The sequence below is a fragment of the Streptomyces sp. NPDC056479 genome, assembly GCF_042795335.1.
Lineage (GTDB): Bacteria > Actinomycetota > Actinomycetes > Streptomycetales > Streptomycetaceae > Streptomyces.
The window spans coordinates 1-56345 of sequence record NZ_JBHTRZ010000010.1; the positions used below are offsets into that span (position 1 = coordinate 1).

The 56345-nt window shown below is 71.3% G+C and carries 50 protein-coding genes (1 of these 50 running past the window's edge); 25 read left to right on the forward strand and 25 right to left on the reverse strand.

The genetic code is table 11. From position 1 onward, the window contains the following. Window positions 1-281: 281 nt before the first annotated feature. On the reverse strand, window positions 282-1346 hold the full coding sequence (locus ACFQ6S_RS33700; RefSeq protein WP_383418293.1) for a DUF3533 domain-containing protein: 1065 nt from the start codon (window positions 1344-1346) through the stop codon (window positions 282-284). 165 nt (window positions 1347-1511) lie between these two features. Here ACFQ6S_RS33700 and ACFQ6S_RS33705 point away from each other — a divergent pair, with 165 nt between their 5' ends. Next, window positions 1512-4967, forward strand: coding sequence for a DNA polymerase III subunit alpha (locus ACFQ6S_RS33705; protein WP_383418295.1), 3456 nt, complete (start codon window positions 1512-1514; stop codon window positions 4965-4967). Further along, complete coding sequence (locus ACFQ6S_RS33710; RefSeq protein ID WP_383418297.1) at window positions 4964-5938, forward strand: hypothetical protein; 975 nt, start codon at window positions 4964-4966, stop codon at window positions 5936-5938. Before ACFQ6S_RS33705 ends, ACFQ6S_RS33710 begins: the two co-directional genes overlap by 4 nt. 17 nt (window positions 5939-5955) lie before the next feature. Here the strand turns inward: ACFQ6S_RS33710 and ACFQ6S_RS33715 are convergent, their stop codons facing one another. Then, window positions 5956-6330 carry a cupin domain-containing protein gene (locus ACFQ6S_RS33715; protein ID WP_383418299.1) on the reverse strand — a complete coding sequence of 125 codons (375 nt, stop codon included), beginning with the start codon at window positions 6328-6330 and terminating at the stop codon, window positions 5956-5958. A gap of 95 nt (window positions 6331-6425) precedes the next feature. Here ACFQ6S_RS33715 and ACFQ6S_RS33720 point away from each other — a divergent pair, with 95 nt between their 5' ends. Both ACFQ6S_RS33720 and ACFQ6S_RS33725 read left to right on the forward strand, forming a co-directional pair. Next, window positions 6426-6872 carry a MarR family winged helix-turn-helix transcriptional regulator gene (locus ACFQ6S_RS33720; RefSeq protein WP_383418302.1) on the forward strand — a complete coding sequence of 149 codons (447 nt, stop codon included), beginning with the start codon at window positions 6426-6428 and terminating at the stop codon, window positions 6870-6872. A gap of 173 nt (window positions 6873-7045) precedes the next feature. Next, entirely contained in the window at window positions 7046-7954 is a 909-nt protein-coding gene (locus ACFQ6S_RS33725) for an esterase/lipase family protein (RefSeq protein ID WP_383418304.1), read from the forward strand. A gap of 103 nt (window positions 7955-8057) precedes the next feature. Here ACFQ6S_RS33725 and ACFQ6S_RS33730 read toward each other — a convergent pair whose 3' ends face one another. Continuing rightward, complete coding sequence (locus ACFQ6S_RS33730) at window positions 8058-9119, reverse strand: lytic polysaccharide monooxygenase (RefSeq protein WP_383418306.1); 1062 nt, start codon at window positions 9117-9119, stop codon at window positions 8058-8060. Window positions 9120-9259: 140 nt separating this feature from the next. Here ACFQ6S_RS33730 and ACFQ6S_RS33735 point away from each other — a divergent pair, with 140 nt between their 5' ends. Beyond that, window positions 9260-9721: a GNAT family N-acetyltransferase gene (locus ACFQ6S_RS33735; RefSeq protein ID WP_383418308.1), complete on the forward strand. Its 462-nt coding sequence runs from the start codon at window positions 9260-9262 to the stop codon at window positions 9719-9721. Window positions 9722-9751: 30 nt separating this feature from the next. On the opposite strand, the gene ACFQ6S_RS33740 is transcribed toward ACFQ6S_RS33735, so the two are convergent. Next, window positions 9752-9886: a hypothetical protein gene (locus tag ACFQ6S_RS33740; protein WP_383418310.1), complete on the reverse strand. Its 135-nt coding sequence runs from the start codon at window positions 9884-9886 to the stop codon at window positions 9752-9754. A 149-nt stretch (window positions 9887-10035) separates the two neighbouring features. On the opposite strand from ACFQ6S_RS33740, the gene ACFQ6S_RS33745 reads away from it, so the two are divergent. Continuing rightward, window positions 10036-10647 (forward strand): class I SAM-dependent methyltransferase, encoded by a 612-nt coding sequence (locus tag ACFQ6S_RS33745; RefSeq protein ID WP_383419009.1) that lies wholly within the window; start codon window positions 10036-10038, stop codon window positions 10645-10647. Between the two features lie 12 nt (window positions 10648-10659). On the opposite strand, the gene ACFQ6S_RS33750 is transcribed toward ACFQ6S_RS33745, so the two are convergent. After that, window positions 10660-11166 carry a DUF402 domain-containing protein gene (locus ACFQ6S_RS33750; RefSeq protein WP_383418312.1) on the reverse strand — a complete coding sequence of 169 codons (507 nt, stop codon included), beginning with the start codon at window positions 11164-11166 and terminating at the stop codon, window positions 10660-10662. Continuing rightward, the gene (locus ACFQ6S_RS33755) at window positions 11147-12076 is read right to left on the reverse strand and encodes a GNAT family N-acetyltransferase (protein ID WP_383418314.1); all 930 of its coding nucleotides are present in this window, start codon (window positions 12074-12076) and stop codon (window positions 11147-11149) included. The genes ACFQ6S_RS33750 and ACFQ6S_RS33755 overlap by 20 nt, the downstream gene beginning before the upstream one ends. A gap of 71 nt (window positions 12077-12147) precedes the next feature. On the opposite strand from ACFQ6S_RS33755, the gene ACFQ6S_RS33760 reads away from it, so the two are divergent. After that, entirely contained in the window at window positions 12148-12516 is a 369-nt protein-coding gene (locus ACFQ6S_RS33760) for a GntR family transcriptional regulator (RefSeq protein WP_383418316.1), read from the forward strand. A gap of 37 nt (window positions 12517-12553) precedes the next feature. On the opposite strand, the gene ACFQ6S_RS33765 is transcribed toward ACFQ6S_RS33760, so the two are convergent. Next, a complete protein-coding gene (locus ACFQ6S_RS33765; protein ID WP_383418318.1) occupies window positions 12554-13306 on the reverse strand; it encodes a DUF72 domain-containing protein in 753 nt (250 codons plus the stop codon). Between the two features lie 20 nt (window positions 13307-13326). Next, window positions 13327-14421, reverse strand: a complete 1095-nt coding sequence (locus tag ACFQ6S_RS33770; RefSeq protein WP_383418319.1) for a DUF5925 domain-containing protein — start codon at window positions 14419-14421, stop codon at window positions 13327-13329. A gap of 168 nt (window positions 14422-14589) precedes the next feature. Here ACFQ6S_RS33770 and ACFQ6S_RS33775 point away from each other — a divergent pair, with 168 nt between their 5' ends. Further along, window positions 14590-16002, forward strand: coding sequence for a xylan 1,4-beta-xylosidase (locus ACFQ6S_RS33775; protein WP_383418320.1), 1413 nt, complete (start codon window positions 14590-14592; stop codon window positions 16000-16002). 21 nt (window positions 16003-16023) lie between these two features. On the opposite strand, the gene ACFQ6S_RS33780 is transcribed toward ACFQ6S_RS33775, so the two are convergent. From ACFQ6S_RS33780 to ACFQ6S_RS33810, 7 genes are all read right to left on the reverse strand, one after another. Continuing rightward, entirely contained in the window at window positions 16024-19866 is a 3843-nt protein-coding gene (locus tag ACFQ6S_RS33780) for a lipopolysaccharide biosynthesis protein (RefSeq protein WP_383418322.1), read from the reverse strand. Beyond that, complete coding sequence (locus ACFQ6S_RS33785; RefSeq protein WP_383418323.1) at window positions 19859-20659, reverse strand: polysaccharide deacetylase family protein; 801 nt, start codon at window positions 20657-20659, stop codon at window positions 19859-19861. The genes ACFQ6S_RS33780 and ACFQ6S_RS33785 overlap by 8 nt, the downstream gene beginning before the upstream one ends. Continuing rightward, window positions 20656-21678: a glycosyltransferase family 2 protein gene (locus tag ACFQ6S_RS33790; RefSeq protein ID WP_383418325.1), complete on the reverse strand. Its 1023-nt coding sequence runs from the start codon at window positions 21676-21678 to the stop codon at window positions 20656-20658. Before ACFQ6S_RS33790 ends, ACFQ6S_RS33785 begins: the two co-directional genes overlap by 4 nt. Then, entirely contained in the window at window positions 21675-22520 is an 846-nt protein-coding gene (locus ACFQ6S_RS33795; protein WP_383418326.1) for a glycosyltransferase family 2 protein, read from the reverse strand. The genes ACFQ6S_RS33790 and ACFQ6S_RS33795 overlap by 4 nt, the downstream gene beginning before the upstream one ends. Before the next feature lie 371 nt (window positions 22521-22891). Continuing rightward, a complete protein-coding gene (locus ACFQ6S_RS33800) occupies window positions 22892-23989 on the reverse strand; it encodes a GNAT family N-acetyltransferase (protein ID WP_383418328.1) in 1098 nt (365 codons plus the stop codon). Window position 23990: 1 nt separating this feature from the next. Next, complete coding sequence (locus ACFQ6S_RS33805) at window positions 23991-24497, reverse strand: hypothetical protein (RefSeq protein WP_383418330.1); 507 nt, start codon at window positions 24495-24497, stop codon at window positions 23991-23993. A gap of 106 nt (window positions 24498-24603) precedes the next feature. Next, a complete protein-coding gene (locus ACFQ6S_RS33810) occupies window positions 24604-25812 on the reverse strand; it encodes a S8 family peptidase (RefSeq protein ID WP_383418332.1) in 1209 nt (402 codons plus the stop codon). A 319-nt stretch (window positions 25813-26131) separates the two neighbouring features. On the opposite strand from ACFQ6S_RS33810, the gene ACFQ6S_RS33815 reads away from it, so the two are divergent. Continuing rightward, window positions 26132-26941, forward strand: a complete 810-nt coding sequence (locus tag ACFQ6S_RS33815) for an SGNH/GDSL hydrolase family protein (RefSeq protein WP_383418334.1) — start codon at window positions 26132-26134, stop codon at window positions 26939-26941. 22 nt (window positions 26942-26963) lie between these two features. Here the strand turns inward: ACFQ6S_RS33815 and ACFQ6S_RS33820 are convergent, their stop codons facing one another. The 4 genes from ACFQ6S_RS33820 to ACFQ6S_RS33835 form a co-directional block, all read right to left on the reverse strand. Continuing rightward, complete coding sequence (locus tag ACFQ6S_RS33820; protein WP_383418335.1) at window positions 26964-28589, reverse strand: protein kinase; 1626 nt, start codon at window positions 28587-28589, stop codon at window positions 26964-26966. 63 nt (window positions 28590-28652) lie between these two features. Continuing rightward, the gene (locus ACFQ6S_RS33825) at window positions 28653-30398 is read right to left on the reverse strand and encodes a nickel transporter (protein ID WP_383418336.1); all 1746 of its coding nucleotides are present in this window, start codon (window positions 30396-30398) and stop codon (window positions 28653-28655) included. Continuing rightward, on the reverse strand, window positions 30395-32047 hold the full coding sequence (locus ACFQ6S_RS33830; protein ID WP_383418338.1) for a tetratricopeptide repeat protein: 1653 nt from the start codon (window positions 32045-32047) through the stop codon (window positions 30395-30397). The genes ACFQ6S_RS33825 and ACFQ6S_RS33830 overlap by 4 nt, the downstream gene beginning before the upstream one ends. Before the next feature lie 132 nt (window positions 32048-32179). Then, the gene (locus ACFQ6S_RS33835; protein WP_383418340.1) at window positions 32180-33715 is read right to left on the reverse strand and encodes a DUF4331 domain-containing protein; all 1536 of its coding nucleotides are present in this window, start codon (window positions 33713-33715) and stop codon (window positions 32180-32182) included. A 209-nt stretch (window positions 33716-33924) separates the two neighbouring features. On the opposite strand from ACFQ6S_RS33835, the gene ACFQ6S_RS33840 reads away from it, so the two are divergent. From ACFQ6S_RS33840 to ACFQ6S_RS33850, 3 genes are all read left to right on the forward strand, one after another. Next, a complete protein-coding gene (locus tag ACFQ6S_RS33840; RefSeq protein WP_383418342.1) occupies window positions 33925-34467 on the forward strand; it encodes a sigma-70 family RNA polymerase sigma factor in 543 nt (180 codons plus the stop codon). Next, the gene (locus ACFQ6S_RS33845; protein WP_383418344.1) at window positions 34464-35282 is read left to right on the forward strand and encodes an anti-sigma factor domain-containing protein; all 819 of its coding nucleotides are present in this window, start codon (window positions 34464-34466) and stop codon (window positions 35280-35282) included. Before ACFQ6S_RS33840 ends, ACFQ6S_RS33845 begins: the two co-directional genes overlap by 4 nt. A gap of 126 nt (window positions 35283-35408) precedes the next feature. After that, the gene (locus ACFQ6S_RS33850; protein WP_383418345.1) at window positions 35409-35678 is read left to right on the forward strand and encodes a hypothetical protein; all 270 of its coding nucleotides are present in this window, start codon (window positions 35409-35411) and stop codon (window positions 35676-35678) included. A gap of 163 nt (window positions 35679-35841) precedes the next feature. Here the strand turns inward: ACFQ6S_RS33850 and ACFQ6S_RS33855 are convergent, their stop codons facing one another. Further along, on the reverse strand, window positions 35842-36624 hold the full coding sequence (locus ACFQ6S_RS33855; RefSeq protein WP_383418347.1) for an ABC transporter permease: 783 nt from the start codon (window positions 36622-36624) through the stop codon (window positions 35842-35844). Continuing rightward, window positions 36621-37565 carry an ATP-binding cassette domain-containing protein gene (locus ACFQ6S_RS33860; RefSeq protein WP_383418349.1) on the reverse strand — a complete coding sequence of 315 codons (945 nt, stop codon included), beginning with the start codon at window positions 37563-37565 and terminating at the stop codon, window positions 36621-36623. Before ACFQ6S_RS33860 ends, ACFQ6S_RS33855 begins: the two co-directional genes overlap by 4 nt. 63 nt (window positions 37566-37628) lie before the next feature. Here ACFQ6S_RS33860 and ACFQ6S_RS33865 point away from each other — a divergent pair, with 63 nt between their 5' ends. Then, the gene (locus ACFQ6S_RS33865; RefSeq protein ID WP_383418350.1) at window positions 37629-38375 is read left to right on the forward strand and encodes a TetR/AcrR family transcriptional regulator C-terminal domain-containing protein; all 747 of its coding nucleotides are present in this window, start codon (window positions 37629-37631) and stop codon (window positions 38373-38375) included. Between the two features lie 6 nt (window positions 38376-38381). On the opposite strand, the gene ACFQ6S_RS33870 is transcribed toward ACFQ6S_RS33865, so the two are convergent. Genes ACFQ6S_RS33870 through hmgA form a run of 3 tightly spaced genes read right to left on the reverse strand, consistent with a single transcriptional unit; the run spans window position 38382 to window position 41644 of the window. Continuing rightward, a complete protein-coding gene (locus ACFQ6S_RS33870; RefSeq protein WP_383418351.1) occupies window positions 38382-39524 on the reverse strand; it encodes a type ISP restriction/modification enzyme in 1143 nt (380 codons plus the stop codon). A 26-nt stretch (window positions 39525-39550) separates the two neighbouring features. Further along, the gene (locus tag ACFQ6S_RS33875) at window positions 39551-40300 is read right to left on the reverse strand and encodes a GntR family transcriptional regulator (protein WP_383418353.1); all 750 of its coding nucleotides are present in this window, start codon (window positions 40298-40300) and stop codon (window positions 39551-39553) included. 27 nt (window positions 40301-40327) lie between these two features. Continuing rightward, window positions 40328-41644 (reverse strand): homogentisate 1,2-dioxygenase, encoded by a 1317-nt coding sequence (gene hmgA / locus ACFQ6S_RS33880; RefSeq protein WP_383418355.1) that lies wholly within the window; start codon window positions 41642-41644, stop codon window positions 40328-40330. A 159-nt stretch (window positions 41645-41803) separates the two neighbouring features. On the opposite strand from hmgA, the gene ACFQ6S_RS33885 reads away from it, so the two are divergent. The 12 genes from ACFQ6S_RS33885 (at window position 41804) to ACFQ6S_RS33940 (ending at window position 55928) form a co-directional block, all read left to right on the forward strand. Then, window positions 41804-42430, forward strand: coding sequence for a hypothetical protein (locus tag ACFQ6S_RS33885; protein ID WP_383418356.1), 627 nt, complete (start codon window positions 41804-41806; stop codon window positions 42428-42430). After that, complete coding sequence (locus ACFQ6S_RS33890) at window positions 42427-43041, forward strand: TetR family transcriptional regulator (RefSeq protein ID WP_383418358.1); 615 nt, start codon at window positions 42427-42429, stop codon at window positions 43039-43041. Before ACFQ6S_RS33885 ends, ACFQ6S_RS33890 begins: the two co-directional genes overlap by 4 nt. Window positions 43042-43206: 165 nt before the next feature. Then, window positions 43207-45459: a molybdopterin oxidoreductase family protein gene (locus tag ACFQ6S_RS33895; protein ID WP_383418360.1), complete on the forward strand. Its 2253-nt coding sequence runs from the start codon at window positions 43207-43209 to the stop codon at window positions 45457-45459. 132 nt (window positions 45460-45591) lie between these two features. Beyond that, window positions 45592-47001, forward strand: a complete 1410-nt coding sequence (locus ACFQ6S_RS33900) for a CitMHS family transporter (protein WP_383418362.1) — start codon at window positions 45592-45594, stop codon at window positions 46999-47001. A 49-nt stretch (window positions 47002-47050) separates the two neighbouring features. Next, a complete protein-coding gene (locus ACFQ6S_RS33905; protein WP_383418365.1) occupies window positions 47051-48289 on the forward strand; it encodes an MFS transporter in 1239 nt (412 codons plus the stop codon). A 100-nt stretch (window positions 48290-48389) separates the two neighbouring features. Continuing rightward, on the forward strand, window positions 48390-49007 hold the full coding sequence (locus tag ACFQ6S_RS33910; protein ID WP_383418367.1) for a hypothetical protein: 618 nt from the start codon (window positions 48390-48392) through the stop codon (window positions 49005-49007). Next, window positions 48997-49908: a class F sortase gene (locus tag ACFQ6S_RS33915; RefSeq protein WP_383418369.1), complete on the forward strand. Its 912-nt coding sequence runs from the start codon at window positions 48997-48999 to the stop codon at window positions 49906-49908. Before ACFQ6S_RS33910 ends, ACFQ6S_RS33915 begins: the two co-directional genes overlap by 11 nt. A 187-nt stretch (window positions 49909-50095) precedes the next feature. Further along, on the forward strand, window positions 50096-51433 hold the full coding sequence (locus ACFQ6S_RS33920; RefSeq protein ID WP_383418371.1) for an ABC transporter ATP-binding protein: 1338 nt from the start codon (window positions 50096-50098) through the stop codon (window positions 51431-51433). A gap of 29 nt (window positions 51434-51462) precedes the next feature. Beyond that, window positions 51463-51915 carry a DUF3574 domain-containing protein gene (locus ACFQ6S_RS33925; protein ID WP_383418373.1) on the forward strand — a complete coding sequence of 151 codons (453 nt, stop codon included), beginning with the start codon at window positions 51463-51465 and terminating at the stop codon, window positions 51913-51915. Window positions 51916-51999: 84 nt separating this feature from the next. After that, window positions 52000-53388, forward strand: coding sequence for an aldehyde dehydrogenase family protein (locus ACFQ6S_RS33930; protein ID WP_383418374.1), 1389 nt, complete (start codon window positions 52000-52002; stop codon window positions 53386-53388). 11 nt (window positions 53389-53399) lie between these two features. Continuing rightward, window positions 53400-54479 carry a Zn-dependent alcohol dehydrogenase gene (locus ACFQ6S_RS33935; RefSeq protein ID WP_383418375.1) on the forward strand — a complete coding sequence of 360 codons (1080 nt, stop codon included), beginning with the start codon at window positions 53400-53402 and terminating at the stop codon, window positions 54477-54479. A 126-nt stretch (window positions 54480-54605) separates the two neighbouring features. Next, window positions 54606-55928 (forward strand): MFS transporter, encoded by a 1323-nt coding sequence (locus tag ACFQ6S_RS33940; RefSeq protein ID WP_383418377.1) that lies wholly within the window; start codon window positions 54606-54608, stop codon window positions 55926-55928. On the opposite strand, the gene ACFQ6S_RS33945 is transcribed toward ACFQ6S_RS33940, so the two are convergent. After that, on the reverse strand, window positions 55920-56345 hold the end of the coding sequence (locus tag ACFQ6S_RS33945; RefSeq protein WP_383419011.1) for a DMT family transporter. 513 nt of this gene lie beyond the right edge of the window; only the last 426 of its 939 coding nucleotides appear in the window; the start codon falls outside the window, past its right edge — the gene reads right to left on this strand; its stop codon occupies window positions 55920-55922. The genes ACFQ6S_RS33940 and ACFQ6S_RS33945 overlap by 9 nt on opposite strands.

The following is a 56345-nucleotide window of genomic DNA, read 5'->3' on the forward strand; positions in this document are numbered from 1 at the left end:
GGGGGGTGTCCGTCCTCGGTCGGGCGGTTGCCGTCGGGCAGAGAGGTGCTCTTCGTTGACGCCCGCCGCTGCGGGCGGACACCCCCCGGCACGGCCCCTTGCCGCCGTACGCGGGTGCGGGTGCGTTCGGGTCCTGGCCCGGCATGGCCCCTTGCCGTCGGGTGCGGGTGCGGGTGCGGGTGTGGGTGCGTTCGGGGGCCGGGCCGGCAGCGCTCCTTGTCGGCGTGCGCGGGTGATGGGCGGCTACGGTCGGTGGCCGTCGGTGCCCGGGTGGGTGCTCCTCATGTCTCGGCCGGTGTGGTGACTTGCGGCTTTGTGGACTCCTTGCCGCGCATTGCCGCTGCCAGGAGTGTGATGGCGATTCCGGCGGCTGCCCAGGCCGAGAGGACCAGCAGGGAGTCGGTTGTGTCGTTGCCCTTGAAGTAGGCGATCGAGCGGGTTGCCCAGGTGCCCGCGCCGGGTGGCAGGGCCGGGCCGATGTCTCGCCAGAACGGGGGGAGCAGTGGGGGCGGGAGGGCGCCGCCCGCGCTCGGGTTGCCCAGGATCACCACGAGCAGGATGGCCAGGCCGATGCCGGCCAGGCCGAAGAGGGCCTGGCAGGCGAGGGTGGCCGCGCCCACCGCGAAGACGATCAGGGCGCCCACGCCCCAGAGGGCGGCGATGCTGCCGGGCAGCGCACCCAGGATCGGGCCGGCGATCAGGGCGCCGCCCAGGCCGGCGACGATGGCGACCAGGGCCATGACGATGAGGCGGATCACCGAGCGTCGCAGGGTGAGGCGGCGGGCGCCCGAGCTGATCGTCATGATCGATGCGCAGAGATAGCCGCCCACGCACCAGCCCACGACCACGTAGAAGGACGTGAGCCCGTTGGCGTCCTGTCGGTCGGCCGGGGCCACGTCGAGGGTGCGCAGGGTGCGTGCCTCGGATCTTTCCAGGGTGGCGACGAGGGCCTCGAGGGTGGCGGCCAGCGCTCTTCCGGCTCCGGTGGCGACCAGGAGGGTGTCGGTGGTGCCCGCCGGGTCGATCACCAGGGCGCCGTCGATCTCGCGGTTCAGGATCTGGTCGCGGGCCGTTGCCACGTCCGGCAGGGCGCGTGGGTTCAGCGGATCGTCGGGCAGGTTCTCCAGCCGGGTCACCGCCTGCTGGGCGGCGACCTCGGGTGCCACCACTCCCAGGGGCACGCTCTTGGGCTTCGGGTCGTGGAGCGCGCCCACATAGGAGGCGATGAAGAGCAGAGCGAGGGCGACTGTGCCGGTCACGAGCACCGTGGCCCGTGGGGTGACGGCGTCCTTCACTTCGGCGAGGAAGGAGGTGCGGGGAGTGTCGGCGCCGGTGGTCTGCGTCATGCCCCCACGGTCCGGGGCTCCGGGCGTTTGCGCAGGTGGGAGGCGGCCGAACGGATGTCGTACGAGTGTTCGAGAAACGGTCCGGAAATGGTCTATGGTGGGGGTGGGAGAGTTGGGAACTGATGTTCGAGCGATGGCTCGGACTCGCTGGCGCGGGAGGTGCGTGTGTCGGGCTTCGCGCATCTGCACACCGTCTCCGGGTTCTCCCTGCGGTACGGCGCCTCGCACCCGGAGCGGCTGGCCGAGCGCGCCTCCGAGCGGGGTATGGACGCCCTCGCGCTCACTGATCGCGACTCGCTCGGGGGCGCGGTTCGGTTCGCCAAGGCCTGCGCGACGGCCGGGGTGCGGCCGCTGTTCGGCGTGGAGCTGGCCGTGGAGGCGTTCGGGTCTTCGGAGGCGGGGGAGTCCGGGGGGCGGCGGCGGACTCCGGTGCGTGGCGGAGCCTTTGTCGATGAGTCGACGCCTCGGGTCACCTTCCTTGCCCGGGATGGGGCCCGAGGGTGGGCCGACCTGTGCCGAATCGTTTCGGCTGCGCATGCCGGGGAGGGGTCGCCGATGCTGTCCCGGGGGGACAACCGGGGGGACGGTCTGACCGTGCTGCTCGGGCCCGACTCCGACGTCGGGCGTGCGCTCGCCGCCGGCCGTCCCGATCGGGCGGCCCGGCTGCTCGTGCCCTGGCGGGAGGTCTACGGTGACGCCCTGCGGCTGGAGGCCTTCAGTCACGGGCGCAAGGGCACCGGCCCGGGGTCGCTGCGGCTGGCCGCCCGTACCGTCGGCTTCGCCGCCGAGCAGCGGGTGCGGCCCGTGCTGAGCAACGCCGTCCGGTACGCCGATCCCGGGCTGGGGCCGGTCGCCGATGTGCTGGACGCCGCGCGGCGGCTCGTGCCCATCGACGCCACCAAGGAACTGGACTCCGGTGAGGCCTGGCTCAAGGACGCGGGTGAGATGGCGCGGGTCGCCGAGCGGGTCGTCGAGGCGGCGGGGTTCCGGCGTGACACCGGGTATCGGCTGCTGGAGCAGACCGGGGCGACGGCTGCCGAGTGCCTCGTCGATCCCGAGGACGACCTCGGTATCGGCACCGTCCACTTTCCCGAGCCGCATCTCGTCGGTGCCGGACGGCGCACCGCCCAGCGGACGCTGGCCGCGCGGGCGGTGGCGGGCATGGTGCTGCGCGGCTATGACGGGCGGCGGGCCTACTGGGAGCGGGTGCACCAGGAGCTGGACATCATCGCCCACCACGGGTTCGCCTCCTACTTCCTGACGGTTGCCCGAGTCGTCGACGACGTCAGGGAGATGGGGATCCGGGTGGCCGCCCGTGGGTCCGGTGCGGGGTCGCTCGTCAACCATCTGCTCGGCATCGCGCACGCCGATCCCGTGGAGCACGGGCTGCTGATGGAGCGCTTCCTGTCCAAACGCCGGCCGGTGCTGCCCGACATCGACATCGATGTGGAGTCCGCTCGGCGGCTGGAGGTCTATCGGGCGATCATCGACCGGTTCGGGACCGAGCGGGTCGCGACCGTCTCGATGCCGGAGACCTATCGGGTGCGGCATGCCGTCCGGGACGTGGGTGCGGCTCTGTCCATGGACCCCGCCGACATCGACCGGATCGCCAAGTCCTTCCCGCACATCCGGGCGCGGGACGCCCGGGCGGCGCTGGAGGAGCTGCCCGAGCTGCGGCAGCTGGCCGGGGAGCGGGAGCGGTACGGCACATTGTGGGAGCTGGTCGAGGCGCTCGACGCGCTGCCGCGGGGCATCGCCATGCATCCGTGCGGGGTGCTGCTGTCGGATGCCTCCCTGCTCTCTCGTACGCCGGTCATGCCGACCAGCGGCGAGGGCTTCCCCATGTCGCAGTTCGACAAGGACGACGTCGAGGATCTCGGGCTGCTCAAACTCGACGTGCTGGGCGTGCGGATGCAGTCGGCGATGGCGCACGCGGTCGCGGAGGTGGAGCGGATCGAGGGGGAGCGGATCGATCTGGACGCGCTCGACTTCGAGCGCGGGGAGGGCGACCCGGCGACGTATCGGCTCATTCGCTCCACCGAGACCCTGGGCTGCTTCCAGATCGAGTCGCCGGGGCAGCGGGACCTGGTCGGGCGGCTTCAGCCGGCCACGTTCCACGATCTCGTCGTCGACATCTCGCTCTTCCGGCCGGGACCGGTCGCCGCCGACATGGTGCGGCCGTTCATCGAGGCGCGGCACGGGCGGGCGCCCATCCGCTATCCGCACCCGGATCTGGAGGAGCCGCTGCGGGAGACGTACGGGGTCGTCGTCTTCCACGAGCAGATCATCGACATCGTGCACATCATGACCGGGTGCGGGCGGGACGAGGCCGACCGGGTGCGCCGCGGTCTTTCCGACCCGGAGTCGCAGGGGCGGATCCAGGTGTGGTTCGCGCAGCACGCGGCGGCCAAGGGGTACGACGCGGAGACCATCCGGCGGACCTGGGAGATCATCGAGGCCTTCGGGTCGTACGGCTTCTGCAAGGCGCACGCGGTCGCCTTCGCGGTGCCGACCTATCAGTCGGCCTGGCTGAAGGCCCATCATCCGGCCGCCTTCTACGCGGGACTGCTCACCCATGACCCCGGGATGTATCCGAAGCGACTGCTGCTGGCGGACGCGCGGCGGCGTGGGGTGCCGATCCTGCCGCTGGATGTGAACGGGTCGGGAGTCGCACACCGTATCGAACTGGTGTCTGAATCCGGGAAGCCCGGAGGGACTTGGGGGCTGCGGCTCGCCCTCTCCGACGTGCACGGCATCAGCGAGGCCGAGGCGGCGCGGATCGCGGAGGGGCAGCCGTACGCCTCGCTGCTCGACTTCTGGGAGCGGGCGCGCCCCAGCCGTCCGCTCGCGCAAAGGCTCGCGCAGGTCGGCGCGCTGGACGCCTTCGGGGCCAACCGGCGCGATCTGCAACTGCATCTGACCGAGCTGCACCGGGGCGCCCGGGGTGGCGGCGGAGGACAACTTCCCCTGGCCGGCGGACGGAAGACGGCCCCGGCCGGGCTGCCCGACCTCACCTCGGAGGAGCGGCTCAGTGCCGAGCTGGGGGTGCTGTCGATGGACGCCTCGCGCAATCTCATGGACGACCACCGGGCGTTCCTCGACGAGTTGGGCGTCGTCCCGGCGCGGCGGCTGCGCGATGCCCGGCACGGCGAGACCGTGCTGGTCGCGGGGGCAAAGGCGGCCACCCAGACGCCGCCGATCCGGTCCGGCAAGCGGGTCATCTTCAGCACGCTGGACGACGGGACGGGCCTGGTGGATCTTGCGTTCTTCGACGACTCGCACGACGCCTGTGCCCACACCGTCTTCCATTCCTGGCTGCTGCTGGTGCGGGGAGTGGTGCAGCGCCGCGGGCCGCGCAGCCTGAGCGTGGTGGGTTCCGCCGCCTGGAACCTCGCCGAGCTGGCCGAGCTGCGTGCCGAGGGCGGGCTGGACGTGGTGGCGGCGCGGCTGGCGGAGCCGGTGGCGGCGCCGACGGAGGGCGACGGGGATCCCGCGCACGGCCGGCGAATCCAGATGTCCACCGGATACGAACTGAACCCATGGGCCGATCTGCGCCCTGCGGGTCAAGAGCCTTCACAGGTACGGAAGTTGTGGCACCAGAGTCCGGGGAGTGCGGGATGACCATCCTCTGCGTACGTTTCCAGCTGCCGCCGACGCGCGAGGCGGCCCTGCCCGGGCTGCTCGGACTGCTGGAGGACTTCACGCCGGTCGTCCAGGCGCTGCCACCGGACGGGGCGCTGGCCGATCTGCGGGGCGCCGAACGGTACTTCGGGCGCGACGCGGTCGAACTGGCGTCGGTGATCCGGGTGCGCGCCCTCGCCCATCACGGGGTCGACTGTGTGATCGGCGCCGGGCCGGGGCCGATGCTGGCCCGTGTGGCGTTGCGGGACGCGCGGCCCGGGATGACATGTGCCGTTCCCGAGGAGCCGGACGCCGTCGCGGAGTTCCTCGCCGGCAAGCCCGTCGCCGCGCTGCCCGGCGTCGGCGCCGCGACCGCCCGCACCCTGTGCGAGTACGGCCTCGACACCCTCGGCCTGGTCGCCGCCGCACCCCTGTCCACGCTCCAGCGTCTGGTCGGTGCGAAGGCCGGCCGTGAGCTGCGGGAGAAGGCGGGCGGAATCGACCGGGACCGGGTGGTGCCGAACGCCGTGTCGTGCTCGCTGGCCACCGAACGCCCCTTCACCCGCGACGAGCTGGACCCCGACCGGCACCGTCGCGCCCTGCTCTCGGCCGCCGAGGAACTGGGCGCCCGGCTGCGCGCCCTCGACAAGGTCTGCCGCACTCTGACCCTCACCGCCCGCTACGCCGACCGCTCCGCGACGACCCGCAGCCGTACCTTGAAGGAGCCCACGGCCCACTCGGCGGCGCTGACCCAGGCGGCGTACGGCATGTACGAGGCCCTCGGCCTCCAGCGCGCCCGGGTCCGCGCCCTCGCCCTGCGCGCCGAGGGCCTCGACCCCGCCGAGCAGGCCTCCTACCAGCTCACCTTCGACCCGCTCGACGAGAAGGCCCGCCGTATCGAGGAGGTCGCAGACCGCGTGCGAGCGAAGTTCGGACCGCGCGCGGTGATGCCGGGGTCGCTGGCCGCGTAGTTCCCTTTGCACGCAGGTCAGTTGGCCCACGGCGGTGTGATGCGGGTGCCGTCGGCCAGCTCCGCCGTCAGGCCGATGGAGGTGGTGACCCAGGTGACCGCGGTCCGGTCGGTCGGGTTCTCGACGGTCAGGGTCGCGCCGGGGTTGATGATCAGGGTGTCGCCGGCCGTGATCCGGTCGGTGCGACCGTCGAGCGTGATCAGCAACTCGCCGTCGAGCAGATGCAGGATCTCCTCCCGGTTGACGGTGTGCGCGGGCGCCTTGGTCCCCGCCGGGATCTCGCCGCGCCAGGCGCACAGCTCCTTGCTGCCGGTGAGGGGGGTGGCGTACGAGACGAAGCGGGCGCCGTGGATTTCATGGGTCACGGCTTCGGACGCACGGATGACGGGCATGAGGGGGCTCCTGTTCGACAGATGGTCAAGCTGCTTGACTATATGAACATGGTCAAGCAACTTGACCGATCAGTCAAGGGTGTTTCAATGCCTGCGTGCAGAACTCCGAAGCCATGGCCCTGTCCGCCGCCCTGCTCGCCGTGGCCGGTGAGCTCACGCAACGCATCAATGACGGCGTGGTCGCGCGTGGCTTCGAGGGGGTGCGGCCCGCGCACGGTTTCGCCTTCGCCCGGCTCGCCCCGGACGGTGCCACCGCCACCGATCTCGCCGCCCATCTCGGTGTGACCAAGCAGGCGGCGAGTCAGCTCGTCGACGAGATCGTGCGCAAGGGGTACGCCGAGCGCCGGCCGCATCCCGATGACGCGCGGGCGCGGCTGGTCGTGCTCACCGAGCGGGGGTGGGCCTGTACTCGTGCGGCCGAGGCGGCGGCCGCCGATGCCGTCCGGACCTGGGTCGATGTGCTGGGCGAGGGTGAAGTGCGGGCGCTGCTCGGGCAGTTGGGGCGGATCGCCCCCTATGGCCCTATCAGGCCCGCCTGGTGACGGTTCATCAGTAGAGGTGAACCGCTCCTTACTATCACTGGAAGTTTTTACTGACGCGTAACTTCACACGTCACCTACTCGCCCGTAACTTGACGAGTGAACAGCATCCTCGTGATCCGGATCACAGGGCGTAAGGCCGTCGCACCTCCCTTGAGCCGCAAGGAGATCACACGATGCTGCCCTGGAAACGAGTGCTCAGACCCCTGGCCGCACTGCTGCTGACCGCCGTGGTCGCCGTCGTCCCCGCCACCACCGCCCAGGCGGCCGGGACGGCGGCGGCCTCGAGCTGGGGGTCCCCCCTGCTCGAGCGGAGCCGAGAGCTTGGGGGAGGCTGGAACGACTACTCCTGCAAGCCGTCCGCCGCCCATCCCCGTCCCGTCGTGCTGGTGCACGGCACCTTCGCCAACTCCGTCGACAACTGGCTGGGGCTGGCGCCCTATCTGATGAACCGCGGCTACTGCGTCTTCTCCCTCGACTACGGCCAGCTGCCGGACGTGCCGTTCTTCCACGCCCTCGGCCCCATCGACAAGTCGGCGGAGCAACTCTCCGTCTTCGTCGACAAGGTGCTCGCCGCGACCGGTGCCGCCGAGACCGACGTCGTCGGCCACTCGCAGGGCGGCATGATGCCCCGCTACTACGTCAAGTTCCTCGGCGGCGCCGCCAAGGTGAACGCCCTCGTCGGCATCGCGCCCAACAACCACGGCACGACCCTGGCCGGGCTCACCAACCTGCTGCCGTACTTCCCCGGCGCTGAGGACCTGCTCAGCACCGCCACCCCCGCCCTCGCCCAGCAGGTCGTCGGATCCGACTTCATGACCAAGCTCAACGCCGGCGGCGACACGGTGCCGGGCGTCCGCTACACGGTCATCGCCACCCGGTACGACGAGGTGGTCACGCCGTACCGGAGCCAGTTCCTGACCGGGGCCGGCGTGAAGAACGTCCTGATCCAGGACCTGTGCGCGATCGACATCTCCGAGCACGCCTTCCTCGGGCTGACCGACCGCATCGCCTTCCACGAGGTGGTCAACGCGCTCGACCCGGCGCGCGCCACCCCGACCACCTGTGCGTCCGTGATCGGTTGAGCGCGTGAGCGCGTGAGCCACGTGAGCAGTTGAGCACGTAACCCGGAACACATCGCCGGGGCCTGACCGGCCTGAGCCGCCGTTCAGGCCCCGGAGTCCTTCGTCAGCGGCTGTGGCGACCGCCGCCGGCCGCCCGCCTGCGCACCGACGCGAACAGGACCGCCGAACCCAGCGCCAGGGTCGCCGCACCGCCCATCGCGAGATACGCCGTGCTGCTGTCCCCGCCGGTCTCGGCGAGGTTCTCGCCGGCACCCGCCGCCTTCGGCTGGTTGACCGGGCCGGACGGCGCCTCCTCGGCCGCGGCCGGCTCCGCCGACGTACCGGCGTCCTGGTCGCCATGGCCGTGGTGCTCGATCGTCGACTGGTCGGCACCCGCCTCGATCTGCTCCTCGGAGGGCGCGGACGCGCTCGGGGCGGGCGCCGCCTCGCCGTCCGAGTCGCCGGAGCTGCCGGAGCCGCCGGAGTTTCCGGAGCCGCCGGAGTTTCCGGAGCCGTCCGTGTCGGTGGTGCCGCCCCCCGCACCGCTGCCGCCGCCGAACGTGACGTCCGAGCAGGAGTAGAACGCCTCCGGGCTGTCCGAGCGCTGCCACACCGCGTACAGCAGCTGCTTGCCGGAGCGCTCGGGCAGGGTGCCGGAGAACGTGTAGAAGCCGCCCGAGGCCGCCGGGTCGGTGGCCGACGCCACGGGGTTCGCCAGGTCCAGGTCGTCCCAGGCCAGCGGTTTCGTCGGGTCGTAGCCCTGCTTGGTGAGGTAGACCTTGAAAGTGCCCTTGTGCGGGGCGGTCACGCGGTACTTGAAGGTGTACGACCCGCTGCTCACGCCCGTCGCGGGCCAGTCGGCGCGGGCCAGGTCGAGGCCCTTGAACTCCTCGCTGTTCGCGCTGCACAGCTTGCCGTCCGGGATCAGCTCCTCGTGCCGGCCGGCCGCGTCGCCGATGCGGATGCCGTTCCAGTCGTAGAGGGCCTGTGTGCCGCCCGCCGCGACCGCCGCCTTGCACGCGTCGGACTTCGGGCTCTCCGGGCCTTCCGCGTAGCACTGCGAGACCCGGCTGACGGGGTCGCCCATCGAACCGTGCGCCGAGGCGGGCGCGGCGGCCAGGGCGGTCAGGGCGAGCGGGGTCAGGCCGACGGCGGCGACGGTGGCGACCTTACGGCGTGCGGGCATGGGGGATCTCCTCGGAACCGAACTGATGAGTGCCGGATCCAAGAAACCGCAAGAACGCCTGTCGCAGGGGGGTCGTGGCGATCTTTAGGGTCGCCTTAAGGGAGTGCTCAGGCCCAGATCAGGTAGGTACGGTTCCCGGCATGACCGATGAGCAGATCCGGCCCGCCGGCGCCGTCGATGTGCCGGCCGTCAAAGCCGTCACCGATGCCGCCTACCGCCACTACATCGAGCGGATCGGCAGGGTTCCGCAGCCCATGGAGAGGGACCACGCGGCCAACGTGGCCGAGGGGAAGGTGTTCGTCACGGAGGAACCCGGCACGGGACGCGTGGTCGGGCTCGTCGTGGTCGAGGCGTACGAGGATCACCTGTACCTCGACAACATCGCCGTCCACCCCGACGCCCAAGGGCAGGGCGTGGGGCGACGGCTGCTGCACTTCGTGGACGCACACGCGCGTGCGCTGGGCCTGTCCGAGGTCAGGCTCTACACCAACGCGTTGATGTGGGAGAACCAGAAGATCTACCCGAAGTACGGCTACGAGGTCATCGAGCGTCGCGCGGACGGTCCGTACGACCGCGTCCACTACCGCAAGCGGCTCGACTGACGTCTTGTCTTGCGCGACCGGCAGGGCGTTTCAGCCGTCCGGCCACCAGGTTCGTGCGATGTCCTTGCGGACCTCGGGTCGTCCCGAGGGGCGGTCCTCCGCCTCCTCCCGGACCCTGCGGGCGTCCGACTTCCTCAGGGGCTTCTGCACGGTTGTACGGCGCATGGCTGCCTCCTTCAGGATCCACCGAGTTCCTTGTTCTCATGGAGGTAGACCCTTGCGGGGAGAGTTCCTCATCGGCGCTGGTCCTGTCAGTGGCGGCTGTCACGATTGGACTGTCAGTGGCGGGTGTCACTCTTGGCCGCATGACCGACATGACGAACGGTGAACAGGCCATCACAGGGCAGGACGTGGACTGGGACGCGGCCGCCGCCACCTTCGACGACGAGCCGGACCACGGCCTGCGCGACCCGCAGGCGCGCGGGGCATGGGCCTCGCGGCTGCGCTCCTGGCTGCCCGAGCACGCCTGTGACGTCCTGGACATCGGCTGCGGCACCGGCAGCCTGTCGCTGCTCGCGGCCGAGCAGGGACACCGGGTCACCGGGGTGGACCGGTCCCCGGCGATGGTGGACCTCGCCCGCGCCAAGCTCGCCGGGCGCGACGCGGTGTTCCTCGTCGGTGACGCGGCGGCGCCTCCGGTGGGGGAGGAGCGGTTCGACGTCGTGCTCGTGCGGCATGTGCTGTGGGCGCTGCCCGACCCGGGCCGGGCCCTACGGCACTGGCGCGGGCTGCTGCGCCCGGGTGGGCGGTTCGTGCTGGTCGAGGGCGTCTGGGGGACGGGGACGGACGGCATCGCGGCGGACCGGCTCACCGAACTGCTCGCACCGCTGGCAGGGCGGCTGCGGGTGGAGCGCCTGTCGGACGACGAGCGGCTGTGGGGGAAGGCCGTGGACGACGAGCGGTACGCCATCGTGGCCACGACCTAGGCCGGACACGACCTAGGCCAGCAGCGATTCCAGGCCGCCCTCGACGGTCGCGAACGCCTCCAGCTCGTCGAGTGCCGCCACCGCCGCGGCGGCCGCCTCGGGATCCGTCCTCGCCAGGCCGCTCTCGGCGAACTCGTCCTCGTCCAGGCGGCGTACGTCCGTGCCGTCGGCGGAGCGCCACAGGTCCAGGTCGAGGTCCTCGACGACCAGTTCGGTGCCGGTCAGTGTGGCCGGGCGGGTGATGTCGCAGTACCAGCCCTTGAGGGCGCCCGTGACGTCGCGGACCTCCTTCACGGCGTACCAGCGGTCCCGCCAGTAGTACTCCGTGAAGACGTCGCCCGGCTCGAAGCGGACGAAGCCGAAGTCGCGGACGCCGTCGCCGGACCAGGGGGCCCGCACGGCGACGCGCGTGCCGTCGTCGGCGAGCAGCTCGGCCGGGTAACGGATCTTCGTACGGCCGCCCTTGACGAGGACCACGTCCAGCGGGCGTCCGCCCTGGTCAGCCGAGTTCGCGGACATGGCGGACCTCCGACGCGCAGATCTCGTACCCGAACCAGCGGTTGATCGCCAACATGGGTTCATTGTCGCTGTCGTTGCCGGTGAACGCCTCTTTGTAGCCGGCGGCCCGGGCGCGGTGCAGGGAGGCGTTCTTGGCGAGCTTGGCCAGGCCGCGGCCCCGGAAGGCGCGGGCGGTGCCGGTCATCGCCGTGAAGTAGCGGGCGGTGCCGTCCGTGTAGGCGACGCTGAACGCGACGGGACGGCCGTCGACGACCGCGACCGAGGTCAGGTCCCGGTCGAGGAGCGGGTGTTTCCAGGTCTCCTCGATCCAGGCGTCGTAGTTCGTGAACTCGACGCCGACGTCGCTCGGTTCGTCCGATGCCGTCTCCGCGTCCAGCTCGAACATCGGGCGCGGGTCGTCGGCGAAGTCGGCGGCCGTGCGCAGCTCGACGCCCGGCGGAAGGTCCTGGAGCCGCGGCAGCGCGGTGTTCACCAGGTCCAGGCGCAGGAAGTGGGCGGAGCGGCTCGCGCGATAGCCGTGCCGCTCGGCGAACGCACGGTTGTCCGGCTCGTCGAGGACCCAGGAGAACAGCTTCGTCGCGCCCAGCGCGGTCAGGTGCTCCTCGGCGGCGCGGACCAGGAGCCCGCCGGCGCCACGGCGTGTGCGGTCCGGCTGCACGTAGATGTTGAGGTATCCCTGCCCCGGCTCCGGGCTGTCGTACGCGATCCCGACCTGGGCCGTGCCGATCGTCTCGCCGCCCTCCTCCGCGACGAGGGAGCGGTAGTGCGCGTCGGGGTGGGTGTGGGCCTGACGGTGGGTGATGCCCGCAGGTGTCCACAGGACGTAGGGGAGAGCGAGGTGGCGGCTGTGCGCGAAGCGCTCGACGTCGGCGGGCACTTCGGGGCGGAGGTCGCGCACGATCACTGTCATGAAGGCGCACGCTACGTGGGGATGCGCGGGGTATGCCTCTCATTTTCCGGCGGGTACGGGACAATCGGCCTGTGACCTTGAAGATCCACATCGACGACAGTGCCGCGCCGTACGAACAGGTGCGGGCGCAGATCTCCGAGCAGGCGCGGTCGGGGGTGCTGCCGGTGGGCTACCGGCTGCCGACCGTGCGGGGACTGGCCGAGTCCCTGGGGCTGGCGGCCAACACGGTGGCCAAGGCGTACCGGGCGCTGGAGAGCGACGGGGTGATCGAGACGCGGGGGCGCAATGGCACGTTCGTGGCCGCGGCGGGCTCCGCGGCGGAACGGGAGCTCGCGTCGGCCGCGCAGACGTACGTGGAGCGGGCTCGCCGGCTGGGGTCGGACGAGAAGGGGGCGCTCGCCGCCGTACGGGACGCCCTGCGGGCGGCCTACGGAAAGTAGGGCGTCGTCCTGAACGGCGCGGACGTCCACGCGGACGTCATGGGGTGCGCGTCACCGTCAGGCCCGTCGACGTCGCCGCCGTCCCGAACACCGCCGCGTCCTCCACCGCCGCCCCCGTCGGATCGTTGTTGAAGTACGCGTACACGTCCTCGTCGTCCGACCAGGTGTCCGCGATGCGACGGACCCAGGTGTCCAGTGCCTGCCGGCCATAGTGCGGCCAACGCTGGGCGCGGCCCACGTGGAAGCGGACATAGCCCCAGTCGGTGGTGCGCCACAGCGGGGTCGCGGGACGGGACTCGACGTCCGCCCAGCACAGGGCGGCACCCCGGGACTCCAGGACCTCACGGATCTCCTGCGTCCACCAGCTGTCGTGCCGGGGCTCCACCGCGATGCGCGTACGCGACGGGAAGCACGCCAGACAGGCGTCCAGCAGCTCGGCGTCCGCCCGGAGCGTGGGCGGCAGCTGGAGCAGGACCGGGCCGAGACGGGCACCCAGCCCCTCGGCGTGGGTCATCAGACGGTGCACCGGCTCCTCGGGGTCCCGCAGCCGCTTGATGTGGGTCAGATAGCGGCTCGCCTTCACCGCCACCACGAAGTCCCCGGGCACCCGGTCCCGCCACGCCTCGAAGTTCTCCCGGGTCGGCAGCCGGTAGAAGGCGTTGTTGATCTCGACCGTGGCGAAGTGCGTCGTGTACTCCTCGAGCCACAGCCGCATGGGGACGTCCGGCGGGTACAACACGTCCCGCCATTCCTTGTACTGCCACCCCGACGTCCCGACGAACAGGGTCATACGTCCATCAAAGCACCCCGCTACAGGTACAGCCCCGCGTCCGCCCCCTCCCGGGGATCCGGCACCGACGTCGGCGAGGTGCCCCGCTTCAGCGCGTACAGCTCCGCCAGCGTGGCGCCCTCGCGGCCGACGCCCTCTTCCGTGCCCAGCCAGTTCACCGACTCGCGGCGGGTCAGCGGCCCCACCTCGATGCGGGCCAGACAGCGGCCGGGGCGGACGACGGCGGGGTGCAGGCGCTCCAGGTCCTCGTTGGTCGTCACGCCCACCAGAACGTTGCGGCCCTGGCCCAGCAGGCCGTCCGTCAGGTTCAGCAGCCGCGACAGCGCCTGGCCCGCCGTGTGCTTGGCCTCGCCCCGGATCAGCTCGTCGCAGTCCTCCAGGAGCAGCAGCCGCCAGCGGCCCTTGCCCGTCGAGTCGTCCTCGCCGATCGCGATGTCCATCAGATAGCCGACGTCGGAGAAGAGCCGCTCCGGGTCCAGCACGCAGTCCACCTGGCACCAGTCGCGCCACGAGCGGGCGAGCGTCCGCAGGGCCGACGTCTTGCCCGTGCCCGGCGGGCCGTGCAGCAGGAGCAGACGGCCCGCGATGTCCTCCGGGGTCGTCTTCATCAGGCGGTCCATCGCATCGGCGACCGGCGTGGTGTAGTTGGCCCGCACCTCGTCCCAGGTGCCCGCCGAGATCTGCCGGGTGGTGCGGTGCGGGCCGCGCCTGGGGGAGACGTACCAGAAGCCCATGGTCACGTTCTCCGGCTGCGGCTCGGGCTCGTCCGCCGCGCCGTCCGTCGCCTCGCCCAGCACCCGCGCCGCCAGTTCCTCACTGGTCGCGGTCACGGTGACGTCGGCGCCCCGGTTCCAGCGCGAGATCAGCAGGGTCCAGCCGTCGCCCTCGGCCAGTGTCGCGCTGCGGTCGTCGTCGCGGGCGGTGCGCAGCACACGTGCGTTCGGCGGCAGGAGTGTCGCCCCGGACCGTACGCGGTCGATGTTCACCGCGTGCGAGTACGGCTGCTCGCCCGTCGCGAAGCGGCCGAGGAACAGCGCGTCGACGACGTCGGACGGCGAGTCGTTGTCGTCGACGTTGAGCCGGATCGGCAGAGCGTCGTGTGGGTTCGCAGACATGCGGCCATGATCGGGCACGAAAGCGCCGTGTGCACCCCGTTTCCGTGCGACAACGCCCGGTGGTGGCCGTGTCCGATCCTTCCTCCGTATTCCCGTCCGTCCTGTTACAGGACCGTGTAACGCCGAAACCTGCCCCTGCGGCAGTCACCCCCGTTACCGTTGTCCTTGATGGGACGTCATGGGTGGAATTCGGGGGCACGGCGGTGGCGGCTCACCGCGCTGCTCGGCGTGGGCGCGGCGGCTCTGGCGCTGCTCGTGACCCTCCTCAACACGCTTCCGGGGAACGGCGTGAACACCGACGGCACCTCACGGGACGGCGACAAGCCGCACGGCACCCCGACCGCCACACCGGACGCGACGAACCCCGAGGTGGGCTGGGGCTTCACCCACACCGAGCACAGCGCGGACGAGGGCGCCGCAGCCGCCGTCGAGCGCGTCGAGGGACGGCTCGCGGACGCCGGCGGGCTGCCGCAGATCCAGCACATCATGGGGTGGGGCTCCGACAACCCCGAGCCGGTCAGGGGGCGTTACGACTTCGAGGCGATGGACCGCCGGATCGACTTCGTCCGCGCCTCCGGCAGCACCCCGGTCGTCACCCTGTGCTGCGCCCCCGACTGGATGAAGGGCGGCGAGGCCGGCGTCGACAACACCGACTGGAGCCAGAGCGCCCTGGAGACGGCACCCGACCCCGAGCACTTCGACGACTACGCCGCGCTCGCCGTCACCGTCGCCAAGCGTTATCCGGACGTCCGCCACTTCATCGTGTGGAACGAGTTCAAGGGCTTCTGGAACGACGCCGAGGCCCGCTGGGACTACGAGGGTTACACCAAGCTCTACAACCTCGTGTACAAGGCGTTGAAGAAGGTCAACCCGGAGATCATGGTCGGCGGGCCGTACCTCGTGATGGACAGCGTCGACCCGCGCGCGGAGGAGGCCTCGACGGCCCTGAAGGGCTCCTGGGGCGCCATGGACCAGCGCATCGTCGACGCCTTCGAGTACTGGAACGAGCACCGGACCGGCGCCGACTTCGTCGTGGTCGACGGCTCCAGCTACACCCGGGACGACGAGCTGCTGCCCGACGAGTTCACGGCCACCGACAAGTTCACGGCCGTGAGCCGGTGGGTGCGCGAGCAGACCGGCGATCTGCCGCTGTGGTGGGCCGAGTACTACGTCGAGCCCGCCGACGGCCACGACGAACGCCGGGGCTGGTCCGAGGCCCGCCGCGTCGCCGTGCAGGCCGCCGGGATGATGGCGCTGGCCAAGGGCGGTGCCACCTCCGCCTTCTACTGGAATCCGGAGAAGGAGAAGGGCACCGACTGCCCCGGTTGCCTGTGGACGCCGACCGACAAGGCGGGCGGCGGCGAGAAGCTGCCGATGTACGACCTGCTCGCGCGGTTCAGCAAGGAGTTCCGGCCGGGGACCGGGTACGAGTCGGTGTCCGTGGACAATCCCGACGTCCGGGTCCTGGCCACGGACCAGGTGATCCTGGCCGTGAACACCCGCGACCGGCAGATCGGCGCGAAGATCGACGGCGAGAAGGTCGAGCTCCAGGCGTACGAGGTCAGGTGGCTCAAGCGCTGAGCCACCCGACCGACACGACCCCTATTCGATCGTCAGGAAGCGCTGCACCAACGAGGCCAGCAGCACCGCAAGCAGCGGCAGTGAGAACCAGAAGCTGCTCTGCAGCCAGCGCAGCTGCCGCACGCTCGGCGCCATCGCCACCCGGACGATCTCGCGGGCCATCAGCAGCACGATCAGCGCGAGTGCCGCGAGCCCCCCGACCACCGACCACGGCGTCCAGGTCACCTGCGGCCCGATCGGCCCCGGATCGGCCTTCGGCACCTCGCCAGCCGGCTGCTTGCGCAGCGCGTACATGGTCACGTCGGCGTTGACGAAGACCTTCTTCAGCTCCTGCCGCCTGTCCAGGTTCTGGATCAGCCGTGACTCCCAGGTCGCGGAGTAGCCCAGGTCCAGCCGGAGATAGGTGACCTGACCCCGGTTGATCATCAGATACGAGTTCGGGCCCGCGTCCTTCAGCGCCTTCACCAGGCCCGACACCAGCACCGGGTCGACCGGCGCCTGCGTCGGCAGATACGAGACCTTCTCCATGTCCCGCGAGCCCCACGGCATCGCCGGTGTCACGTCGTTCACCGGGTCGCTGCTCAGCCACAGCAGCCTGAGGCTCGGATCGTCATGGGCGTACACGTACTCCATGGCGGCGACCTCGCCGGGCCGCACCCGCTCGAACGGCTCGTTGCCCCAACGCGCCACCAGGAACCCGCCCATGAGCACCAGACCGGCCATGAGCGCGGCGAGCGGGGCGAGGCTCACCCGGTCCTTGTCGCGCTCCTTGGCGGTGACGCCGGTGCGCGGGAAGAAGGCGAGTCCGGTCAGCAGGGCCGCCCCGGGCAGGGCGAACATGAACACCCGCAGGGCCATCTCACCGCCGTACGACTGCATGCCGAAGCCCAGGAACGGCACGAAGGTGAGGACGAGCAGCGAGCGCTCCCGGTAGTGGTGGAAGCGCCGGCGCCACCAGCCCCAGCAGGCGAAGGCCATCACCCCGCCGGCCAGCAGCACGCGGACGTACAGCACCAGCTTGTGGGTGGAGCTGCCGCCCTCGATACGGCCGGACACCGACGAGGACACATTGGAGCCGACGCCGCCGACCCCGCCGAAGAGTTCGTCGAAGTGCCCCGACCAGTACGGCTCGGCCATGAAGCCGATCCAGACCGTCACCATGACGCCGAACAGGATGGGCAGGCCGCGCAGCTCGGACCTGCCGATCAGGACGAGTGCCGTCAGCACGCCCAGCATCACGAACGGCGTGAGCTGGTGGGCCGGGACGCTCGCCGCGAACAGCCCGGTCACCACCAGCAGCAGCACGGCCCGCTGCCGCCGGTCCGTCGGCTCGACCTCGGCCTCGCCGGGCCGCCGCTTCGTCCAGATCACACGTGGCGCCCGGAACCAGACCAGCAGGATGGCCGCGAAGACGAGGTACAGCAGATAGGTGAAGCCCTGCGGCGAGAAGTAGTCCTGGCCGACCCAGCCGCTGAGCACGAAGACCCAGATGCCGGTCCACTTGGCCCGCCAGCTCGCCCGCATGTGGCGCACCAGCAGGAACATCGGGACCAGATAGAGCAGCTGCACGGCCAGCGGCCACCAGCGGATGACCTCGGTCAGGTCGCTGATTCCGCAGGCCTTCGCGGTGAACGCGGCCACCGCGAAGAAGCCCGGCCAGCTCCAGCGCGCGTCCAGGTCGGGCACGGCCGAGCCGGTGCGGTCGATGTAGTCGAGGAAACCGAGATGCTGCCAGGCCGTCGCGAACCGCGGCTCGGTCTCGATCAGTGCGGGCAGCGCGTGCAGCGACACGACCGTCGCGAGCAGGGTGAGCAGCAGCAGCGTCCGGTGCTCGCGGCCCAGCCACAGCAGCGAGGCGAACGTCACCGCCAGCAGCGCCGCCCCGAGCAGCGTCGGCGGCGGCAGCACCGAGATCAGCCCGAGCCCGCCCATGCCGTCCAGGTCGCTCTCGCCGAGCCGCAGCGCGGGCACCCAGTACAGCAGCAGCGCGGCGATCAGCAGACAGCCGAGGATCACCCCGAGCCGGGTCGGCAGCAGCCGCTCGCGCCAGGTGAGCGCGGGCGCGTCGGCCTGGTGTACGGGTTCATCGGGCATGGGCGGCTCTTCCCGTACGGCACTCTCCGGCCGTACGACGGCCTCCTCCGGTCCGACAGCCTCCTCGCGTTCCTCCGCTACGGCCGCCTCGCTCTTGCCCGCGTCGAACTCGTCCTCGAACGGGGCGTCCACCTCGGCGGGCTCCGCCGATGCCGGGCGCTCCTCCACCGGCAGGCCGAACTCCGGAGTGCGTGCCCAGGTCGGGCGGTGCTCCGGGCGGATCCGCGGGGTGCCGGTGGGCGGTGTCCCCGGTCCCGGGCGGACGTCGGGGCGGCGCTCCAGGTGGTCGAAGTCGACATGGATGCCGAGCGCGAGGGTGTCGTTGTCCAGCGCCCAGCCAGGTCCCCGCTTGCGCGCCCCCTCGGGCACCTCGCGCGCCCCCAGATCGGCGAGGTCACCGTCGGGGGCCGCGTCCTCGGGCACCTCGGCCGACGTCGCCCGCACGGTCCGGTACAGCTTCGGCGCGGCGATCGCGACGATGACCGAGAGGGACGCGATCTCGGCGACACCGGCGCCGGTCAGGCCCATCCGGGGGAGCAGCACCAGCGTCAGACCGAGTACCAGGGCGCACAACAGGCCCTGCAGCCAGGCCAGTCCGGCGGTACGGCTCTGCGCGCGAAGGACCGCGAAGTACGTCTCCATCACGACCCGCAGCAGCGCGCCGAGCGCGAACCAGCGCAGCAGCGGGGTGGCCGCTTCCGCGTAGCCCGTGCCGAAGACGCCCAGGATCCAGGGCGCCCCGAAGAACAGGACCGCGGAGACCGGCACCATGATCCGCGCCATGCGCTTCAGCGCGGCCCGGGTGTTGGCGGCCAGCCGCCGCGGGTCGTGCGAGCCCTCGACCGTGAGGGAGGCGCCCATGTTGATGGCGAGCAGATTGACCGTGCCGCCGATCGTGGCCGTGATGTAGAAGTACGCGTTGTCCTCGGCGGACACCTGCGCGGCCACGATCACCGGGATGAGATAGACCACGGCCAGCGAGAACAGCGAGCCGGTGTAGTCGCCCGCGAGGAACCTGCCGACCTCCTTCAGCGACGGCGGGCTGGTGCGGTCCTCGGTCGCCTTCACATGGCGCGGCACCAGGCGCCGGAACACCAGCCAGCCCAGCGGCAGCACCGACACCGCGATCGCGGCGACCCAGGAGACGAAGACCCCGGCGGTGGGGATGGCCACGGCGAAGGCCACCAGCAGCCCCAGCTTCACCGCGGAGAACACGGTGTTGCCGACCGGCACCCACACCGCGCTGCGCAGCCCGGTCAGCACCCCGTCCTGGAGCGTGAGCACGTTCCAGGCGATGACGGCCACGACGAAGAAGAGCCCGTTGAGCGGACCGCTCAGGAACCGGTACGACGGCCCCCACAGGTCCAGCGTCAGCAGGAAGACGCCCGCGGCCAGCGCCACGATCACACAACTGCCCGCGTACGTACGGAAGATGAGACGGCCGCTTCTGCGTCCCGCGACCGGGATGAAGCGGGCCAGCGCGCCCGTCAGCGTCACCGCGGTGAGCCCCGCGAGGAACTTCATCGCGGCGATCGCGGCCGATCCCTGGCCGACCGCGGACTCGGAGTAGTAGCGGGCGGCGGCCAGCCAGAAGCCGAGGCCCAGCACGGCGGAGACGCCGGTGTTGATCATCAGGGCGTAGGCGTTGCGGAACAGCTGGCTGCCGCCGGAGGACCCGCCCATGCCGGGCAGGCGAAGCCGGCGCCCCGACTGCTCGGGCGCCGGCGCGTCGGTCGATGCGGGCTCGGTCGTGGTCGTCGTGTCAGACACGGGAACGGATGGCCTTCCGGCGGACCTGACGGGCTCTGCGGACCACGGCGTACCCCTTGGTGAGGGCGCGGTCCCTGGCGAACGTGCGGGCGATGGCGCGGCCCTCGACCATCCGCCCGAACTCCTCGATGCCGGTGGTGCGGCGCACGGTGAGCCGGGTGAGGGCGTACGGCCCCTGCCGGCGCCGTGCGAGGCCGTTGTTGACGGCGAGCGCCTGGGCGTACCCGGTCTCCAGTACCGCCTCGCGCACCCGGCGGCTGGAGTAGCCGTACGGATAGGCGAACGACGCCGGGACGGTGCCGAGCACGTCCGAGATGATCTCCTTGCACAGGATCAGCTCGGAGCGCAGCCTGCCGTCCGGGAGCTGGTCGAGCTGCGGATGGGTGTGGCTGTGGCCGCCGATCTCGACGTCGGCCCCGGCGAGTTCGCGGACCTGGTCCCAGTCGAGCATGGTGTCCAGGCCGCCGCCCATGTCGTGCGGGCCCTTCAGCCAGCCCGTGGAGACGAACACGGTGGCCGCGAAGCCGTGCTTGGCGAGCACGGGCAGCGCGTGCCGGTGCACACCCTCGTAGCCGTCGTCGAAGGTGATCAGCACGGGGCGTTCCGGCAGCGGTTTGCCCGAGCGCCAGCGTGCCGCGAGATCGGCGGTCCGCACGGGCGTGAGGCCCAGATCGCCGATCAGCGCCATCTGTTCCGCGAACGCCTCCGGCGCCACCGACAGGTCACGGGTGGCGTCGTTCGGTGCGGTGGACACGGCGTGGTACATCAGGATCGGTACCCGCGCGTCGGTCATCTCGCTCCCCCCTCGCTGCCCGGTTCCCCCTCGGCGCCCGCTTCCCTTTCGATCGCCGCCACCGAGTACGTAACGCCACCCCGGCGCATACGGACACTCCCGACCACGTACCCACCGGCCGCCGTCAGCACCCCCGCGACGATCGCGCCGGCCCTTCCGGCACCGCCCGGCCGGGCCAGTACGGCATCCCGCAGACCGCGCGCCACCCCTGCCGGCAGGACCCGGGTGGCGTACCGGCGCTCCGACTCAAGTCCCTTGTCGGCGCCCACACTTCGGGCCACCAGCGCCTTCGACAGACCCTCGGCGTAGGCGCGGGTGCGGAAGTACCGGAAGTGCTCGCGCGGCCCCGGCACCCGGTGGTGGATCACCGCGCGGTCGTCGATCAGCAGCACCGCGTCTGGCCTGGCCCTGGTGAGCCGGATGCACAGCTCCGTCTCCTCGCAGCCCAGCGGCAGCCGGTCGCCGTCGCGTCCGATGCCGGTGGCGAAGCCGCCCGCGAAGTCGAACGCCGTACGCCGGAAGGAGGCGTTGCCGCCGAGGACGTTGCGCACCTTCACCCGGCCGCGCGGCAGGCCCCGGTAGGTGCAGCCGACCACCCAGTCGAACTCCTCCGGGAACCAGTCCGGGCGCCGCCCCGACGCCCAGATCGGCTCGGTGCGCCCGCCGACCGCCATGACCCGCGGATCGGCGTACCCGGCCGCGAAGTGCTTCAGCCAGTCCCGCTCGGCCACGGCGTCGTCGTCGAGGAACGCGATCACCTCGCCGTACGAGGCGGCGATGCCGGTGTTGCGGCCGGCGGACAGACCGCGGGGGCCCGCGTTGGCGAGCACCCGTACATCGGTCGCTTCCTTGTACTCCTTGGTCAGCCGGTCCAGGAGCGCCGCGTTGTGGTCGACGACCAGCAGCGTCTGAAGGGCCGGACACGACTGCGCCCGCACCGAGGAGACCGCCGCGAGGATGTCCTCCCAGCGGTCCTCGGTGTACACGCAGATCACGACGGAGATGTCGGGACCGCTCAAGACGACTCTCCCCGGACCGAGTGAACCGAGCGGACCGAGTCGAGCGTCGGGGAGTGCGCCGCCGCACTGCGGCGGCGCAGGGCACGCCGGTTGGAGCGCTCCTTGAGGATCACCTTGAGCACCCTCAGCCCGTCCCGCACGGCCCGCAGATTGCTCGTGCCGTGGATGCGGAGGTACTCGTGGCTGGGTATCTCCTGCACCTTCAGGCCCGCCTTGACGACCCGGATGTTCATCAGGGTCTCGACCTCGAAGCCGGTGCAGTCGAGCTCGATCTTGTCCAGGCAATGCCGCCAGAACGCGTTGTAGCCGTAGCAGAGATCGGTGTAGCGGGCGCCGAACTTGCGGTTGACGGCCGTGCACAGCGCCCAGTTGCCCAGCTTGCGGATCGGCGTCATGTCGTCGGTGCCGCCGCCGTTGGCGAACCGGGAGCCCTTGGCGAAGTCCGCGCCCGAGACCAGGGCGGAGACATACGACAGGATCTCGTTGCCGTCGGCCGAGCCGTCCGCGTCGACCATCACGATGATGTCGCCGGTGGCCGCCTCGAACCCGGTGATCAGGGCATCCCCCTTGCCCTTGCCGCGCTGGCGCACGACCTTCACCTCGGGCCACAGCTCGCGGGCCACCTCGACGGTGTTGTCGGTGGAGTTGCCGTCCACCAGGACCACTTCGTGTATCCAGTCCGGCAGTGTCTTGAAGACGTACGGAAGATTCTCCGCCTCGTTCATGGCCGGGATCACCACGCTCACCGGCGGCGCGATGGCCAGGTGCGAGGAGACGGGCCGGTACTTGCCGGCCGGTGACGGATCTTGATCCGCGACGGCCGGGCGCAGCACAGAACTCATGAGTCAGGTCCCTCTCGTCCGGTGGACCGCCCGCCCCTGGGCGGCCCGGTTATGTGTCCGGTTCGAAAGGGGGGTTCTCACTCACGGCACGGCAGAGCGGATCACCATGCGCGTGAAGTGAGCTGGCATTTCTGGCCGACCACCCGAAGAGCGGCAGCCGGTCGCGCGGCACGACTCGGTCGCAAGTGCGGACACCTTCACCGAGCACCCCCCTACCGCGCCCCACCCCGGAACCGTCGCGGTCCTTGAGCCCTCCCCTAGAGCCGCTTACCGACAGTCCGATGCGGGTGAGATGTACGACGGTATTGATGATTGAGCCTGTATGGCAAGAGCTGGAACGAGCCCTCACGTTTTTGTTGGTTTGACCGGAGTTACCTGTGTCCCGAGCGGATCTTCCCCATGCGCTTGAGGAGCCGGTCCGCCGGTTCGAAGAGCTCCGGCCGTGTCTGCACGGTGTTGCGCAGCGCCCGGACCGGGGCACGGCGTGCCCGGTGTCCGAACGCGACCGGGTGACGCCTGGTCACCCACCCCTCCGACACCGTCAACTCGCGTGTCTTGAGGGAGTCCTTGTACTCCTTCTGGCCCCGCCCGAGATCGAGATAGGCGATGCCGTCGGCGGCGGCCGCCTCGGCCATCCGCAGATGCAGGACCAGGCCCGGCGAGTACTTCGAGAACGCCGGGTCGTACGCCGGGAACCAGCAGGCCAGCACCCTTTCGGTGCGCAGCCCGAAGTGCGCGGCGATCGGTTTCCCGCCCGCGTACAGCACCGACAGGATCCCCGCGAACGGCTCGGAGCGGGTGTGGAACAGCTGATCCACGAGCAGGGTGATCCACGCGTGCGCGAAGCGGTCGCTGCGCCCGGTCCTGCGGTACTGCGCGGACTTCCACTCCATCAGCGTGCGCAGCGCGGCGGGATCACGCTCGTCGTGCACATACCGCATCCCGTCGTGATCCCGCCCCAGCTTGCGCTCCTTGGCGAGCGTCGTCCGGGTGAACTTCGGTGACCGCTCGCGCAGTTGGGCCAGATACGCCTCGTACCCCTGGTCGACGTCCATGACCGGGGACGGATAGGTGCCGGAGGCCTCCGCCTCGAACGCCGCCTGGCCCTCCACCAGGTGGTCGAACTCCCATACGGCGAGCCCGCACGCCTTCAGCAGCTCCCGGGCGTCCCAGGTGAACCCGGGCCGGTGCACCACGCCCTGGGCGTCCGAGACGCCGAGCCCGATGGCCCGGCCCACCCCGGCGGCCGTCCGCTGAAACGGGAGGAACGCGGCCGGCTCCCCGCCCTCCCGTACGACCGCGATCCGCACCCCGCGCCGGCAGCGGCCGACGGCGAGCGCGAACTCGGGCGACAGGAAAGGGTTGCCGAGCTCCGGTGAGCCCTGGAGATGGGCCTTGGACTGCATCGATGTCCACGCCGCCCGGTCGGCGGAGCTGAGCTCCCCGGGGCGGTACACGCTGATGTCCACGTCAGTCAGTCCGCCTTCGCTTCGTGCGGCCGGGCATCCGCCGCACCAGAACCAGCAGGAGAATGACGGCGCTGATCGCGGTCACCGCCACGATCCCGCCGCGTACCGACCACCGGTGCACGGCCAGCATGCCCTGGGTCACCAGCATGTTGACGACGACCGCACCCGCAACCGCGGCCACGGTCCGGCCGAAGGGTTCCAGCCCGCGCAGTGCGGCGGCGATGGCCCCGGCCGGCGCCGCGAGCAGGAAGAACAGCGTGAAGGGGCCGCGCAGTGGCGAGCCCGAGTCGACGAGCGCGAGGACCGCGCCGATTACCCCCACAGCCGTCGCGGCGCCCGCGAGCAGCGGCGTCAGGTCCCTCCCCGGACCTGGTCGCGCACGCTCGGCGTCCTGAGACGAGTCTGTCTTGATACGTGCCTTGATACGTAAGGTCTGCATTGGCGACTTTGCCCCCTGAAGCGCCGGATGCCGGGCTTCAATGTGGCTCAGCGTCGTGTCGGTCGTCAAGATGCGAACGACCTCTTGACATGTGTTCGTTTCCCGCTCGCACGCCCACGGCCCCCGCAGGCGTGGGGCCTGCGGGGGCCGGTGGTTCAGGTGGTGCTCAGGTGTGTCACGGTACGAGCTTCAGCAGCCGGTTCGGGGAGCCGCTGCCGGGGCTGGTGACCACGTTGGAGGTGGCGCCGCTGGTGAGGGCCGAGGCCACCGTGGCCGGGGTGGCCGAGGTGTGGCTCGCCAGATAGACGGCGGCCGCGCCCGCGACGTGCGGAGTGGCCATCGACGTACCGGAGATGGTGTTCGTCGCGGTGTCGCTGGTGTACCAGCCCGCCGTGATCGAGGAGCCGGGCGCGAAGATGTCCAGCACCGAGCCGTAGTTGGAGTAGCTCGCCCGGGCGTCCGCGCTGGTGGTGGCGCCGACGGTGATCGCCTCGGTCACGCGGGCCGGGGAGTACGAGGAGGCGTTGGCGTTGCTGTTGCCGGCCGCGACGGCGTAGGTCACGCCGCTGGCGATGGAGTTGCGCACAGCCGTGTCCAGCGTGGAGGAGGCGCCGCCGCCGAGCGACAGGTTGGCGACCGAGGGACCGGAGTGGTTGTTGGTCACCCAGTCGATGCCCGCGATGACGCCCGCGGTGGTGCCGGAGCCCGCGTTGTCGAGCACGCGCACCGCCACGATCTTCGCCTTCTTGGCGACGCCGTAGGTCGAGCCCGCGATGGTGGTGGCCACATGGGTGCCGTGGCCGTTGCCGTCGGCGGCGGTGGTGTCGCCGTCGACCGCGTCGTAGCCGTAGGTGGCCCGACCGCTGATCTGCTGGTGCGTGATACGGACGCCGGTGTCGATGACGTACGCCGTCACACCGCTGCCCGCGCTGTCCGGGTAGGTGTAGGTGCCGGACAGCGGAAGCGCGGCCTGGTCGATGCGGTCCAGGCCCCAAGGAGCGCTGGTCTGCGTGGTGTCGGCCAGTCGGACGCGCTGGTTCTGCTCGACGGAGGCCACGGCCGGGTCGGCGGCGAGCTGTCTGGCCTCGGCCGCGGAGAGGGTGGCGGTGTAGCCGTTCAGCGCCTTGGTGAACGTCTTCTTCACCGTGCCGCCGTACTCCTCGACCAGGCCCTTGCCGGCGGCCGAGGAGGCCTTGAGGCCCGCGCTCCTGTCGAGCGTGACGATGTAGCTGTCCTTGACCGCCGTGGGGGAGCCGGCGGCCAGGACCTTGCCCTCGGCCGGGGCGGCCTGGGCGGGGAGGGCGGTGAGTCCGCCGACGAGGGCGGCGGTCGCCAGGCTGGTTATCGCGGCGAGCCGGACCTTCTTGCTACGCAGTTGTGCCATTACGAGGGAGTCCTCCTCTAGGCGGCGCGCGCCCGGGTGGGGGCGCACGTCTGTGGGGGGTGCGCGCGTGATCGCGGGCACGACCTCGGAACGTCGCGTTCCCGTTCCCAAGCCGAGGTAAAGGATCTGTGGTCCGGCGGTGACGGACAAGGGAGTTGACGGTCTGTCAACAAGCCTGTCATGAACACGAAATGAGACTCATGGTGAACCCATAGGTTGAGGGCCGCGATGCCCGGAAAAGTCTTGGCATGGACACTTCCCGTCAACACGCGTAGTTGGTACGACGGTTATGGCAGAGATCCTGCTATAGGGAGGTTCCATGAGACGTTCCCGACTTTCCGTATACGTCGCCTCACTCCTCCTCGCCGTCGGCTCCGCCCTCACCGGGGCAGCCACCGCGCAGGCCGCCGACACCGCCGCCATCGGCGGTTACGTGGCGCTCGGCGACTCCTACTCCTCGGGCCTCGGCGCGGCCGGCTACATCAGCTCCAGCGGCGACTGCAAGCGCAGCACGAAGGCGTACCCGTACCTCTGGGCCGCCGCCAACTCACCCTCGTCGTTCGACTTCACGGCTTGCTCGGGCGCTCAAACGGGTGATGTGACCGCCAGTCAGCTCGGCCCGCTCAGCTCCACCACCGCACTGGTGTCCATCTCGATCGGCGGCAACGACGCGGGCTTCGCCGACATCATGCAGACCTGTGTGCTCCAGTCCGACAGCGCCTGCGTCGGACGCATCAACACCGCCAAGGCATTCGTCGACTCGACGCTGCCCGGCCGGCTCGACACCGTCTACTCGGCCATCCGGGCCAAGGCCCCGTCCGCCCATGTGGTCGTGCTCGGCTACCCCCGCTTCTACAAGCTGGGCGTGTCCGGGTGCCTGGGGCTGTCCGAGACCAAGCGCAGGGCGCTCAACGACGCCGCCGACCACATCGACGCCGCGACCGAGAAGCGCGCCCTGGACCACGGCTTCACCTTCGGCGACGTGCGCTCCACCTTCACCGGGCACGAACTCTGCTCCGGCAGCCCGTGGATGCACGCCGTCAACTGGCTCAACATCCCCGAGTCGTACCACCCGACGGCCGCGGGCCAGTCGGGTGGTTATCTGCCGGTGCTGAACAGCGCGGCCTGAACGTCCGGTGCTCCGCCGGGCGCTACGCGCTCGGCGACTCGGTAGGCGCCTGCGAGACCCCGCCCGTCGGGGTCCGGGTCTCACAGGTCACCGAGAACGGCACCGACTCCGACTTCGTCTTCACCGGGTCGCTGACCTCGACACTGATCTCGTTCTCGAACGTCCCGCTGTCCGAATTCTCGGCGGATGTCGTCACGAACGCCCGGTCCTGCTTGGTCCGGCCGCCGCCCTCCGGGAACGACAGGGTCTTCCAGCCCTGATCCATGACGTCACCGTCCTTGGACACCCAGCGATAGGTGACCTCCGCCGGCAACCGCCCCACCGTGAACGTCGCCGTGAAGGCGGGCGCGTCACCGCTCGGCGGCGGACAGGGCCCGGCGTACTCCAGATTCGAGCCCGTCAGCGTCACCTGCACGGACTGCGGCGCGGGAGCGCTCGTACGGCTCTGACTCGGCTGCGGGCTCTCGTCCCCGCCGGCGGTGTTCTCGTCCTCGGTCTCCGTGGGCGAAGTCCCGCCGCCCTCCTGGGTCGTGGTGCCCTCGCCGCCCGCCTTGCCGCCGCCGTCGTCGCGGTTGAGCAGGGCGTACGTCAGCCCCGCCACGGCCAGCGCGAGGACCGCGATGCCCGCGATCAGGGTGAGGGCGGCGCGGCGGTTGCGGCCGGGGCGCACGGGGGTCGTGGTCGAGGGGGGCGGGCCGACGACGGGCCGGGTCGGACCGGGTGCCGGGACCGGGGCCGTCGGGCCGGTCGGTGACGGCGCCGGGAACGCCGCGACGGTCGGGGCGTACGGGGTTCCCCGCACGGTGTCCGCGCGCGGCGCCCCTCCCGCGCCGACGATCCGCAGGTCCTGCTCCGCCCGGTCGGCCGGCAGCCGCTCGGCCGGATCCTTGCGCAGCAGGCCCTCGATGACGGGAGCGAGCGGACCGGCGCGGCGCGGCGGGGGCAGCTGGTCGTCGACGATCGCGCGGAGCGTGCTGAGCGGGGTGTCCTGACGGAACGGCGAGTTGCCCTCCACCGCCGCGTACAGGAGCACGCCGAGGGACCACAGGTCCGATTCCGGGCCGGGTGTGCGGCCCAGCGCGCGCTCCGGGGCGAGGAACTCGGGGGAGCCGATGACCTCGCCGGTCATCGTCAGCGCGGAGCTGCCCTCGACCATCGCGATACCGAAGTCGGTCAGCACCACACGGCCGTCGTTCGACAGCAGCACGTTGGCCGGCTTCACGTCCCGGTGCAGCACCCCGGCCTCGTGCGCGGCCCGCAGCGCGGACAGCACCTCGGCGCCGATGTGCGCGGCGCGCTGCGGGCTCAGCGGGCCCTCGGCGTCCAGCTGCTCGGCCAGCGAGATGCCGCGGACCAGCTCCATCACGATCCAGGGCCGGCCGTCCTGGGTGGCCACGTCGTACACCGTGACGACATTGCGGTTGGCGACCCGGGCCGCCGCCCATGCCTCGCGCTCGAGGCGGGCGTACATCCGCTCGACCTCCGGCGCCGGCAGCCCGTGCGGCGCACGCACCTCCTTGACGGCGACCTCGCGGTGCAGCACCTCGTCGCGGGCCCGCCACACGGTCCCCATGCCGCCCTCGCCGAGCGGGGACAGGAGGCGGTAGCGGCCCGCGATCAAGCGTTCACTGCCGTGTTCTTCGGACACGGGCGTCCCCCATTCGCATCCGTGCGAAATCTCCACTCCGTGCGATTTCTTCCCAAAAGTAGCTCAGCCGAGTACGGATGCCGCCCCCTGGAACACCAGTCCGGCCCCGAGCAGCACGACCAGGAGCGCGGATGCCAGTGGAGCGGTCCTGCGCAGGAAGGTCGTGAACGGGTGCGCGGTCCAGCGGGGGCGTTTGTCCAGTACCCGCGTCACTCCGGTACCCAGCTTGACGACCGCGAACCCGGCCGCGGTCAGGGTCAGGGCGAGCCCGACGCCGTACGCCACGACGAGCAGCAGCCCGAACCACGCCTTCCCGAGCGCCGCCGCGCCGACGAGCACGACGACCGCGGAGGGGCTGGGCACGAGCCCGCCGGCGAAGCCGAGGAGGATCGTGCCGCGGAGGGTGGGGGCGGTGGCGTGGGTGTGGGTGAAGCCGCCGTGGGTGTGTGTGAGCACGCCATGTTTGTGGGCGTCACCGTGGGTGTGCGGGTGGGGGTGGGTGTGGTCGTGGTGGTCGGCGGGTGCGTGTGAGTGGACGTGGGCCGGAGTCGGTGCGGGGGCGGGGGCTTCGGTCGCGGCGTGGGCGTGGGCGGCGACCAGGACCGGCTGGCGCTCGTGGGCGTGGTCGGTCTCGTGCGGGTGGTCGTGGTCGTGGTCGTGGTCGTGCGGATGGGGATGGGGGTGCGTGTGGTCGTCGTGCGCGGGTGCGTGTCCGTGATCACTCTCGTTCTCGTGCGGATCGTCGTGAGTGTGTCCGTGCCCGTATCCGTGCCTGCGGATGTGCCACGCCCGGCGAACGAGTGTCGCGCCCGCTGCGATCACCAGGGCGCCGCTCGCGATGCCCAGCCAGGTGATCACCGAGGGCGCCGCCGCGGATCCGGCCGTGACCAGCAGACCGAGGGCGACCACGCCCAGGGTGTGGGTGATCGTCACCGAGGCGGCCAGGGGCATGACGTCCTTCAGACGCGCCCGGCCGCCGCGTGCCGTCGCGACCGCGGCCATGATCGTCTTGCCGTGGCCCGGGGCGAGCGCGTGCATCGCGCCCAGGAAGATCGCGATGACCAGGGCGAGCGCGGCGAAGCCGACGGTGAGGTCGTGCCGGCCGACCAGGTCGTCCAGCGCACGCGTCCAGCGGTCGGCGCCGCGCGGCAGCACGGAGGATGCGGGTGCGTCCTGCTCCGCCGGCTCGGCGAGGGCGGGACCGCCCGGGCGTACGCGCAGGGACGCGGTCTTGGTGTCGGCCGGGGAGGACAGCAGCTCCGCCGGGTACTCGGTCAGTTCGCCGGAGATCGACTTCCCGGGCACGTCCGAGGCGGTGAGCGTCATACGGTCACCGCGTGCCGTGATCTCCCGCCAGCCGGGTCCCGACTGCGCGCCCGCGCCACGGAAGCCGAGAGCGACGGTGGCGTCCTCGGGGAGCGGTGCCGTCAGCCGGCACTCCACCCGGAGCGTGTCGAGCCCCGCCTGACCGGGTCGCACGCGCGCGTGGCTGCTGTTCAGCGTCAGCTCGACCGTACGGCCGTCCACGGTGACCTCGCTGCCCCGCGCGGCGTCCGCGCAGCGCTGCCGGGCCCACTCCGTCATGCCCGCCTTCTCGATGTCCGGCCCGGCCTGCGTCGCCGGGATCTCGGCGAGGTCCTCGACATGGTGGACGCGCAGCTCACCAGGAGCGGCGACCAGGCCGTCGTAGCGGTTGACGGTGAAGTTGCCGAGGGGGTGCGCGCCCGCGGGAGGGGAGGCGAACAGCGCGAGCGCGCAGGCCGCCGTGAGGACGGCGGCGCCGGAGGCGAACAGACGACGAGGGGTCACTTGGCCGCCTCCAGGTCCTTCAGTGCCGTACGGGCTTCCCGGGCGCCCAGCGGTGAGAAGCCCGGGTTCAGCTTCAGCGCGGCTCGCAGGTGCTCGCGGGCGTCCTCGGTGTGGCCGGTGGCGCGCTCGATGACGCCGCGGTGGTAGAGGAACGCGGCGCTGCGGTAGCCGGTGGCCGTGGCCTTACGGGCGTAGGGCAGGGCTTCCTCGTCCCTGCCGTTGACGTGCAGTGCCCAGGCGAGGGCGTCCGCGGTGTGCACGGTGTGGCGGCGCTCCCACTCGGCGCGGGCGGCGCGCAGGGCGGAGGCCTTGTCACCGTGGTCGGCGGCCGCGAGGGCGGTGTCGAGGTCGGCGTTGACGCCGTTGGCGCGCGCGAGGGCCGTCCAGGCGTCGACGAGGGCGTACTGGTCGTCGGCCTTCACCTGGTCGCCCGCGGCGGCGTACAGCTCGCCGAGCTCGACGAGCGGGCCGGGCAGAGGGTAGCGGGAGACGACGTCCTGCAGGCCCTTGAGCGCGCCCGCCCTGTCCCCGCTCGCAGCCTGGGCACGGGCGCGGCCTTCGAGGGCCGGGACGTAGTTCTCGTCGGCGGCGAGGGCTCGGGCGTAGTGGGTGAGGGCGGTGTCGTAGTCGCCCTGGTTCCAGGCGAGTTGGCCGAGCTGGGTGGCGACGTAGGCGATGTCGCCGGGGGAGACGGCGGAGGAGAGCGCCTGTTCCAGCACGCGCTCGGCGGTCCGGACGTCGCCGCGCAGCTCGTGCACGTACGCGTAACGGGTGAAGACCGGGATGCCCGGGCGGCGGTCGTCGGCGGTGTCGGCGGCCTTGGAGGCGTCGGCGTAGCGGCCGAGTTCGACCAGGGCGTCGACGCGGGTGCACAGGGCGCGTTCGCTGTACGGGTTCACCTTGAGTGCCTGTTCGGCGTACTTCAGGGCGTCCTCGAAGTCGTGCCGGGCGGCGGCGAGGGCGGCGCGGCCGGCGAGAGCCTGGTCGTTGTCGGCCTTCAGCGCGAGTGAGCGCTTGAAGGACTGCTCGGCCTGGGGGTAGCGGGACGGGTCGCCCTTGGTGCGGGCCTGTTCGATGTAGGCGAGGCCCAGGGTCGCCCAGCCGCTGAAGTCCCTTGGCTGGTCGTGGAGGTGGGACTGGAGGGAGGCGATCCCGGTGTCCAGGTCGCCGGTGGCCAGCAGGCCCGGGGAGACGGCGGCGGAGGCGGGGACGACGCTCTGACCCGTGTTGTCGCGGGCGGCGCCGAGGGCGATGGAACCGGCGGTGAGGGCGACGGCCAACAGGGCGGCGCAGCCGGCGAGATGGAGGACCCGGCTGCGCCTGCCGGCTGCCGCGGCGCGGCGTACGGCGCTGATGCGTGGCTGGGTGGTGGGCGAGGCCGTTTTCCCGCCCCCGCCGCCCTTGCCCGTCCCCTCCTCAAGGGGCTTCGCCCCTTCGACCCCGCCAGAGGGCTCCGCCCCCTGGACCCCCGTCGGCCCTGAACGGGCCTCGTCCGCAGACGCCGGACGGGCCAGGGGGCGCTCCGACCGCTTCCTCCGCCTCGCGGCGCCCACCCGCCGCACGGCAGCGACGCGCTCGTCGGCATTCGCACCGGATGCCTTCCCGTGCTCCTCGTTCTCCGGTGCGCTGTCGTTCGTACGCGCGGCCATGCCCTCTCCTCGATCAAGACTTCAGGAACGGTCGTTGTCGCATGCGGCGCGGCCCGCGCCGTGGGGGATGAGTACTTCGCGGGCCGCGCCAGTCGGTGGGGGCGGGGTGATCCCCGCCCCGTGGGAGGGGGCTCAGTACGCTCGGTCCCGCATCCGGCGCCACCACAGCAGGGCGCCGCCGATCAGCAGGATTCCGAGTGCGCCGGCGCCCGCGGACCCGGCGATCAGGGTCATGTCGTCGGTGCCGCCGGAGGCACCCGCCGGCTGGAGGGCGTCGCCGATCTGGCTGCGGACGTCGGTGTCGCCCTCGGTGCCCTTGGCGAGCGGGCCGCGCGAACCCTCGGTCGGCAGGGCGACGTACGGGAAGGCCTTCTCGAAGTCCTTGTCGTTCTTGTCGACCGCGTCGCCGAGGTCGTTCTTGGCGCCCAGCAGCTCACCCTCGACGACCTGGAGGGAGGCGTCGATCACGTCGTCGGTGAGGCGACGGCCGTTCGGGAAGCCCGCGTTGTCGCCGTCGAGGACGCCGAGCCGCTTGGGCTCCGCCGTCGGCTTGATCGACGTGTTCAGGCGCAGCATCTCCGACGGTGTGACGTGCGGCGGCTGGTTGAGACCCTTGACGCCCTTGAGGAAGACGTCGACCAGGTCGTTGCGCGGCTCGGCGGGCGCCGGGATCTTGTAGATCGCCTCGATGAGCTTGGGCAGCTCGGGGTTGGTGACGTTCTTCAGGAACTTCGCGTCGTCCCACGGCGAGGACGCGTTGAACTTGTCCTTGTCCTTGATCGGGTTGACGACCTCGTTGACCAGCGGGCTGCCCAGGCGCGAGACCTGCTCGTACTCGCCCTTGGCGTTCTGGCGCTGGGTCGTCGACCAGATGCCGACGATCGGCTGGTCCGCCGACTCGGCGACCATGTGCGTCGGGACCTGCAGAGCCACGGAGTTGACGTTGTAGCCCTTGAGCGTGTCGTTGCCGACCTCGGAGAGGTTCCCGCCGTAGAGCAGGTCGAAGACCCGCAGGTCGAGGAAGAAGGGGTCGTCGGCCTGGCCGGCGAACGTGGTCGTGCCGCCGTGGACCTCGTGGATGGCCTGGTCGCGCAGCTTGGAGTAGTCCGGCATCGACGCCTTGCCGACGTTCGACGGCGCCACCGGCACATCGTTGGCGATCTTCGTCTTCGACACCAGGTGCTGGTCCTTCAGCTTCAGCAGCTCGATGTCGTACGTCTGCGTGATGTTGAGGTCCGGGTCGTCCAGGCTCTCGACGGGACCGGTGTTGTACAGGAACGTCTTCTTGTTCTTGACGTGCGTGTCGAAGGTGAAGCGGTAGAGCAGTTCGCCCTGCGCGTCACCGTTGTTGTCGATGTGGATGTCGTACTGGGCGTCCTCGGCGAACGTGAAGAAGTTCGGTCCGCCGGCCGGCTCCTCGAAGGGGATCCAGTTGGCCACGATCGTCGTCGTGTCCGGCTTGTCCGGGCTGACGAACGCGTACACATCCGTGTTGTCGTACTGCGGAGTCCCCGAGATCAGGGGGGCCTCCCGGTGACTGGAGGCGGAGGCCGCCCCCGGTTCCAGCGCGGTCACACCGGCGGCTGCGAGCCCCCCGGCGGCCAGCGCTCCACAAACGAGGGTCGCGAGGCCCTTGCGTCCCGCTCCGCTCCTGGAATTAGGTGTCATGCCGTCCGTCCTCAGTGCCAACTTGCCTGACGCACCGGGATTCGGAGCCGGGGGCGGGCCGGATTGGTCGATCTCGAAAACAAATTTCGCGGCTGCTCGACCTGCATTTTCGGCCCGCTGATCCGTAACCCCATCCGGAGGTGTGTTCGTTGCGAATACCTCGTGGGACAAGACGGCCGAGATGCGGTCTGGCGGGAGGGGGAGACGAGTTGGAGGCGGACGAGCTGCTGGTGCTCGTGGCGGGCGGTGATCAGAAGGCGTTCGAGGAGCTGTACGCGCTGGTCTCCGGCCCGGTGTACGGGCTGGTGCGGCGCGTGGTGCGCGACCCCGCCCAATCGGAGGAGGTGGCGCAGGAAGTGCTGCTCGAACTGTGGCGGTCCGCGGCGAAGTTCGACCCCGGCCGGGGCAGTGCCCTGTCCTGGATCCTCACCCTCGCCCACCGCCGCGCCGTCGACCGGGTGCGCAGCGCCCGCGCGGCCGGCGAGCGCGAGCAGCGCGAGGCGCTCCGCGCGAATCACCCCGCCTTCGACCATGTCGCCGAGGAGGTCGAGGCCGGCCTCGAACGCGAGTGGGTGCGCCGCTGCCTCGAACGCCTCACCGCCCTCCAGCGCCAGTCCGTCACCCTCGCCTACTACGACGGCTACACGTACCGTGAGGTGGCCGAGCGGCTCTCGCTGCCGCTGGGCACGGTCAAGACCCGGATGCGCGACGGACTCACCCAGCTGCGCAAGTGCCTGGGAGGTGTCGCGTGAGCTTCGTCGACCGCCTGCTGCGCCGCGAGGACCTGCACTCCCTGGCCGCGCCCTACGCCCTCGACGCCCTGGAGCCCGGTGAGCGGCTCCGCTTCGAGAAGCACCTGAGGACCTGTGACATCTGCGCGGCCGAGGTGCGCGCCCTCTCCGAGGACGCGGTCCGCCTCGCCTGGTCGACGGCCGCCGCGCCGCCGGCCGCGATGCGCGACCGGGTCCTGGCCGCCGTACGGGCGACTCCGCAGGTGCCCGTCGGCCGGGAGCAGGCACGCGCGCGTGGCACTCAGTTGCCGCCCCATGTGTGGGGCACCCAGCCGCCGCCGCGCACCCGTGTGCCCAGGCAGCGCCCCTTGTTCGCGCCGTTCGCCACGGCCACGGCCGCCGCGGCCCTCGTCGTCGCCTCCCTCTTCGCCGTCCAGGCGAACAAGTCGCAGGATCAGCTGGACGCCCAGCGGGCGCGGGCGAGTGAGATCGCTAACGTTCTGGCGGCCCCGGACGCCCGCGCGAGCACCGGCGAGGACAAACAGGGCCGGACGATCGGAGTCGTCGCCTCCGCATCGGAGGGGCGCGCGGTCGTCACTCTGAGCGGATACGGCGAGCCGCCCGGCGGCCGGGTGCACCAGCTCTGGCAGATGCGCCCCGATGTGCAACCGCGCTCCCTCGGGCTTTTCGACGGTGACACGCCCTTGGTGGCGGCCGGTCTCGACAAGTCGGCGACGTCACTGGCTGTGACCGTCGAGCCCGACGGGGGGTCACCGCAGCCCACCAGCCAGCCGGTTGTCCAACTCGCCCTGAAATCGGTTGGATTCGGAGAGTAATCGTGGACGGGTCGTCAACACCCTTACGGGGAAGGTGAATCCTGTGACCGCGATACACGAGTGCCCCACCGGGGCGATAGGGTTAACCTGCCCGGGCCGGGTGGACTCGTACGGGTGGGGAGTGACATGGATCAGATAACAGTGCGCAGCAGGGCCAGGGTCCCTGCGATCACCTGCGGGAGCAGCGCGACCAGTTCGCGCCTCGACCGCCATCTCTCGGTGCTGGCGGGCCCCGCCGTGCCGCAGCGAGAGGCGGCCGAGGCGACCTCGTTGATGCTTGAGCTGACCAGTCGTGACACCACGCACGAGCGCAGCGACCGGGGCGCGCGGGTCCGCCGTGTCTCGCTCTTCGCCCCGCTGCGCCGGCTCCGGCGTTCGCTGTTCGGCGGACGCTGACCGCACCGGCTCTCGAGCGACCCACAGGCCCGCGCCCGGCAACACACACGTCCCGGCGCCGTACAGCGCTGTCGCCGCCGTCATCCCCACGGCACGCAGCGGCGCCCCGACGTGCTACCCGGGCGCGGGCACGTCCTCCGACTCCACCCGCCCCGCTCGTTTCTCAGTGCCCGCCACGCGTGTACCGGCGCACCGCGAGCGGCGCGAACACCGCGAGCAGCACCGCGCACCAGGCCAATGTCCCGGCGACGGGGTGGGCCACCGGCCAGGCCGCACCGTCCGGCACCGGTGCGTTGCCGAAGAGGTCCCGCAGGGCCGTGGTGACCGCGCTGATCGGATTCCACTCGGCGATCGTGCGCAGCCAGCCCGGCAGACCGTCGGTCGGGATGTACGCGTTGGACAGCAGGGGCAGGATGAAGGTCGCCCCGCCCAGCTGACCGGCGGCCTCCTCGTTTCGGGTCAGCAGCCCGAGGAATATCCCGACCCACGCCGTGGCGAACCGGAACAGCAGCAACAGCGCCACCGCGCCCGCCGCTTCGAGTGCGGATCCCTCGATCCGCCAGCCCACCGCGAGGCCGACCAGCAGGAACGGCACGGTTCCGGCGGCCGTCACGAGCAGATCCGCGGCGGCCTGTCCCAGCGGCACGGCGGCCCGGCTCATCGGCAGCGTCCGGAAGCGGTCCATCACGCCGCGGTGGGTGTCCTGGGCGGCCTGGAACATGCCGGTCATCAGCCCGTTGGCCGCGGTCGCCACCAGCAGGCCGGGCACCAGGAAGGACCGGTACTCCGCGCCGGGCATCGCCAGGGCGCTGCCGAAGACGTAGCCGAAGAACAGCAGCATGGTGATCGGCATGGTCTGGGTCAGGATCAGCAGCCCCGGGTTGTTGCGGAGCCGCCGCAGCTGCCGGCCCAGCATCGCGCCGCCGTCATACGCAAGGGTGCTCATGCCGCACGCTCCTCTTCCTGAGTGAGTCGCAGGAACACATCGTCGAGAGTCGGTGGTTTCAGGCTCGCGTCGAGCAAGGGCACGCCCGCCGCGTCGAGTTCGCGCACCAGGTGGGGGAGGGTGAGCGTGGTGTCCCGGGTGACCGCGCCGACGGCGCGCCGCTCGAGGTCGAACGACGGTTCGGCACCAGTGAGTTGATCCAGCACGGCCGCCGCCTTCGCCATCAGGTCGGCGTCGGTGACGACGACCTCGACATGCGCGCCGATGGCCGCCTTGAACTGGGCCGGCGAACCCCTCTGCGCCACTCGGCCCCGGTCCACCAGGGCGATGTCGTCGGCGAGTTGATCGGCCTCCTCCAGGTACTGCGTGGTCAGCAGCACGGTCGTGCCGTCGGCGGTCAGCTGCCGTACGGCGTCCCAGATCCGGTTGCGGCTCGCGGGGTCGAGGCCGGTCGTGGGCTCGTCCAGGAACAGCACGTCGGGGCGGCGCACGAGGCTCGCGGCCAGGTCGAGACGGCGGCGCATCCCGCCCGAGTACGTGGACGCGGGCCGGTCGGCCGCCTCGGTCAGCCCGAAGCGGTCCAGCAGCTCGGCGGCCCGCTCGGCCGGCCCGCGCACCCGGTGCAGCCGGGCGAACAGCCCGAGATTCTCGCGGCCGGTGAGGTCGCCGTCGACCGAGGCGTACTGGCCGGTGACGCCGATGTGGCGCCGGACGGCCGCCGGGTCCCGCAGCAGGTCGTGCCCGGCGACACGGGCCGAGCCGGCGTCCGGACGCAGAAGTGTGGTGAGTAGCCGGATCGCCGTGGTCTTGCCCGCCCCGTTCGGCCCCAGGAGCCCGCAGACGGTGCCCTGCGCCACGGCCAGATCGAGGCCGCGCAGGGCATGGACCTCGCCGAACCGCTTCTCCAGACCTTCACTAAGTACAGCGTACGTAGAAGTCATGTCTCGACCTTAGCGCACTACGTACGCTGTACGTAACTAGGATGGTGGCCGAGGTGATGATCGATGGCGGGCCGAGCTGCCGTACCCGAAGTGATCTGGGCGCGTCCCGAGCGGACCGGGCGCGGTCCCAGGCCCGCGTTCACGCGTGCGGACGTCGCGGCCGCGGCGGTGCGCATCGCCGACGCGCGCGGGCTGGATGCCGTGTCCATGCGGCATGTCGCGGCCGAGCTGGGCTGCGGGACGATGTCGCTGTACAACTACGTCCCCCGTAAGGAGGACCTGTACGAGCTGATGATCGACGCGGTGGGTGCCGAGCACGACATCCGGGAGCCCTCGGGCGACTGGCGCGCCGACATGGTCCGCAACGCGCAGGAGACCCGCGACATCATGCACCGCCATACCTGGGTGCCGCGGCTGATGTCAGGGGTGTACGGCTTCAGCCCCAACACCCTGCGCTATCTGGAGCACTGTCTGGCCTGTCTGGAACCGCTCGACGTTCCGTACAGCGTGAAGATGGAGCTGGTCGCGCTGCTCAACGGTGTCGTGACGACGTACACCGCGAACGAGATCGCCACGGCCGAGCGCACCCGGTCCATGCCGTGGTCCGAGGAGGAGGAGAACGCGGTGCGCATCGCGTATCTCGGCAGCCAGGTCGCCACCGGCCAATATCCGCTGCTCGCCGCGGCGTTCATGGCGGACAGCGGGCCGATCGATCTGGAGGCGGTGTTCCGGCGGGCGCTGGATCGGGTGCTGGATGCCTTTGACCCCGGTTCGCGTCAGGGGAGTGCCGATACAGTCCCGCGCTCCTGAGGTTGGTCAGAGCAACGCGAACTGGCCTTCTGGGCCTTCCTCGTGGTGGTCCAGGACGGATGCCGGGCGGCGTGCCGGCTCCGGCACCGGCAGGACGCCGGCCCTGCGGAGGTCGGTCGCGGTGATGGGGGCCGTCAACTCCTGGTCGAATGGCTGGAGTTCCGCCAGCAGGGCCAGCACCGTGATCAGTTCCAGCAGCTCCGACGTCCACGCCTGCGGCCAGGTCGCCGGGCGGATCGCCGCCAGGGTGCCCGGCTCGGGCTCCGTGACGCGGGCGGTGAACCACTGCTCCAGGACCTTCACGCCGGCCACCTCGTAGTCCCAGGCCTGTGGCGGGACCGGTGAGATGCGGCCCTCGCCCAGCAGCAGGGCCTCCTCGTCGCGGTCGTACTCCAGCGTCAGCGGACGGGAGGGGAGCGGCGCGCGGACGTACGGGCGGCGGCCGCCGGGCAGCTTCGGGCGGTCGCCGTCGCGCCGCATCAGCCACAGGGCGCGGTGGCCCGACTCCACGCCGCGTGCCCAGAGTTCGGGGTCGGAGGTGAGGGGGACCGTGAGGTCCGGTCGTACGGCCGCCACCGTCCAGGCGAGCAGGTCCGGCGGCTCGACCGGTCCGTCCAGCCGGTCGCGGAGGTACTCCAGGAGGCCCGGCGCCAGATTGGGTTCCGTGCCGCCCGGGCGGCGGTACAGCGGGCGGACGCGGCCCGGGCGGAGCAGGGGGAGCAGGGAGGTCGCCAGCAGGCGGGACTCCGGCGTCTCCAGGACGAAGATCTGGTGCTCGTCCCTCACCCGCCACAGCTCGGGGCGGGCCGCGTCGATCAGACGGTGGTCGGGGATCAGCCACTGCTCGTCGAAGGGGGCGTGCAGGACGCGTACCGGCTCCGGGCAGGGGCCGGAGGCGCGGATCAGCTTCTCCGTGCCGGTGGACCGGCCGGGCAGCTGTCCGACCGCCGAATGCAGGGTGCGGGAGCGCGTCGGCTCCAGCAGGGCCTCCCGGTCCGGGCCCTCGGCCTTCACGAACGCGTCCCAGCGGGCCTTCAGGGACGCCGCGTCGGGGCCCGTCGGCCACCCCCGGCCGAGCCGCGGCGGTGCGACGGACCACGGCATGAGGTCCGCGAGCAGCGGAGCGTCGTCGTGCGTCACGCTGGGCATCGTACGACTTGGCTGTGACACCGGGGTCAGGTCGCCTCCAAGGTCACCGTGAAGGAGAAGCGGTCGCCCCGGTAGTGGATGACCGCCGCGTCCAGCACTCGCCCGGCCGTGTCGTAGGTCACGCCCGTGTAGTGCAGGATCGGGCTCAGCAGCGGGACTTGGAGGAGCCGGGCCGTCTCCGGATCGGCCAGGCGGGCCTCGACCGTGTCCGTGATGCGGCTTATGTCCGCCCCGACGACGTCCCGCAGCACCTTGGTCATCGGCCAGCGCACCAGGTCGTCCAGATCGATCCGCGCGGCCAGTTCGGGGCGGACGTAGTTGCGGGCGTGATTGGTCGGCTCGCCCGTCTTCTCATCGCTGCGCAACCGGTGGTACGTCGCCACCTCGTCGACGTCCGGGAAGTACTCGGCGAGTTCGGGCGGCACCCGCACCCTGCCGTGCTCCAGCAGTTCGGTCGCCATGCCGGACTGCTGGGCCACGATCGCGTCCACCGAGCCGAGCAGCCGCACCGGGGCACCCCGGCGGACGTCCGGCTCGATGAACGTGCCGCGCCTTCTATGGCGCGTGATCAGGCCCTCGTCCTCGAGCTCCTTGAGCGCCTGGCGCATGGTCAGCACGCTCACGCCGTAGTGCTCGGCCAACTGCTCCTCGGTGGGCAGGCGCAGCGGGTCCTGCGGACGGCGACCAAGTATCGAGGCGCGCAGCGACTGCGAGACCTGGTACCAGAGCGGCAGCTTGCGGTTCAGGACGATCGAGTCAGGGGCGAAGGAGGTCACGGGGCCATCCGTACCGGTAGGGGATCTTTACTGCAAGGGGCGGAAGTGACGCTCCATGCCCTGCCAGACGTCGTCGTAGCGGCGCTGCAGGTGCTCCGCCCCGGCCGCCTGGGGTGTCAGCGTCACCGGCCAGCGGGTCTCGAACATGAAGGCCAGACCGTCGTCGATCTTGTGCGGCTTCAGCTCCGCCGCGCTCGCGCGATCGAACGTCTCCCGGTCCGGGCCGTGCGCCGACATCATGTTGTGCAGCGAGCCGCCGCCCGGCACGAAGCCCTCCGCCTTCGCGTCGTAGGCGCCCTCGACGAGGCCCATGTACTCGCTCATCACGTTCCGGTGGAAGTACGGCGGCCGGAACGTGTTCTCGCCCACCAGCCAGCGCGGGGCGAACACGACGAAGTCGACACCCGCGAGGCCCGGTGTGTCCGACGGGGACGTCAGCACCGTGAAGATCGACGGGTCGGGGTGGTCGTAGGAGATGGTGCCGATCACATTGAAACGGCGCAGGTCGTATACGTACGGCACATGGTTGCCGTGCCAGGCGACGACGTCGAGGGGGGTGTGGTCGTAGTTGGCCGTCCAGAGGTTGCCGCAGAACTTGTTCACCACCTCCACGGGGCCCTCGACCTCCTCGTAGGCCGCCACCGGGGCCATGAAGTCCCGGGCGTTCGCGAGCCCGTTGGCGCCGATCGGACCGAGGTCGGGCAGGTGGAAGGGCGCCCCATAGTTCTCGCACACATAACCGCGGGCAGAGTCATCAAGCAGCTCCACACGGAAGCGCACCCCACGTGGAATCAGCGCCACGTGTGCCGGCTCCACATGCAGCATTCCGAACTCCGTGCGCAGCAGCAGCCCGCCCTGCTCCGGCACGATCAGCAGCTCGCCGTCGGCGTCACTGAAGACGCGGTCCATCGAGGAGTTGGCGTGATACAGGTGCACGGCCATGCCGGTGCGCTGGGTGGCGTCGCCGTTGCCGCCCAGGGTCCACAGGCCGGCGAGGAAGTCGGTGCCGGGCGCGGGCTCGGGCAGAGGGTTCCAGCGCAGGCGGTTCGGGTCCGGCACCGACTCCGTGAAGGGCGCCGTACGGATCGCGCCGTTGTCCGTGCGGGTGAACGCCGGATGGGCGGCCGACGGGTGGATGCGGTACAGCCACGAGCGGCGGTTGTGCGCCCTCGGCTCGGTGAACGCCGTACCGCTCAGCTGCTCCGCGTAGAGGCCCAGCGGGGCACGCTGGGGTGAGTTGCGGCCCTCGGGGAGGGCGCCGGGCACCGCCTCCGAGCTGTGCTCGTTGCCGAAACCGGTGAGGTAGGTCAGCCCTTCCGCGGTCTTCCGCGCGTCCCCGCTCATGATCGCTCCCTTGAGATCTGATTCCTATGCTTCACCGTAGGATTGCGTTTTCATCCGCGCAAGAGATCAGCCGGACTCCGCTGCGAGTACGACGAGAACCGGACGCCAACCCGACTCAAGGGGGATTCGGCTGTCGGACCGGTGTTCTAGTCTCCGGGCATGTCGTGGACGCGGACCTCTCTCACCGCGCTCGCGGTCTGTGTCCTGCTGCTGACCGGAACCGCTGGCTGCGGCTCCGGTGCTGCGCGGAACCAGGGCGACGGCGGGATATCGCCCTCGCCGGTGGGCAAGGTCCTCGACGACACCGACGGCGACGGACGGCACTACCGCGAGGTGCCCGAGGACGACGCCCCCGACGTCGCCGTCCAGGTGCAGCCGGACCCGGACGACGCCGGTGGGGGAGGCTGGGACGTGCGGCTCACGCTGCGCGACTTCCGCTTCTCGCCTCCAGGCATGAAGGCGCAGGCGGTGGCCGGGCGCGGGCTCGCGTACCTCTTCGTGGACGGCCGGCTGGTCGCCCGACTCCGAGCCCCCGACCACCGCCTCCCGTCCGGCCTGGTCCCGCGGGGCACGCACCAGGTCACGGTCCGGCTGTACGCCGACGACGGCACGGTGTGGGCCGTGGACGGGAAGCCGGTCGAGAGCACGGCCGACGTCACGGCGTCCGAGGCGGAGACGGCCGCGGCGCCGGGAGCGACACCGTCCACCGCGGCACTGAGCGCACCGGGTACCCGCTTCCGTACCGGGGGTCAGGGTTCACCCGACCGAGGCGGAAAGGCATCATGAAGACCGTGCCCCATCCAGCATCGCTACGCCGGGCGCCCGTGCAGCGGCGCAGCGCCGAACGGCTGACCAGGATCCTCGACGCCTGCGCCGACCTCCTCGACGAGGTCGGCTACGACGATCTCAGCACCCGAGCCGTCGCCCAGCGGGCCGGCGTGCCCATCGGCTCGGTCTACCGCTTCTTCGGCAACAAACGGCAGATGGCCGACGCGCTCGCCCAGCGCAACCTGGAGCGCTACACGGCCCGCGTCACCGAGCGCCTCAAGGAGACCGACGCCGGAGGCTGGCAGACGGCGATGGACGCCGTGCTCGACGAGTACATCGCCATGAAGCGCACCGCGCCCGGCTTCTCCCTCGTCGACTTCGGCAACCAGATCCCCGTCGGCACCCGCGGCGAACCCAACCATCGGGTCGCCGACCGCCTCACCGACCTGCTCTCCGGCTACCTCGACCGCGAACCGGACGAGGACCTGCGCCGCACCTTCCTCGTCGCCGTCGAGACCGCCGACACCCTGGTCCACCTGGCCTTCCGGATGGCTCCGGAGGGCGACGACCGGATCCTCGTGGAGGCGCGGGAGCTGCTGCGGGCGTATCTGGCGCGAGTGCTGGAATGACCGCCCCGCCGGACCGGCAGGGGGTGCAACTCTGCGGCATCCCGCCGTCCGACGGCTCGCGAATTTTCGACTTCATCCCCGGCTGGGGCTCCCCTGCGTGCATACCGGTCGGTATGCTCGACCCGAGTCCATGCGTCAATGCCGCCGCCACCTCCGGGAGGACCCGTGTCCCGCACCGCACTGCGCATCTGCCCCCTGTGCGAGGCCACCTGCGGCCTGACCCTCACCATCGAGGGAACCAAGGTCACCGGTGCCCGAGGTGACCGCGACGATGTGTTCAGCAAGGGGTTCATCTGCCCCAAGGGCGCCTCCTTCGGGGCCGTGGACGGCGACCCCGACCGGCTGCGCACCCCCCTCGTGCGCAAGGACGGCGAGCTCCGCGAGGCCACCTGGGAGGAGGCCTTCGACGCGATCGCGGCCGGCATCCGCCCGGTCGTCGAGCGGTACGGGCCGAACTCGGTGGGCCTCGTGCTGGGCAACCCCAACGTGCACACCGTGGCCGGCGCGCTCTATCCGCCGGTCCTGATCGCCGGCCTGGGCACCCGCAGCGTCTTCACCGCCTCCACGGTCGACCAGATGCCCAAGCATGTCTCCAGCGGACTGCTCTACGGCGACGCCCTCGCGATCCCCGTGCCCGACCTGGACCACACCGACCATCTGCTGCTCATCGGCGCCAACCCCCTGGAGTCCAACGGCAGTCTGTGCACCGCCCCCGACTTCCCCGGCAAGCTCAAGGCGCTCAAGGCCCGCGGCGGCACCCTCACCGTGATCGACCCGCGCCGCACCCGCACCGCCAAGCTCGCCGACCGGCATCTCGCGATCCGGCCCGGGACCGACGCGCTGCTGCTGGCGGCGATGGCCAACGTGCTGTTCGAGGAGGACCTGGTCGCCCTGGGGGAACTGTCGCCGCACGTCCAAGGGGTCGAGGAACTGCGCGCGGAAGTGCGGGACTTCACCCCCGAGGCCGTGACCGAGGCCTGTGACATCGACGCCGGTACCATCCGCACCCTCGCCCGCGACCTCGCCGCCGCCCCCACCGCCGCCGTCTACGGCCGCATCGGCAGCTGCACCGTCCCGCACGGCACCCTGGCCAGCTGGCTCGTCGACGTCCTCAACATCCTCACCGGCAACCTCGACCGCCCCGGCGGCGCCCTCTTCCCGCAGGCCGCGACCGACAAGACACCCCGCCCGGCAGGACCCGGCCGCGGGTTCGCGCTGGGCCGCTGGCGCTCCCGGGTCAGTGGACACCCGGAGGCCAAGGGCGAGTTGCCGCTCTCCGCGCTCGCCGAGGAGATCGACACCGCCACCGAGGACGGCGAGCCGATCCGGGCGCTCGTCGCGATCGCCGCCAACCCCGTCCTGTCGGCGCCCGACGGCGATCGGCTCGACAAGGCGCTCGGCTCCCTCGACTTCATGGTCAGCGTCGACCCGTACCTCAACGAGACCTCGCGCCACGCCGACGTCGTACTGCCGCCGCCCCCGCCCTCGCAGAGCCCGCACCACGACTTCGCCTTCAACACCCTCGCCGTGCGCAACCAGGTCCGCTACACCCGCGCCGCCGTCCCGCTGGAGCCCGGCCGCATGGCCGAGGCCGAGATCCTGGCCCGGCTGATCCTCGCCGCCACGGGCATGCACGGCGCCGACCCGGGCGCCGTCGACGCGATGGTCATCGACCAGACCCTCGGCAAGGCGGTCAAGGAGCCCCACTCGCCGGTGCACGGCCACGACCCGAAGGAACTCGCCGCCCGGCTCACCGGTGTGAGCGGCCCCGAGCGGCGGCTCGACATGATGCTGCGCCTGGGCCCGTACGGCGACGGCTTCGGGGTACGACCCGACGGGCTGACCCTGGAGCGGCTGCTCGCGCATCCGCACGGCATCGACCTCGGGCCGCTCGCCAGCCGGCTTCCGCAGCCGCTGAAGACCGCCGGCGGCAAGGTGGAGCTGCTGCCGGGGCCCATCGCCGGCGATCTGCCCCGGCTGAGGGCGTTCCTGCACGAGCGCGCCGACGGGCTGGTCCTCGTCGGCCGGCGTCATCTGCGCTCCAACAACAGCTGGATGCACAACGTGCCCGCCCTCACCGGCGGCTCCAACCGCTGCACCCTGCACATCCACCCGGAGGACGCCGAGCGGCTCGGGGTACGGGACGGGGCGGCCGTACGCCTGAAGGGCGCCGGGGGAGAGGTGACCGCCCCCGCCGAGGTCACCGACGCGGTGCGCCCGGGGGTGGTGAGCCTGCCGCACGGCTGGGGTCACGACCGCCCCGGCACCCGTCTCGGCCACGCCGCCATCGACCCCGGCGTCAACGTCAACCAGCTCCTCGACGGCAGCCTGCTCGACCCGCTGTCGGGCAACGCGGTGCTCAACGGAGTGCCCGTCGAAGTGGCCCCCCTGTCCGAAAAGATCACGGCTCTGACCTGAGTAAAGCTCTGACCTGGAGTTTTGCGCTTATTGCTCGCATGTCAACGTCTTGTTAACGCTGCACAGCGGGACCTAACGTCGTCGCACCCCCGGCCCTCGTGGGATGTTCAAGGGCGAACGTTAGGTATCCACATGCTGACCATCCTCGGCTTCGCCATGATCGCGACCTTCCTGGTCCTGATCATGATGAAGAAGATGTCACCGATCGCGGCGCTCGTGCTGATTCCGGCACTGTTCTGCGCCTTCGTCGGAAAGGGCGCCAAGCTCGGTGACTACGTCATCGAAGGCGTCACGAGCCTCGCCCCCACCGCGGCGATGCTCATGTTCGCGATCGTCTACTTCGGAGTGATGATCGATGTCGGCCTCTTCGACCCGATCGTTCGGGGCATCCTGAAATTCTGCAAGGCCGACCCGATGCGGATCGTCGTCGGCACGGCGATCCTCGCCGCGATCGTCTCCCTCGACGGCGACGGCTCGACCACCTTCATGATCACCGTCTCGGCGATGTACCCGCTGTACAAGCGCCTGAAGATGAGCCTGGTCGTGATGACCGGTGTGGCCGCGATGGCCAACGGCGTGATGAACACCCTGCCGTGGGGCGGCCCGACCGCCCGCGCCGCCACCGCGCTCAAGCTCGACGCCAGCGACATCTTCGTTCCGATGATCCCGGCCCTCGCCGTCGGCCTGCTGGCCGTGTTCGTCCTCTCGTACTTCCTCGGTCTGCGCGAGCGCAAGCGCCTGGGTGTGCTCACCCTGAACGAGGTCCTGGTCGAGGAGAAGGAGTCCGAGACGGTCCTGGTGGGGGCCGGCGGTTCCGGCACGGCCAAGACCCCGGCGGGCACCGGCGGCTCGGGCTCCGGCACCGACGACGAGGACGCCGCGGCCGACGAGGACGAGCGCTTCCAGGCCCTCGACCCCAACCGGCCCACGCTGCGCCCCAAGCTCTACTGGTTCAACGCGCTGATGACGGTCGTCCTGCTCACCGCCATGATCATGGAGTGGCTGCCGATCCCGGTGCTGTTCCTGCTCGGCGCCGCGCTCGCGCTCACCGTGAACTTCCCGCACATCCCCGACCAGAAGGCACGTCTGGCCGCCCACGCCGACAACGTGCTCAACGTCTCCGGCATGGTCTTCGCCGCCGCCGTCTTCACCGGCGTCCTCCAGGGCACCGGCATGGTCGACCACATGGCCAAGTGGATGGTGGACGTCATCCCCGAGGGCATGGGCCCGCACATGGCCCTGGTCACCGGTGTGCTGAGCCTTCCGCTCACCTACTTCATGTCGAACGACGGCTTCTACTTCGGCGTCCTGCCGGTCCTCGCCGAAGCCGGCGCGGCGCACGGCGTCACCCCGCTGGAGATGGCCCGCGCCTCCCTGGTCGGCCAGCCGCTGCACATGTCGAGCCCGCTCGTGCCGGCCGTCTACGTCCTGGTCGGCATGGCCAAGGTGGAGTTCGGCGACCACACCAAGTTCGTGGTGAAGTGGGCGGCCCTCACCTGCCTCGTCATCCTCGGCGCCGGACTGCTCTTCGGAATCATCTGATCCACGAGCGCCGTTCAGCGAATTCCGAGAGTTCTGGGAGGACACGATCATGGCGCCCGGTGGGAACCGCGGCTGGCTGCTCCGCCTCGTCATCGCCTTCAGCTTCGCGCAGGGGGCGGTGTCGATGGCCCGGCCCGCCGTCTCCTACCGGGCCCTCGCGCTGGGCGCGGACGAGCGGGCGATCGGTGTGATCGCGGGGGTGTACGCCCTGCTCCCGCTGTTCGCCGCCGTACCGCTGGGCCGCCGTACCGACCACGGCCGCTGTGCGCCGCTGCTGCCCGTCGGTGTCGTCCTCATCTCCGGCGGCTGCGCCCTCAGCGGACTCGCGGACTCCCTCTGGGCGATGGCGATCTGGAGCGGGGTGATGGGCCTCGGCCACCTCTGCTTCGTCATCGGCGCCCAGTCGATCGTCGCCCGCCAGTCCGCCCCGCACGAACAGGACCGCAACTTCGGCCACTTCACCATCGGTGCCTCCCTCGGCCAGCTGGTCGGCCCGATCGCGGCGGGCGCGCTGATCGGCGGCCCGGACATGGCGGGCACCAGCGCGCTCGCCCTGCTGGTGGCGGGCGCGGGCGGCGCGGTCGCGCTCGGCTCGCTGTGGCGCATAGAGAGCCGTACGACGGCCGCGTCGCGCGAGGCGCCGGGCGAACGTGTCCCCGTCCGGCGCATCCTGCGCGCCCGGGGCGTACCCGCCGGCATCTTCATCAGCCTCGCCGTGCTGTCGGCGACCGACATCCTCACCGCCTATCTCCCGGTGGTCGGCGAGCACCGGGGCATCGCGCCCTCGGTGATCGGCCTCCTGCTCAGCCTGCGCGCGGCGGCCACCATCGCCTGCCGCCTGGTCCTGACGCCCCTGCTGCGGCTGCTCGGCCGGACCCTGCTGCTGACCGTGACCTGTCTGCTGGCCGCCCTGCTGTGCGCCGGGATCGCGCTGCCGGTGCCGGTGTGGGCGCTGGCCCTGATCCTGGCGGCGCTCGGCTTCTGTCTCGGCGTCGGCCAGCCGCTGTCCATGACGACGGTCGTCCAGGCGTCCCCCGAGGGTGCCCGCTCCACCGCCCTCGCCCTGCGGCTGACCGGCAACCGGCTCGGCCAGGTGGCCGCGCCCGCCTCGGCGGGCCTGATTGCGGGCCTGGCGGGGGTGGCGGCGCCGTTCGTGATGCTGGGCGGGCTGCTGCTGGTGTCGGCGGGGATAGCGCTGCGGGCGCCCGGGAAGACGGCGGGGGAGGCCGAGGGTGCCGATGGGCGTCGCGGATCCAGGTCTCCTTTGCGGCGAAAGAGTGGAATCTGACGGAACCTCGGGCGCTGCTCCACCGATTCGTCGTGCACATGTGAAAGAGAGTCAGACGAAGAGCGATTTGTACGAAAATCGTCTGACTCGGAGGACTCGCATGCCCACCACGTCTCTTCCACGCCGCGCCGGACTGCGTATCGCCGCCGTCACGGCGCTCACGGCCGCGCTCACCCCGCTCTCCGGGTCGCCCGCGGGAGCCAGTCCGATGGCGCCCGGGGACAACGGCACCCTCAAGATCCACACGGCGCCGTGGGACGGGGTCCCGCGCACACAGTACGGTGACGCGATCGACGAGCCGAGGGTCTGCCGGTTCTACCTTGACGCGGCCAGCTTCGAGACCGTCGACGCCGTCACCTGGCGCATCGAGACCCAGCCGCCGGTGACCGGTGGTGCCACACTCCGCGGGACCCTCAACCTCCCCAACGACACCGGCATCGGCCACACCGAGGACCTGAACCTGCCCGACGGGCAGTACCAGCTGTCCTGGTCGTTCGCGGGCATGACGGGCGCCGAGCGGCAGAAGCAGTTCACGGTCGACTGCCGGGCCTCGATGACGACGCCCCCGCCCGGCCCGCAGGGCGGTCCGCCCGCCGGGGGCGGCGGGATCGCCCGTGGCGAGGCGTTCACCACGGTCGCCGGCGCAGGCGTCGTCGGCCTGGCCGCGGTGGGCGGGGTGATGTGGTTCCGGCTCCGTCGCCGTACGCATGGCGCGTAGAAGACGCAGGCCCTGGTATCGCAGGCGCGCCTTCCGGCTGGCGAGAACGGCCGTACTCACCGTCTCGCTGGTGGTGGTCTTCGTCCGGTGCGACCACGAGGGGCCCGGGGCCGGTACGGCCGCTCCGGGCTCCGCAGAGGCCTCCGAGGTCCGAGCCGCCGGCACCGACTCCGGTGCCGGCGGGGAGGGCACCGGCCTCCGAGCCGACTCCCGCCCGGCCGTGGACGGTCCGGGCGCCGACGCGTATCCGGCCTCGCCCGAACCGGCCGACGGCGGCGAGCCCGCGAACCTTCCCGCCGGCACGGCACCGACCACGGTCCCGGCGAGCACTCAGTCCCCGCCCCCATCCCCACCTCCACCCCCACCCTCCGCTCAACCCGCCCCTTCCGGGAAGGCCGCCAAGCGCCCCGCCGGCCCCCGCCCGCTGCCCCGGTCCAGCGCGACCCGCCTCGCCATCCCCTACATCAGCGTCGACGCTGAGCTGATGGACCTCCGCCTCGACAGCGAGCGGCGCCTGCCCGCGCCCCCGGAGGACAAGCCCGACCTGGTCGGCTGGTACGCGGACGGGCCCTCCCCGGGTGAGCCGGGCACGGCCATCGCCGTGGGCCACCTCGACACCGACACCGGCCCCGCCGTCTTCGGCGGCCTCGGCGAACTCAAGCGCGGCAAGCGCATCGAGATCCGGCGCGCGGACGGACGGACCGCCGTCTACTCCGTCGACGCCATCAAGACGTACCGCAAGGACAAGTTCCCCAATCGCGAGGTGTACGGCGCCCGATCCCGTCCCGAACTGCGGCTGATCACCTGCGGCGGCAATTACGACCGCAGGACCGGCTACACGGGCAATGTCGTCGTCTACGCCCATCTCATCGCGACCCGGGAGCCGAAGCGCGGCCGCTGAGCCCACGGTGCCTGCCCCCGGCGCTGAATGCGGCCGTCCGCTTGTCCGCCTGACGGACCGTCGTGCCCGATCCGGCCCGTTCCCTTCCCCCGGCCGCACACATTCCGTTAACTTCCGTGACTCATACGCCCCGTACGACCCGCACGGAGCGTTCGACCGCCTGATTGAGCCCCCGGGGGCATCCGTCATGACACGCGCCATCTCCCTGCACGACGTGAGCAAGGCATACACGCGAGGCGTCCGCGTCGTGGACCGGCTCTCGCTGGACATCGAGCCCGGCGAATTCCTCGTCCTCCTCGGGCCGTCCGGCTGCGGCAAGTCCACCGTGCTCAGGATGATCGCCGGTCTGGAGGAGATCGACGAGGGCGAACTGCTGCTGGACGGCGAGGTGGCCAACGACCTGCTGCCCGCCGCCCGCCGGATGGCGATGGTGTTCCAGAACTTCGCCCTCTACCCGAGCATGACCAGCCGCGACAACATCGGCTTCCCGCTGCGCATCGAGTCCCCCGGCGCGGACCCGCGCCCACGGGTGGACGCCACCGCTCGCATGCTGGGCATCGAGGACCTCCTGGACCGCTTCCCCGCGCAGCTCTCCGGCGGCGAACGCCAGCGTGTCGCCATGGGCCGGGCCATCGCCCGGCACCCCACCGCGTTCCTGATGGACGAGCCGCTGTCCAATCTCGACGCCAAACTCCGCAACCACCTGCGCGCCGAAATCAGCGGCCTCACCCGGGAGTTGGGCGTCACCACGGTGTACGTCACCCATGACCAGGCCGAGGCGATGTCGCTCGGCGACCGGGTGGCCGTCATGCGCGGCGGCGTCCTCCAGCAGGTCGGCGCCCCGCGCACGGTCTACGCGCTGCCCCGCAACGTCTTCGTCGCCGCCTTCATCGGCATCCCGCGCATCAACCTGCTGCGCGGGATGGTGCGAGCCCCGCTGGACGGCGCGATGACCATCAGCCTCGGCAAGCAGTACCTCCGGCTGCCCGAACCTCTCTCCCTGGACCATCAGCTGCTCCGTGTGCAGCAGGGCCGCGAGGTCATCGTGGGCCTGCGTTCGGAGGCGGTCCGCATCGCCAAGCCCGCCGCCGCCCGGCCCGGCGAGGCGCACATCACCGGTCTCGTCGAGCATGTGGAGTTCCAGGGCCACGAGGTCCTCGTCCACTTCAACACCGGCTCCCGGCCGGCCGTCGTACCCGACCTGGAGGCGCCGCGCCCCGTCCCGCCGGTCCGGCGCCGCCGCCGCGAGCCCGGCACCGTGCTCGAGCGGCTCCGCAACCGCGCGGCCGCGCTGCGCGCCGGGCCGGTGGTGACGCTGGAGCACGCGGCCGACGCCGGACCCGACCTCGCGCCGCCCGAGGGCCGCCTCCCCGGCGACCTCATCGTCCGCACCACCCCGGACATCGAACTCCGGCACGGTATGCAGGTCCCGCTCCTCGTCGACATCGCCCACCTGTTCGTCTTCGACCAGCACGGGGAGCGCATCTGCCCGGATCCGGCGCGCCTTCCCGATCTGGAGGAGTGAAGTCCGTCCGGTATGGCTAGTTATGTGCCATGAACGTGCACTTCACCCGAACCCGGGCCGTCCTCACCGCCGTTGGCCTCGTGCTGGTCCTCGGCGCGCCGGCCGCGTACGCCACCCTCGACGGCGGCGCCACCGCCGGGCCGGCGCGGGGAGAGCCGTACATCGAGACTCAGTTGTTCTTCGGTACCGCGCGCCCCGACGGCGGCCCGGCGGTCACCGACGAGCAGTTCACGGCCTTCGTCGACGAGGAGGTCACGCCGGACTTCCCGGACGGGCTGACCATCCAGTCCGGGCGCGGGCAGTGGCGGGACCGGAGCGGGGCGATCGAGAAGGAGCGGTCGTACGAGCTGATCCTGCTGTATCCGCAGACGGGGGCGGACGTCGGTGATCGCAGGATCGAGGAGATCCGCCGCGCCTACGAGAAGGCATTCGGCCAGGAGGCGGTGGGGAGGGTGGACGACGAGGCGCGCGTCGACTTCTGATGTCATGGGGTGGCTGGCGCACAAAAACTAACGCCGCTAGTTTATGAGCCGGATGACGATGCGGCCCGCCCGGGAGGAAGCGTGATGAAGGCACACGACGGCATGTACATCGACGGCGGATGGCGCCCCGCCGCCGGCCGGGATGTGATCGAGGTGGTCAACCCGGCCGACGAGCAGGTCATCGGCCGGGTCCCGGCCGGCACCGCCGCCGACGTCGACACCGCCGTACGGGCCGCCCGCTCCGCCTTCCCGGGCTGGGCCGCGACCCCGCCCGCCGAACGGGCCGCACGGCTATCCGCCCTCCGGGACGCCCTGGCGGCCCGCAAGGACGAGATCGCCGAGACGGTCACCGCCGAACTCGGCTCCCCGCCGAAGTTCTCCCAGTCGGTGCACGCGGGCGCGCCGATCGCGGTCGCGGGCACGTACGCCGAACTGGCGGCGACGTACGCCTTCGAGGAGAAGGTCGGCAACTCCACCGTGTACCTCGAGCCCATCGGTGTGGTCGGCGCGATCACGCCCTGGAACTACCCGCTCCACCAGATCGTCGCCAAGGTCGCCCCGGCGCTCGCGGCCGGCTGCACGGTGGTGCTCAAGCCCGCCGAGGACACCCCACTGGTCGCCCAGCTCTTCGCCGAGGCGGTGCACGAGGCCGGGATCCCGGCGGGCGTCTTCAACCTGGTCACCGGCCTGGGCCCGGTCGCGGGGCAGGCGCTCGCCGAGCACCCGGACGTCGACCTGGTCTCCTTCACCGGCTCCACCGCCGTCGGCCGGCAGATCGGCGCGGTGGCCGGCGCGGCGATCAAGAAGGTCGCCCTGGAGCTCGGCGGCAAGTCCGCCAATGTCATCCTGCCGAGCGCCGACCTGGCCGCCGCGGTCAATGTCGGCGTCGCCAACGTCATGTCCAACTCCGGGCAGACGTGCAGCGCCTGGACGCGGATGCTGGTGCACGCCGACCAGTACGACGAGGCCGTGGAACTGGCCGCGACCGCCGCCGCGAAGTACGGCGAGCGCATCGGTCCGGTGGTCAGCGAAAAGCAGCGGGCACGGGTGCTCGGCTACATCGAGAAGGGTGTCGCCGAGGGGGCCCGGCTGGTCGCCGGCGGCAGCGAACCGCCGCGCGAGCAGGGCTACTTCATCAGTCCGACCGTCTTCGCGGACGTCACCCCCGAGATGACCGTCGCCCAGGAGGAGATCTTCGGCCCGGTCCTGTCCATCCTGCGGTACGAGGACGAGGAGGACGCCCTGCGGATCGCCAACGGCACGGTCTACGGCCTCGCGGGCGCCGTCTGGGCCGGCGAGGAGGCGGAGGCGGTGGCCTTCGCACGCCGTATGGACACCGGGCAGGTCGACATCAACGGCGGGCGCTTCAACGTCCGCGCCCCCTTCGGCGGCTACAAGCAGTCGGGCGTCGGCCGTGAGCTCGGCACGCACGGCCTGGCCGAGTACCTCCAGACCAAGTCCCTGCAGTTCTGAGGAGCCCGCACATGGTTCGCGCCGCCGTCCTGCCCGCCATCGGTGCCCCTTTGGAGGTCACCGACATCGAACTGCCCGACCCCGGACCCGGCCAGGTCCGCGTCCGGCTCGCCGCCGCCGGGGTCTGCCACTCCGACCTGTCCCTGTCCGACGGGACCATGCGCGTGCCGGTCCCCGCGGTCCTGGGGCACGAGGGCGCGGGCACGGTGGTGGCCGTCGGGGAGGGGGTCGCACAGGTCGCACCGGGAGACGCCGTGGTCCTCAACTGGGCCCCGTCCTGCGGCAGTTGCCACGCCTGCGGGCTCGGCGAGGTGTGGCTGTGCGCCAACGCGCTCAATGGCGCCGCCGACGTGTACGCCCGTACCGCGGACGGCACCGACCTCCATCCCGGACTGAACGTCGCCGCGTTCGCCGAGGAGACGGTCGTCCCGGAGCGCTGTCTGCTGCCGCTCCCGGACGGCGTCCCGCTCACCGACGCCGCCCTGCTGGGCTGTGCCGTGCTCACCGGCTACGGCGCCGTGCACCACTCGGCGCGGGTCCGGGCGGGGGAGACGGTCGCGGTGTTCGGCGTCGGAGGCGTGGGCCTGGCGGCCCTTCAGTCGGCCCGGATCGCGGGTGCGGCGAAGATCGTCGCGGTCGATGTCTCCCCGGAGAAGGAGGAACTGGCGCGCGCGGCGGGAGCCACCGACTACGTCGTCGCCTCCGAGAACACCGCCCGCGAGATCCGGGGCCTGACGGGCAAGCAGGGCGTGGACGTGTCCGTGGAGTGCGTGGGCCGTGCGACCACGATCCGCACCGCCTGGGATTCCACCCGCCGGGGCGGGCGCACCACGGTCGTCGGCATCGGCGGCAAGGACCAGCAGGTCACGTTCAACGCCCTGGAGATCTTCCACTGGGGCCGCACCCTCTCCGGCTGCGTCTACGGCAACTCCGACCCGGCACGGGACCTGCCGGTGCTGGCCGGGCACGTACGCGCCGGACGCCTGGACCTGGGTGCGCTGGTGACGGAACGGATCGCGCTGGACGGAATCCCGGCGGCGTTCGAGAACATGATCGCGGGGAAGGGCGGCCGGGCCCTGGTGGTGTTCTGAGGCCCTGAGGTTGCCCGGGCCCCTCGGGTGCCCCGGGCAACCTTCGGGCGTAACCGTTGACGACATACCGTCCGGTCAGTACGTTCGCCGCCAACGTCCCCACCGCACCCATCGGAGTGTGCACGCATGGACATGGCCCCCTCCGCTCACCCTGCCGCCACGACCGCCGTCCCCACGGTCAACCGGCGACGCGTGGCCACAGCGGCGGCCCTCGCATCGGCCGTCGAGTGGTACGACTACTTCGTCTTCGGCATCGCCGCCGCTCTGGTCCTCGGTGATCTGTACTTCCCGGCCGGCAGCCCCACCGCCGGGGTGCTCGCCGCCTTCGCCACCTTCGCCGTCGGATTCCTGGCCCGTCCCATCGGCGGCATCGTCGCGGGCCAGCTCGGCGACAAGCGGGGCCGCAAGCCCATGCTTGTCCTCGCGCTCACCCTCATGGGCATCGCCACCACCGGCATCGGCCTGCTCCCGACGTACGACACGATCGGCGTCGCCGCCCCGATCCTGCTGGTCCTCTTCCGCGTGCTGCAGGGCATCGCGGTGGGCGCCCAGTGGGGCGGCGCGATGCTGATGGCCACCGAGTACGCCCCCGAGGGCAAGCGCGGCATCTACGGCAGCTTCGTCCAGCTCGGCGTCCCCATCGGCGTGGTGACCGCCAACACGGTGTTCCTGCTGGCCGGCGCGTTCACCACCGACTCCGAGTTCGCGGCCTGGGCCTGGCGTGTGCCGTTCCTCGTCGGCCTGCTCGTCCTCGTCCTCGCCTGGTACATCCACACGCGCGTCGAGGAGACCCCCGAATTCCGGGAGGCGGAGAAGAGGCTGGCCGAGGAGGAGAAGGCGGAGCAGTCCTCTCCGTTGCGGACGATCCTGCGCGACCACCTCGGTACGGTGCTCCTCGCCGGAGGCTCCTTCGCCGTGAACACAGCGACCTTCTACATCATCATCACCGGCGTGCTCGACTACACGACCCGCGAACTCGGTATGGAGAAGAGCGCCGTCCTCACCGTCTCGCTCTGCATCAGCCTCACCCAGCTGGTGCTGATCCCGGCCGCCGCCGCGCTCTCCGACAAGATCGGCCGCATCCGTGTCTACGCGATCGGCGCGGCCGGCATCGCGCTGTGGGCCATACCGCTGTTCCTGCTGATCGACACCGGCTCGCTGCTGTGGCTGGCCGTCGGCACATTCGTCGCCAGCTGTTTCCTCAGCATCATGTACGGCCCCCAGGCGGCCCTGTTCGCCGAGCTGTTCACGCCCGAGATGCGCTACACCGGCGCCTCCCTCGGCTACCAGATCGCGGCCGTGCTCGGCGGGGGTCTCGCCCCGTTCGTCATGGTGCTGCTGCTGGAGGCCACGGGCACTTCGATGGCGGTCTCCGGCTACATCATCGGCCTTTCGGTGATCGCCCTGCTGTCCATCAAGGTCCTGGCGGACAGGGCGCGTTCACGCTGATTCGCGGGTCTGCTCGGGTTGTGGCACACCGGCCACGACCCGGGCGGCCCGAGCGCGGGACCGCGACACGGCGACACCCGCCAGGCACAGCGCCCCGCCCGCGAGCGTGAGCAGTCCCGGCACCTCGCCCAGCGCCAGCCAGGACATCAGCACCACCAGCCCGGGCACCGCGTACGTGGTCGCGCCCATGCGGCTGGCGGTCGTCCGGGCCAGGGCGTACGCCCAGGTCGTGAAGGCCAGCGCCAGTGAAAAGACGCCCAGGTAGGCCATGTTGAGCGTGGCCGAGAGCGAGGCGTCGGACAGATCGCCGATCAGCTGCGCGGCGAACGGCAGGCAGAGCACCGCGCCGACCAGGCAGCCGAACGTCGTCACCTGGAGCGCGCTCGCATGGCCGAGCGCCGGCTTCTGCGCCACGGC

Excerpts from the sequence above, each read along its gene's own strand:
- ACFQ6S_RS33905 (WP_383418365.1), top strand. The coding sequence starts at position 47,051 with ATGGCGCCCGGTGGGAACCGCGGCTGGCTGCTCCGCCTCGTCATCGCC.
- ACFQ6S_RS33795 (WP_383418326.1), bottom strand. The coding sequence starts at position 22,520 with ATGAGTTCTGTGCTGCGCCCGGCCGTCGCGGATCAAGATCCGTCACCG.
- ACFQ6S_RS33750 (WP_383418312.1), bottom strand. The coding sequence starts at position 11,166 with ATGTCCGCGAACTCGGCTGACCAGGGCGGACGCCCGCTGGACGTGGTC.
- ACFQ6S_RS33815 (WP_383418334.1), top strand. The coding sequence starts at position 26,132 with ATGAGACGTTCCCGACTTTCCGTATACGTCGCCTCACTCCTCCTCGCC.
- ACFQ6S_RS33785 (WP_383418323.1), bottom strand. The coding sequence starts at position 20,659 with ATGACCGACGCGCGGGTACCGATCCTGATGTACCACGCCGTGTCCACC.
- ACFQ6S_RS33770 (WP_383418319.1), bottom strand. The coding sequence starts at position 14,421 with ATGTCTGCGAACCCACACGACGCTCTGCCGATCCGGCTCAACGTCGAC.
- ACFQ6S_RS33930 (WP_383418374.1), top strand. The coding sequence starts at position 52,000 with ATGAAGGCACACGACGGCATGTACATCGACGGCGGATGGCGCCCCGCC.
- ACFQ6S_RS33855 (WP_383418347.1), bottom strand. The coding sequence starts at position 36,624 with ATGAGCACCCTTGCGTATGACGGCGGCGCGATGCTGGGCCGGCAGCTG.
- ACFQ6S_RS33715 (WP_383418299.1), bottom strand. The coding sequence starts at position 6,330 with ATGCCCGTCATCCGTGCGTCCGAAGCCGTGACCCATGAAATCCACGGC.
- hmgA (WP_383418355.1), bottom strand. The coding sequence starts at position 41,644 with ATGAGCGGGGACGCGCGGAAGACCGCGGAAGGGCTGACCTACCTCACC.
- ACFQ6S_RS33940 (WP_383418377.1), top strand. The coding sequence starts at position 54,606 with ATGGACATGGCCCCCTCCGCTCACCCTGCCGCCACGACCGCCGTCCCC.
- ACFQ6S_RS33830 (WP_383418338.1), bottom strand. The coding sequence starts at position 32,047 with ATGGCCGCGCGTACGAACGACAGCGCACCGGAGAACGAGGAGCACGGG.
- ACFQ6S_RS33920 (WP_383418371.1), top strand. The coding sequence starts at position 50,096 with ATGACACGCGCCATCTCCCTGCACGACGTGAGCAAGGCATACACGCGA.
- ACFQ6S_RS33870 (WP_383418351.1), bottom strand. The coding sequence starts at position 39,524 with ATGCCCAGCGTGACGCACGACGACGCTCCGCTGCTCGCGGACCTCATG.
- ACFQ6S_RS33755 (WP_383418314.1), bottom strand. The coding sequence starts at position 12,076 with ATGACAGTGATCGTGCGCGACCTCCGCCCCGAAGTGCCCGCCGACGTC.
- ACFQ6S_RS33935 (WP_383418375.1), top strand. The coding sequence starts at position 53,400 with ATGGTTCGCGCCGCCGTCCTGCCCGCCATCGGTGCCCCTTTGGAGGTC.
- ACFQ6S_RS33885 (WP_383418356.1), top strand. The coding sequence starts at position 41,804 with ATGTCGTGGACGCGGACCTCTCTCACCGCGCTCGCGGTCTGTGTCCTG.
- ACFQ6S_RS33700 (WP_383418293.1), bottom strand. The coding sequence starts at position 1,346 with ATGACGCAGACCACCGGCGCCGACACTCCCCGCACCTCCTTCCTCGCC.
- ACFQ6S_RS33740 (WP_383418310.1), bottom strand. The coding sequence starts at position 9,886 with ATGCGCCGTACAACCGTGCAGAAGCCCCTGAGGAAGTCGGACGCCCGC.
- ACFQ6S_RS33890 (WP_383418358.1), top strand. The coding sequence starts at position 42,427 with ATGAAGACCGTGCCCCATCCAGCATCGCTACGCCGGGCGCCCGTGCAG.
- ACFQ6S_RS33710 (WP_383418297.1), top strand. The coding sequence starts at position 4,964 with ATGACCATCCTCTGCGTACGTTTCCAGCTGCCGCCGACGCGCGAGGCG.
- ACFQ6S_RS33725 (WP_383418304.1), top strand. The coding sequence starts at position 7,046 with ATGCTGCCCTGGAAACGAGTGCTCAGACCCCTGGCCGCACTGCTGCTG.
- ACFQ6S_RS33900 (WP_383418362.1), top strand. The coding sequence starts at position 45,592 with ATGCTGACCATCCTCGGCTTCGCCATGATCGCGACCTTCCTGGTCCTG.
- ACFQ6S_RS33860 (WP_383418349.1), bottom strand. The coding sequence starts at position 37,565 with ATGACTTCTACGTACGCTGTACTTAGTGAAGGTCTGGAGAAGCGGTTC.
- ACFQ6S_RS33915 (WP_383418369.1), top strand. The coding sequence starts at position 48,997 with ATGGCGCGTAGAAGACGCAGGCCCTGGTATCGCAGGCGCGCCTTCCGG.
- ACFQ6S_RS33730 (WP_383418306.1), bottom strand. The coding sequence starts at position 9,119 with ATGCCCGCACGCCGTAAGGTCGCCACCGTCGCCGCCGTCGGCCTGACC.
- ACFQ6S_RS33910 (WP_383418367.1), top strand. The coding sequence starts at position 48,390 with ATGCCCACCACGTCTCTTCCACGCCGCGCCGGACTGCGTATCGCCGCC.
- ACFQ6S_RS33745 (WP_383419009.1), top strand. The coding sequence starts at position 10,036 with ATGACGAACGGTGAACAGGCCATCACAGGGCAGGACGTGGACTGGGAC.
- ACFQ6S_RS33835 (WP_383418340.1), bottom strand. The coding sequence starts at position 33,715 with ATGACACCTAATTCCAGGAGCGGAGCGGGACGCAAGGGCCTCGCGACC.
- ACFQ6S_RS33925 (WP_383418373.1), top strand. The coding sequence starts at position 51,463 with ATGAACGTGCACTTCACCCGAACCCGGGCCGTCCTCACCGCCGTTGGC.
- ACFQ6S_RS33735 (WP_383418308.1), top strand. The coding sequence starts at position 9,260 with ATGACCGATGAGCAGATCCGGCCCGCCGGCGCCGTCGATGTGCCGGCC.
- ACFQ6S_RS33865 (WP_383418350.1), top strand. The coding sequence starts at position 37,629 with ATGGCGGGCCGAGCTGCCGTACCCGAAGTGATCTGGGCGCGTCCCGAG.
- ACFQ6S_RS33850 (WP_383418345.1), top strand. The coding sequence starts at position 35,409 with ATGGATCAGATAACAGTGCGCAGCAGGGCCAGGGTCCCTGCGATCACC.
- ACFQ6S_RS33775 (WP_383418320.1), top strand. The coding sequence starts at position 14,590 with ATGGGACGTCATGGGTGGAATTCGGGGGCACGGCGGTGGCGGCTCACC.
- ACFQ6S_RS33765 (WP_383418318.1), bottom strand. The coding sequence starts at position 13,306 with ATGACCCTGTTCGTCGGGACGTCGGGGTGGCAGTACAAGGAATGGCGG.
- ACFQ6S_RS33810 (WP_383418332.1), bottom strand. The coding sequence starts at position 25,812 with ATGGCACAACTGCGTAGCAAGAAGGTCCGGCTCGCCGCGATAACCAGC.